This is a genomic window from Ensifer sp. LC163 (assembly GCF_001695855.1).
Taxonomy (GTDB): domain Bacteria; phylum Pseudomonadota; class Alphaproteobacteria; order Rhizobiales; family Rhizobiaceae; genus Ensifer.
In genome coordinates, this window is sequence record NZ_MBSS01000006.1 from 114245 (window position 1) to 162865 (window position 48621).

Sequence of the window (48621 nt, forward strand, 5' to 3'; positions counted from 1 at the left end):
CGTCGACAACGAGGATGCGCTCCACGCTCATGCACGGTCCTTTTCGGATATTTCAGCTTCGGCGGCAGGAAAACGCATGGAGATGCGGGTGCCGCGACGCCTCAAAGCCGGGCTTTCGGCCTTGATGCGGCCACCCATGGCCTCGACGAAGCCCTTGGCGATCGACAGCCCGAGACCGGTGCCCGGCGTGCGGCCGTCCACCTTGCCCCTGCGGAAGAATTTTTCGAATACCTGTTCGAGGTCGCCCGGTGCGATCCCCTTGCCGAGATCGGTGACTGACAGGACGATGTCGTTTCCGTCCCTTCGCGCATAGATGCTGATCGGCTCGTCACCGCCGTACTTGTTGGCATTGTCGAGCAGGTTGAAGAGCACCTGGCCGAGAAGCACGCTGTCGCCGCGCATCAGCGGCAGTTCGGGCGCGATGCTGGTGTCGATCTCGCGGGCAGGAAAGTACTTGTGCGCCCGATCGACGGCGGCGCGCACGGCGTCGGCGACATCCACCCAATCGCGCTTGGCATTGACCGTTCCCGCCTCGATGCGGGTCATGTCCAGGAGGTTGGCGACGAAACGCGTCAGCCGACCGCCCTCCTCCTCGATCGATTGCAGCAGATCGTCACGGCTTTCCGGCGGCATGCGGTCGCCCAGCTGGCGCAGGCTGGTGACGGCGCCGGTGATGGTGGCAAGCGGCGTGCGCAGATCATGCGAGATCGACGACAGCAGGGCTGCACGAAACCGCTCTCCCTCCAGCTTGGCGGCGTGATCCAGGCTCTCGCGGGAAAGACGCGCCCGGTCGATGGCGATCGCCGTCTGGTCGAGGATGGCGGCGAGCGCGCGCTCTTCGTTGATCTCCAGCGGCTTGCCGGCCTGCACGAAGCCGCAGACGCCAACGACGCCGTGCGGGCTCGTCAGCGGTCGGAAATGAAACGGGCTGTTCGGCAGCGTGCCAGTGCCGTTGCCGGCCGCCTCTTTCTTGTCCATCGCCCAGCGCGCCGCCATGGTATCGGTGACATCGAGTTCGGTGTCCGGCGGCCAGGCCGCCTTCAGGCGCAGATCGCCCTCCTCCGGCAGCAGCAACGCGGTATTGCGTTTCAGTGTCGCCTGCATCTGGGTGACTGCCGCCCAGAGCACATCGTCGACATTGGCCGTTCCCGAAAGCTTGCGGGAGAAATCATAGAGCGCCTGCGTTGCCGCCGCGCGGCGCCGAGCGGATTTCGCCTGTTCGCGCACCCGGGAAGCCAGACTGCCGGCAAGCGCCGCCGCAACCAGAAAAATGAACAGCGCGAAGACTTCGTGCGGCTCGGCAACCGTGAAAGTGCCGACCGGATCGATGAAGAAGAAGTTGTAGGCAAGAACCGAAAGCAGGGCAGCCGCGATCGCCGCGATGTGGCCGGCATAGATCGCCGACGTCAGCACCGCCAGCAGGTAGAGCAGCGAGATATTCGGCAGGATGATGAAGCGCTCGATCAGGAGGCCGAGCGCAGTCGCCGTCCCCACCGTGGCGGCCGCGATGGCGAGCGCCCGCCCGAAGCCCTCCGGCATTTGCCGCTTGGCGGTCACGCCTCTCTTCGGGCGCGGCTGTTCCTTGTCGGTCACCAGATGAATGCCGACGCCGCTGATCCGCTCCGCCAGCGCATCGGGAAGCGATTGCCGGAACAGCCGTAGCGGGAACGGCTGGCGCCTTGTGCCGATGACGATCTGTGTCGCATGCTCGCGGCGGGCGAGCTTGAGGATCTCCTCGACGAAATCGTTGCCGACAATGCGGCGGGTCTCGGCGCCGAGCTGTTCGGCAAGGCGGAAGGTCTCGTCGAGCCGTCTCGCCCCCTCGCCATCGCCGCTTTCGCGGTCGGCCCGTTCGATGAAGACCACGATCCAGGGTGCGTTCAGCCCCGAAGCCAGGCGGCTGGCGGTGCGCACGACCTTTTCCGACAGCAGATCGGGACCGATGCACACCAGCAGGCGTTCGCCGCTCGCCCATGGGCCTTCGATAGCGTTCTGCTTGAGATAGTCGACCATCTGGTCGTCGACCCGATCGGCCGTGCGCCGCAGCGCCAGCTCGCGCAGCGCCGTCAGGTTGCCCAGGCGGAAGAAGCGCTCGATCGCGCGCTTGGCGCTGTCGGGCAGATAGACCTTGCCTTCGTTCAGCCGCTCGATCAGTTCCGCCGGCGGCAGGTCCACCAAAAGCACGTCGTCGGCACGGCTGAGAACCGTGTCGGGCACGCGCTCGCGCACCGCAACGCCGGTGATCTGGGCGACGACATCGGACAGGCTCTCCAGATGCTGGATGTTGAGCGCCGTCCAGACGTCGATGCCGGCGGCAATCAGCTCCTCGACATCCTGGTAGCGCTTCGGATGGCGGCTGTCCTCCGGGTTGCTGTGCGCCAGCTCGTCGACGACGATGATCTTCGGGCGGCGTGCGAGCGCCGCGTCGAGATCGAATTCGGAAAGCACACGACCGCGATGGTTCACATCGCGGCGCGGCAGTATCTCCAGTCCTTCGATGAGCGCGGCGGTCTCGCCGCGCCCGTGGGTCTCCACCAGACCGATGACGATGTCGACGCCGTCGGCCTTCAGCCGACGCGCGCGCGTCAGCATCGTATAGGTCTTGCCGACGCCTGGGGCTGCGCCGAGAAAAACCGTCAGCTTTCCTTTTCGCCCCTGTCCGGCCAGCGCCAGCAGTGCGTCCGGGTCCGGACGGCTTTTCGATTCGCGATCGGTTTCAGGCATTCAGCGTCTCTGGCAGTGTCTCTGGCTTCAAACTCAGCTTCTCCGGGTATCCAGAGCAAGGTTGAGTTCTAGCACATTGACGCGCAGCTCGCCTATGATCCCCAGCAGACGACCTTCGGTCGCCTGCTCGACCAGCGTCGCCACATCCGTTTCCGCAAGCCCGCGTGCCTTGGCAACGCGGGAAACCTGCTCGCGGGCGAAAGCCGGCGAAATATGCGGGTCAAGGCCGGAACCGGACGCCGTGCCGCCGTCGGCGGCGATTTCCCCTGTTATACCGCTGGCGCGCAGCTTCTCGACGTCGGCAGCAACGCGGTCCTTCAGCTTGACCGAGGTCGGGCCGAGGTTGGAGCCGGTCGAACCACCAGCGTTATAGGCTTCAGGACCGGTCGCGGAGGGCCGCGGCCAGAAATATTTGTCGGAGGTGAAATTCTGCCCGATCAGATCAGAGCCGACGACGGTGCCATCGATGCGGATCAGGCTGCCATTGGCTTGCACGGGCATCAATGCCTGGGCAACGCCGGTGATCGCGAAGGGGTAGGCAAGGCCGGTGATCGCGGTCAAGAGCAGGGCCATGACGATTGCGGGGCGAAGTTGGTTCAACATGATTACACCAGATTGAGAGCGGAGACGACGACGTCGACGAGCTTGATGCCGGCAAAGGGCAGGATCAGGCCGCCGAGGCCGTAGACCAGCAGGTTGCGGCGCAGGAGCGCGGCGGCGCCGACCGGGCGATACTTGACCCCCTTCAACGCCAGCGGGATGAGCGCGACGATGATCAAGGCGTTGAAGATGACCGCCGACAGGATCGCCGATTGCGGCGACGACAGCCCCATGATGTTGAGCGCGGCCAGCGCCGGATAGGTGGTGATGAACAGCGCCGGGATGATGGCAAAGTATTTTGCCACGTCGTTGGCGATCGAGAAGGTCGTCAGCGAGCCGCGCGTCATCAAGAGCTGCTTGCCGATCTCGACGATCTCGATGAGCTTCGTCGGGCTGGAATCGAGATCGACCATGTTGGCCGCCTCGCGCGCCGCCTGCGTACCGGTCTGCATCGCCACGCCGACGTCGGCCTGGGCGAGCGCCGGCGCGTCATTGGTGCCGTCGCCGCACATGGCGATCAGGCGGCCGCCCTGCTGCTCCTTGCGGATAAAGCCGAGCTTGTCTTCCGGCGTCGCCTCGGCGAGGAAGTCGTCGACGCCCGCTTCCGACGCGATTGCCGCTGCCGTGACCGGGTTGTCGCCGGTCACCATGACGGTGCGGATACCCATGGCCCGGAGGGCCGCGAAGCGCTCCTTGATGCCGGGCTTGACCACGTCCTTGAGGTGAATGACGCCGAGCAGGCGATTGCCGTCGGCAACGGCAAGCGGCGTGCCGCCGGTGCGCGCGACCTGGTCGACGGCGCGGCGAAATTCGGCCGGCACGTTTTCGTCGCGAACGCCAGCGAATTTCAGGATCGAATCCACGGCACCCTTGCGCAGCCGGCGACCGCCGAAATCGACGCCCGACAGTCTCGTTTCGGCAGCGAAGGGCACGACGGCGTCGATTGCCAAAGCTCCTGTTTGAACCGAGCCGCCACCGACCGCCAAAGCCACGACCTCGCGGCTCGTCTGCTTGCCGGAAACGGGCAGGGACACCGCCGGCGCATGACGACCGAATTCACCGGTCGCAAGTGCGGCAATCGACCGGCCCTCCGGCGTCTCGTCGGCAAGGCTTGCCAGCAGCGCGGCATCGGCAAGCTCGGCATCCGTCACGCCGGGAACCGGCATGAAGTTGGCGGCCATGCGGTTGCCGAAGGTGATCGTGCCAGTCTTGTCGAGTAGCAGCGTATCGACGTCGCCCGCCGCCTCGACGGCGCGACCCGATGTCGCGATGACGTTGAAACGCACCAGCCGGTCCATGCCGGCAATGCCGATTGCCGACAGCAGACCGCCGATGGTGGTCGGAATCAAGGTGACGAGCAGTGCTGCAAGAACCGTGACCGACAGAACCGTGCCGGAATAGCCGGCAAGACCCCAAAGCGTCACGACGGCAACCAGGAAGACCAGCGTCAGGCCCGAAAGCAGGATCGACAGCGCGATCTCGTTCGGGGTCTTCTGGCGCTGCGCACCTTCGATAAGCGCGATCATGCGGTCGACGAAGGTGTCGCCGGGCGCCGTGCCGATGCGCACCTTGATCCAGTCGGACAGCACCTGCGTGCCGCCGGTGACGGCGGAGCGGTCGCCGCCGGACTCGCGGATCACGGGTGCGGATTCGCCGGTGATCGCGCTTTCGTTGACCGACGCGACGCCCTCGACGACGTCGCCGTCGCCGGGGATCAATTCCCCGGCTTCGACCAGCACGAGGTCACCGACCTTCAGCGAAGTGGCGGCGATCGTCTGCGTTTCACGACCCTCCGCCGAGACCAGCTTACGGGCCGTCAGTTCGGACTTGGTGCGACGCAGGCTGTCGGCCTGCGCCTTGCCGCGCCCTTCGGCGACCGCTTCGGCGAAGGTGGCAAACAGCACCGTGAACCACAACCATGCGGCAATCTGCCCCGAAAACAGCGGACTGCCGGTCCCGGTCGCAAGATCGCGAATGAAGAAGACCGTGACCATGGCTGCCACCACCTCGGTGACGAAGATCACCGGGTTGCGAACAAGCTGGCGCGGGTCGAGCTTGGTGAATGCGGCCTTGAATGCCGGCAGGAGAATCGCCGGGTCGACAAGGCTCGGGGCGACGGGTTTCGAAGACATTGTTTGTTCCTTCAGAAGGTCTGGCCCGAGAGCATGGCGAATTGCTCAACGATGGGACCAAGCGCAAGGGCCGGGAAATATTGCAAGCCCCCGAGGATGAGGATGATGCCGATGAGCAGGCCGACGAAGAGCGGCGTGTGCGTCGGGAAGGTTCCCTTGGAAGCGGGAACGCGCGTCTTGGCGGCGATCGAGCCGGCAATCGCCAGCACCGGTATCGCATAGGCAAAGCGGCCGAGCAGCATCGCGAAACCGAGCGTGGTGTTGTACCAGGGCGTGTTGGCCGAGAGGCCGCCGAAGGCGGAGCCGTTGTTGCCGGTTGCCGAGGTATAGGCGTAGAGGATCTCCGACAGGCCGTGCGGACCTGATGTGCCGATACTGGCGACGGACGAGGGCATGACGGCGGAAATCGCGGTGAAGCCGAGGATCGAAGCCGGCAGGATGAGGATCGCCAGCATCGCGTATTTCATCTCGCGGCCCTCGATCTTCTTGCCAAGCAGTTCGGGCGTGCGCCCGACCATCAGGCCGGCGACGAAGACGGCGAGGATTGCGAAGACGACCATGCCGTAAAGGCCGGAGCCGACGCCGCCGGGCAGCACTTCGCCAAGCTGGATCAAGAGCATGGGAACAAGGCCGCCGATGCCGGTGAAGGAACCGTGCATGCCGTTGACTGCACCGGTCGAGATACCGGTGGTCACACCGGCATAGGCCGCCGACATGGCCTGGCCGAAGCGGACTTCCTTGCCTTCCATGTTGCCGAGGGACGCCTCGAGGCCGAGCCCATGCAGGATCGGGTTGCCATAGCTTTCCGCCCAATAGATGACACCGATGCCGGCAATCAGCAGGGTCGCCATGGCAGCGATGAAGGCCCAACCCTGGCGGCGGTCACCGACCATCTGGCCGAAGGTGTAGACGAGCGCAGAGGTAATGGAGAGCATCGCGAAGATCGACAGGTAGTTGCTGAGCGCTGTCGGGTTCTCGAACGGGTGCGCCGCGTTGGCGTTGAAGAAACCGCCGCCATTGGTGCCGAGCTGCTTGATCGCTTCCTGGCTCGCGACCGGGCCGAGCGCGATCGTCTGCTGTACGCCTTCGAGCGTGGTGGCGCTGACGGAGGCATGGAAGGTCTGCGGCATGCCCATCGCGACGAAGGCGAGTGCGACGAGGACCGCGAGCGGCAGCAGCACGTAGAGTGTCGAACGGGTCAGATCGACCCAGAAATTGCCGAGCGTCGCGGCACCGGAGCGGGCAAAGGCGCGGGTGACGGCAAGCGCGATGGCAATGCCTGTCGCAGCCGAGACGAAGTTCTGCACCGTGAGGCCAGCCATCTGGCTGAAATGGCTCATGGTGGTCTCGCCGCCATAGGACTGCCAGTTGGTGTTGGTGAGGAAGCTGACCGCCGTGTTGAAGGCGAGATCCGCCGGCACGTCGGCAAAGCCTTGCGGGTTCAGCGGCAGCGATCCCTGGAAACGCAGGATGGCATAGAGAAGCGCGAAGCCGGCCGCGCTGAAGGCGAGCATCGACAGCGTATAGGCGAGCCAACCCTGCTCCTTCCTGGCATCGACGCCGGCCGCCAGATAGAGCCCGCGTTCGACGGGTCCGAGAACCGGAGAAAGGAAATTGCGATCACCGGCGAAAACCCGCGCCATATAGAGGCCAAGCGGCTTGATCGCGAGGAAGACGGCGAGGAAGAGGAGGCCGATCTGCAGCCACCCGATAATAGACATGAGGAATTCTCCGCAAAATACGGCTGAACGACTAGAACCGTTCCGGTCGAACGAGGGTCACGATGAGATAGGCCGCGAGCGCAAAAGCGACGGCGAGGCCGACGAAGGTTTCGAACATCGATGCCTCCTAGAGCCGGCTGAGCGTGTGCGCATAGAGCGCAAACACGACAAGGCCGCCGATGCCGGCGGCAAGAAAAAGTAGATCGGACATGTGCATTCTCCAGGACTGGATTGGAGCCGGATCATGCGCCCTGTGCGGGTCAATTATCGATTGGGATGGTTTTGCGAGCGCATAAGGAAAAGATAAGGACGCCGCAGCTGCCGAAAGGCAGCTAACGCATTGGCGGCGTCAGAGCGTTTCCGGTTTAAGCGGAGGCGCAGAAACGCTCTATCTCTTTGTTTTTACGCGTTTCCTGACGAAAAACCGCTTCGCACTTTTTCTGGAAATGCTTTAGCCCTTGATGATCGGGCTTATCGTCGGTGTCTCTTCGTTGGTCACTTCGCGCATCCATTCGCGCCAGATGGCGACGAGCAGTGCCATCAGCACCGGGCCGACGAACAGGCCGAGAAAGCCCATGGTCTTGACGCCGCCGACCAGGCCGAAAAAGGTCGGCAGGAATGGCAGCTTGATTGGCCCGCCGACGAGGCGCGGACGCAGCGTCTTGTCGACGATGAAGAGTTCGGTCGTGCCCCAGGTAAACAGCGCGATGCCGTGAACCGGCGAGCCGCTGGCAACCAGATAGACCGAAACCAGCGTGAAGCAGAGCGGCGCACCACCGGGGATCAGCGCCATCAGGCCGGTGATGATGCCGAGCGTGACCGGCGACGGAACGCCAGCCAGCCAATAGGCAACGCCGAGCACGATGCCCTCGCCGATGGCGATGATGCCCATCCCGGTCACCGTCGAGCTGATCGTCATTGGCACCACGCGCGACAGCCGTTCCCAGCGCATCGGGAAGATGCGCTCGCCGAGATGGTCGAGTTGCTTGGAGAAAGACTGCCCGTCGCGGTAGACGAAGAACAGCGTGATCAGCATAAAAAGCAGCGTCAGGAAGGCATGAAACGCCGAAGCGCCGATGACCAGAACGCCGCGATAGATATTGCCGATGTTGGAGCCGCTGACGAGTTGCACCAGTTCGCCGAGCGCGCCGGGATGGCCGACATATTTCACCCACTGCGCGCCGAGCCAGGCGCCGGCGATCGGGATCGTCGTCAGCCAGGCGGGCACGCCCGCACCGTTGGCATTGGTCTCGACCGCCCAGACCAGCCAGTCGCGCACTTCGTCGACCGCATAGACCGCAGCGACCGAGATCGGAACGACGATGAAGGCGATGACGCAGATGATGGCAATGGTTGCCGCCAGCGTGCGGTTACCGTCGACGGCCGCAAGCAGGCGGCGATAGATGGGCCAGCTGGCAAAACCGATGACGACGGCGGCCAGAACAGGGACAAGGAAGCCGTGGAAGAAATAGACGCCGGCCAGAAGCACGAAGACGAGCATCCAGCGCGCCGCAGTGATCGGACCAACCAGAGCCGAGCGCGACGTCGCCGCATACCCGAAGAGCCGCGGCTCTGCGGGAAGGTTTTCTCGTTCGCGATTGCCCAGTTGCACCAACATTCCTCCGTCTCAGACGACCTTACAACAAACCAGGGGTCTTGCCAGCCTGTACAGCGCCGCGCATCTACTGCAAAGACGCGCAAAGGTCGCTGTACCACGATCTGATGCATGATCTTGCCCTTAAATCGATCCCGATCTAAGGGCAAAATCATGAGTAGCGCCGCAATGACCCCGGTTTACGGTAGTTTCAGGGCCGCAGCTGAGGCTAGCGGCGGGACATGACAGAAAAATTTAGCGGCGCGCAAGCTCTCGGGCCTTATTTGATCGCAGCAGTCATTCTGCCGCACGTATCGCGGCCCGCCTCGTCGTCTCGGCGCGATCGACGAAAACCGACGCCAGGAAGATGCCGAAGCCGGCAACACCCATGACGGCGCCGACAAGGCCGGTCGAGGTCCAGCCATAGCCTGATGCAATGGACCAGCCGCCAAGCCAGGCGCCGAGGGCATTGGCAAGGTTGAAGGCGGAATGGCTGAGTGCGGCGGCAAGCGTCTGCGCTTCGCCCGAAACATCCATCAGCCGGGTCTGCACCCCCGGCACGACGGCAAAGCCGCCGCCGATGAACAGGACGTTGACGATGGCGATCCACGGATTGCCCATGGTGAAATAGAACAGCACATAGGCAAAGATGTTGAAGGCGAGCGCGATACCGATCGCCGGCAGCAGCGCCCAGTCGGCAAGCCGCGAACCGACGATGTTGCCGAGGATCATGCCAGCGCCGAACACCGACAGCATGATCGGCACATTGGCGACGGAAACGCCCGCGACCTCCGTCAATGCCGGGGCGATGTAGCTGAAAACGGCAAACATGCCGCCGCAGCCGATGGCGCAGATGCCGAGCATCAGCCACACCTGCAGCTTGCCCAGGGCGCCAAGCTCGCGCAGCGGCGTCGCCTGCGGATTGCCCCTGTCGCGCGGCACGTAGGACCAGGTGAGCGCAATGGTCAAAAGGCTGATGCCGCCGACGATGGCGAAGGCCGAACGCCAGCCGAGCGCCTGACCGAACCAGGCAACAAGCGGCGTTCCGAACAGGGTCGCGATCGTCAGGCCCATCATCACGCGCCCGACGGCACGCGCCCGCTGGTTGGGTGCAGCCAGCCCGGCAGCCACGAGTGCCGCCACGCCGAAATAGGCACCGTGCGGAAGGCCGGCAAAGAAGCGCGCCGCAACCAGCGTGTAGAAATCCGGGGCGATGGCGCTTGCGAAATTGCCGATCGCAAACAACAGCATCAGCACCAGAAGCACGCGAAAGCGCGAAAACCGCGCCGCAAGCACCGCGATCAACGGTGCGCCGACGACAACGCCGAGCGCATAGGCGCTGATCACCGCACCGGCCTTCGGCACCGAAACGCCGACATCGTCGGCCACCTGCGGCAGCAACCCCATGATGGCGAATTCGCCCGTACCGATCCCGAACCCGCCAACGGCGAGCGCAACTTCGGCAACGGAGATGCGGCTTCGGCGCGGATCGACGGCAGAAGAATAGGCTTCGTCACACATGAGCAATGACCTGTGTCGTCCGCTCCGAGAAGCGGAATAAATCTGTGGGTGCTGATAACGGGTATCGGACGGTATCCGATGGGGGATATGCTGCAATGCAATACAGGCTTTAGGCCCGGCTGGCAAAGGGTTTGCGGCACTCATCATACTTTTTCGGGCGCGAGCAAACCAGGCCGGTTAACCGTTAGCTGAGTTGACGTTTACGTCAAAGTTATATAATCCCGAATCTCGGCTTGAAGAGGTGTCGCAAAAGCATCATCTTCATCGGCAAGAGAAGACCGGGAGGGTTACTTCTTTGGCCGCAAGCAAGGCCAGCCTGTGGCGACCAGAGGGAGAGAGGTCATGGCGGAACTCAACACGCAACCAACAGGTACCAGCCCGGAGAAGATCTGGCTGAAATCCTATCCGCCGGGCATTCCCGCCGAGATCGGCCCGCTGCCCTACAAATCGATCGGCGATTTTTTCGACCATGCCGTCGCGCGCTACTCGCGCCGCTTCGCCTTTACCTGCATGGGCAAATCGCTGACCTTCTCCGAACTCAATGCCGAATCCGCCAAGATAGGCGCCTGGCTGCAGGCACGCGGGTTGTCGAAGGGCGACCGCGTCGCGGTGATGATGCCGAACATCCTGCAGAACCCGGTGATCGTGTACGGCATCCTCAGGGCAGGCTTCACGGTCGTCAACGTCAACCCGCTCTACACGCCGCGCGAACTGGAGCACCAGCTCGTGGACTCTGGCGCCAGGGCAATCTTCGTGCTTGAGAATTTCGCCCATACGGTCCAGCAGGTGGCCGCCAAGACCAGCATCAAGCATGTGGTGGTCGCAACGATGGGCGACATGCTCGGCCTCAAGGGCGCGATCGTCAATCTGGTCGTGCGCCGGGTCAAGAAGCTCGTGCCCGCCTGGTCGATCCCCGGTCACCATTCCTTCAAGTCCGTGCTCGCCGAAGGCGGCCGCCTGAAGCTGACCAAGCCCAACGTCGCACCGAGCGACGTCGCTTTCCTGCAATACACCGGTGGCACCACGGGCGTTTCCAAGGGCGCGACGCTCACCCATTCCAACCTCTTGTCGAACATGGCGCAGATGGAAATCTGGTTCGACACTGCGTTCCGCTCGCGGCCGCGCCCCGACAATCTCGTCTTCATGTGCGCGCTGCCGCTCTACCATATCTTCGCGCTGACGGTGAACTCGCTGATGGGCCTTGCCACCGGTGGCAATAACATCCTGATCCCCAATCCGCGCGACATCCCCGGCTTCGTCAAGGAACTCGGCAAGTACAAGACCAACATCTTCCCGGGCCTCAACACGCTGTTCAATGCGCTGATGAACAACGCCGAATTCCAGAAGCTCGACTTCTCGTCGCTGATGCTCACCTTCGGCGGCGGCATGGCCATCCAAAGACCGGTTGCCGAACGCTGGCACAAGATGACGGGATGCCCGATCGCCGAAGGCTACGGCCTTTCCGAGACCTCGCCGGTCGCCACCGCCAACCTTCTCGACTCCACCGAGTTTACCGGCACGATCGGCTTGCCGATCCCCTCGACCGAGGTCGAGATTCGCGACGACCAGGGCAAGACCCTGCCGATCGGCGAAGTCGGCGAAATCTGCATTCGCGGGCCGCAGGTGATGGCGGGCTACTGGCAGCGGCCGGACGAGACCGCCAAGGCGATTTCGCCCGACGGTTTCTTCCGCTCCGGCGATATCGGCTTCATAAACCCGGCCGGCCTCGTCAAGATCGTCGACCGCAAGAAGGACATGATCCTCGTTTCGGGCTTCAACGTCTTCCCGAACGAGGTCGAGGAAGTGGCGATGACCCATCCCGGCATTCTCGAATGCGCGGCGATCGGCGTTCCCGACGAACATTCGGGCGAAGCAGTCAAGCTGTTCGTCGTTCGCAAGGATCCCGATCTGACCGAAGAGGACGTCAAGCGGCATTGTGCGGCCAATCTCACCAACTACAAGCGGCCGCGCTTCGTCGAGTTCCGCACCGAATTGCCGAAAACCAATGTCGGCAAGATCCTGCGCAAGGACCTCCGGGGCTAAGGGCCGCCTCAACTTAAAACGATTTAAAAAATCCTGAAAACCGCCATCCCGGCGGTTTTGCGGGCTTGATTCGGACAATGCAAAGCGAATAGCTACGCAGGCGACTGTCCGACACAAGGAGCCCCGCGATGAAAGCGCTTGTCGACCAACTCAAAGCAACCGCCGCGCAGACCAATGCGACCGATATCCGCGCCGCCTTCGCGAGCGATGCCGAACGCTTCTCGCGCTTCAGCACCTCGCTCGACGATCTGCTGCTCGACTATTCGAAATGCGCGGTGAACGATCAGGTGCTCGACGGCCTCGAGGCGCTGGCAAAAGCTGCCAAGGTCGAGGAAAAGCGCGATGCGATGTTCCGCGGTGACATCATCAACATTACCGAGGAGCGGGCCGTGCTGCACACGGCACTGCGCAATCGCGGCAATCGCCCCGTCATGGTCGATGGCAGGGACGTGATGCCCGACGTCAACGGCGTGCTCGAAACCATGGGCGCCTTTGCCGATGGCATCCGCTCGGGGGCGCTGAAAGGTGCTACCGGCAAGAAGATCACCGATGTGGTCAATATCGGCATCGGCGGCTCGGATCTCGGCCCGGTGATGGCGACGCTGGCGCTGGCGCCGTTCCATGACGGCCCGCGCCTGCATTTCGTCTCCAACATCGATGGCGCGCATATCGCCGATACGCTGAAGCTCGTCGATCCGGAAACGACGCTCTTCATCGTCGCCTCCAAGACCTTCACGACCATCGAGACGATGACCAACGCGGCGACGGCCCGCGCCTTCATCGCCGGCAAGCTCGGCGAAGCCGCCGTCGGCCACCACTTCGCCGCGGTATCGACCGCGCTCGACAAGGTCGCGGCTTTCGGCATCGACCAGGCGCGCGTGTTCGGCTTCTGGGATTGGGTCGGCGGCCGCTATTCGATCTGGTCGGCGATCGGCCTGCCGCTGATGATCGCCATCGGCAAGGAGAATTTCGGCCGCTTCCTCGATGGCGGCCATGCCATCGACGAGCATTTCCGCACCGCACCGATCCGCCAGAACCTGCCGATGCTGCTTGGCCTCCTCGGCTTCTACCACCGCAATGTTCTCGGCTATCCCTCGCGCGCGATCCTGCCCTATGATCAGCGCCTGTCGCGCTTTCCGGCCTACCTGCAGCAGCTCGACATGGAATCGAACGGCAAGGCGGTCACGCTCGACAGCAAGCCGGTCGAATTTTCGACCGGCCCGGTCGTCTGGGGCGAACCCGGCACCAATGGCCAGCACGCCTTCTACCAGCTGATCCATCAGGGCACGGACGTTATCCCGGCCGAGTTCATGATTGCCGCCAATGGCCACGAGAAGAACCTGCGCCACCAGCACGAGCTGCTGATTGCCAATTGCCTCGCCCAGTCGGAAGCCCTGATGAAGGGCCGCACGCTTGCCGAGGCGAAGGCGCAGCTGACCTCCAAGGGCATGGCGGACGCGAAGGCGGACAGAATAGCGCCGCACCGCGTCTTTGCCGGCAACCGCCCGTCGCTGACGCTGGTCTACGACCAGCTCGATCCTTTCGCGTTCGGCCGGCTGATCGCACTCTACGAGCATCGCGTCTTCGTCGAAGGCGCGCTCTTCAACATCAACTCCTTCGACCAGTGGGGCGTCGAGCTTGGCAAGGAGCTTGCGACAGGCCTTCTGCCGGTGGTCGAAGGCAAGGAAAGTGCTGAAGGTCACGATTCGTCAACGGCCGGCCTTGTCGCCGTGCTGCTTGGGGCTGCCCGTTAAAAAGACATGGACCGGGGTGCGATTGTCGCCCCGGTCCGCTCATGCCGCGCAGGCCGGCAGCGCCTTGACGCCGGACAGGCGGAGCATGTCCATCAGATCCAGGCCCGAGAGGATCTGGAAATAGCTTTCGTCGGAGCGGATGCGTATCCAGGCATCGACCGTGATCTTCTGGCCGGCCGGATAAGCACCGGTCCAGCAGCCGCCGGAAAAGGCGACAGAAAGACTCCCTCGTCCTTTCGCCTCAGCCCCTTTGGTCGCCGCAATTTTTTCCTGCATATCGCGCAGGCGCTCGGCATCGGCCGACGCCAAGGTCAGGACGTAGAGCGTCTGGCCGTGCCGCATCCGTTCGGTCAGATCAGGCGCTCCGGTATTGCCGGACTGGATCTGAAGCGCAAAACGGCGGGTGTCGAGCGCAGCACCATCCGCCTTCCACGAAATCCCGAGCATCGCATCACCGCGCCTGAGCGAAAGCGCCTCCGGCACCAACAAGGCAACCCGCAGCTCTGAGGGATCGGACTTGAGCGGATCGACGCTCGACAGTTTTTCAAGGGAGCCGACATTGAGAGCCGCGCAGGCGGCAAGCACATTGAGCGATAGAAAAAGGCATGGATTCATCAAAATACGGAAAGACATGAAATGCACCAAAATCATAATTGACGCGAATTAATTATCGTTTTACATTAAAAAAACAAGTGAGCCGATAAGGAATTTTTTAATGACTGGATCCCCCGAGCGGCTGCGCAAACTGAGCCGCATCATGAAGCTGATGGTCGTCCTGTGTGGCGCGCTGTTCTGCTCGGCCGTTGTCTACGGGCATTGGCAGATCTTCTTCGATCGGGCCGGCTTCGAGCAGGGCATTCGCGACGTCGTCTTCCCGAGGGTCTCGACGATCACGCTCTCCTATCGGGCGATCGTGACCGTCGTACTTCTCACCGCCTTGAACAATGCGCTGGTCATTGCGGGGCTCGCCTTTGCCTGGCAGCTTTTCGACGGTTTCGAGCGCGGAGAGATCCTCTCCGGCCGCAATGGTGTCCTGCTGAAGCGGATCGGCATCATCGCGCTCGTCGGCTCCCTCTGCATCGTTGTCAGCAACGCGATCGGCGTGATGGCCGTCACCTACGACAACCCCGGTGCAGCCGACCATTCCGTTTTCATCGATATCAATGGAGGAACGGTGATCATTCTGCTGATGGCCGGCCTGCTTCTGGTGCTCGGCCACGTCATCGTCATCGCGTCGGGGGTGGAAGCCGAAAACCGGAGCTTCGTCTAGCGGATGCCGATTGTCGTAAACCTCGACGTCATGCTGGCAAAACGCAAGGTGCGCTCCCGCGACCTCGCAGAGCAGGTCGGCATCACCGAGCAGAACATATCCCTTTTGAAATCCGGCAAGGTCAAAGGCGTGCGCTTCGACACGCTGGAAAAGATCTGCGCCGTTCTCGACTGCCAGCCGGGCGACATTCTCGAATATCGTCCGACGGAAGAGGAGAAAGGCTGAGTTGCGAGCGGGCTCTTCTCAGAGCCCGATTTCGTGTTTCCACGGCGGGTTGGCGCCGGCACGCGACACGGTGACGGCAGCCGCCTTGGCGCCCAGCGCCAGCGCATCGCGGACCGCACTTTCGGAGAGGTTGGCGACGGCGTCCTTGGTGAGGAGCCCGCTCAGCTTCAGCGAGGCCAGAACGCCGGCATCGAAAGTGTCGCCGGCGCCGACCGTATCGACGACCGTGACGCGTTCGCCGGCAACCTCGACCTTGTGGCGCGTGGTGTAACCGACGGCCCCATCGGCGCCCTTGGTGATCAGCACCAGCTTCGGCCCACGCTTCAGCCACTCGGCGGCGAGATCGTCGTGGCTGCCGGTCATGCCGAACCAGTCGAGATCTTCATCGGAGAACTTGATGATGTCGGACATCGCCGCCATGCGGTTCATGCGGGCGAGATGGGCTTCGCGGTCCTTGATGAAGCCCGGCCGGATGTTCGGGTCGAAGGAGATGACCCGTTTTTCGTGTTCGCGAGTCATCAGCGCTTCATAGGTCGAACCGCAGGGCTCTGGGATGAGGCTGATGGCGCCGAAGTGCAGCGCCTCGCAGAAGTCGCCGAGCGCCGGCAAGTGATCCCTGGTGATCATGCGCCCTGCGGTATTCTCGTCGAAGAAAGCGTAAGTGGCATGGCCGTTGACGAGCTTGACGAAGGCAAGCGTCGTGTGCAGCGACAGGGTCGCGCAGGGGCCGAAGTCGACATTCGCCGCCTTCAGCGTTTCGCGGAGGATATCGCCAAACATGTCGTCGGAAAGGCCGGTGAAGAAGCCGGTGGGAATGCCGAGCCGACCGAGCGCGATCGCCGTATTGAAGATCGCCCCGCCGGCATAGGGTGCAAACGCACTCTCGCGTGCGGTCGTGTCCCGCGGCAACATGTCGATCAGCGCTTCACCACAACATACGATCATCGGCATTTCTCCCCTGAAGACATTTCAACTGATTTCCATGACTTTCCGCGAAATCCCAGCGCGCCGCCTATTGGGCGGCAAGCGCGCTGACACCACCATTGCGGCCCGACCAGGCCAGCGGGTCGTTGAGGAAGGCCTCGACTTCGCCAAGCGTCTTGTCATCGAACAGCGCCTGCTCGCGGGCAACGGCCAGCACGTTGCGCCATGTGGCGATCCAGTGCAGGTCGACACCCTTCCGCTTCATGTCGCCAACGGCTTCGGGGAAGATGTCGTAGTAGAAGAGCGCGATGCCATGGTCGACGATGCCGCCAGCAGCACGGATCGCGTCGATGAACTTGAACATCGAGCCACCGGCCGTCGTCAGGTCCTCGATCACCAGAACACGCGCGCCCTCCGGCATGTGGCCCTCGATCTGGGCGTTGCGGCCATGCCCCTTCGGCGCCTTGCGCACGTAGACCATCGGCAGGCCGAGGCGCTCGGCCAGCATCGCCGCAAAAGGAATGCCCGCCGTCTCGCCGCCGGCAACGACGTCGAACTGCTCGAAGCCGGCCTCGCGCAGGATGGATGCGGCCGCGAAATCCATGACCGCCGAACGGATGCGCGGATAGGAGATCAGCTTGCGGCAGTCGATATAGACCGGGCTCGCCATGCCGGACGAGAGCTTGTAGGGCTTGTCGGCGCTGAAATGCACCGCCTTGATCTCCCAGAGCATCTTCGCGACCAGCTCGGCCATGACGGACTTGTCGGTGAACGCGTTGGAAAACATCAAACTCTCCTTCAATTTCGGCAGCGCCGCGCGTCCGTCCGACGCGCAAAGGTCGCTGTAACAGTTGCGCTCCTGCCTGTTCCTGTCCCTGGATCGATTCCGATTCAGGAACCTAAGCAGTCGCGATCAGACGACGGCCCAGTGCAGCGGGAACATCGGATCAAAAACGGTGACAAGGCCGGCGCCGGTGTCGATCTTGGCGGGATAGCTCACGGCCTCCTGCTGCTTGCGCAGCGTGATCGTCTCCTCGTTGACCGGCAGGCCGTACCAGGCCGGGCCGTTCAGAGACGCGAAGGCTTCGAGCTTGTCGAGCGCGTTTTCCTCCTCGAACACATGGGCAAGGCAGCTCATGGTGTTGATCGAGGTGTAGATGCCGGCGCAGCCGCAGGCGCATTCCTTCAGCGGATCGACATGCGGCGCCGAGTCGGTGCCGAGGAAAAAGCGTGCATCACCCGATGTCGCCGCCGCGCGCAGGGCTAGGCGGTGGTTCTCGCGCTTGGCAACCGGCAGGCAGTAGTAATGCGGCTTGATACCGCCGACGAGAATGGCGTTGCGGTTGATGATCAGGTGATGCGTGGTGATCGAGCCGGCGAGATTGGCCTTCGACGCCTTGATGTAGTCGATGCCGTCCTTGGTGGTGACATGCTCCATCGTGACTTTCAGTTCCGGCAGGCGCTTGCGCAAGGGATCGAGCACCGTTTCGATGAACACCGCCTCGCGGTCGAAGATATCGACGTCCGAGGTCGTCACTTCGCCGTGGACGCAGAGCTGCAGGCCGATCTTGGCCATGCGCTCCAGCACCGGCATTGCCTTGTCGATGTCGCGAACGCCGCTGTGCGAGTTGGTCGTGGCACCGGCCGGATAGAGCTTGACGGCCTTGACGAGACCGCTTTCGTGGCCGGCCTCGACGTCGTCGGGGTCCGTGCCCTCGGTCAGATAGAGCGTCATCAGCGGCTCGAAGCGGTCACCCGCCGGAATCGCGGCGACGATCCGGTCGCGATAGGCCGCCGCGTCGGCCGCGGTGACCACCGGCGGCACGAGGTTGGGCATGATGATCGCGCGGGCGAAATGGCGGCTGGTATCGGCGATGACGCCCTTCAGCATGTCGCCGTCGCGCAGGTGAAGGTGCCAATCATCCGGCCGGCGGATAACGAGGTCTTGCATGGTCAGCGTTCTCCTAACTCAGAGCAGGATGGCGGAAAACAGCTTACACTTTTCCTCATCCGGCTCTCGTGCTCGCGCCCGATCCGCGCGCGCAGCTTTGCAGCCGGCAGGTGCGGGCGACGGGCGGTAACTCATGTGGTGAAACCGCGTCTCGATATCACCAATGCGCCCGGGAACACAATCCGCAATCCGACCATCGCTCAGAAATCCGCAAGCACGAGGTCGGCGGGCCGCTGGCGGTCGACGACCCGATGGGCATTCGGAATGTCGTTGCCGAGGGCCTTGCGCCGTGCAGCCTCCGCATCATAGCCATGATCGTACCAACGCTTGAGCAAGCGCCGCTCCAGCTCTTCGATGCCGGGATTGATGAAGATGGAGAAGTCGAAGGCACCGTCGAGCTTCGTCCATGGCGCCTCGTCGAGCAGCAGATAATTGCCCTCGACGAGAATGATGCGGGTATCGGCCGCCACAACCCGCGCCGAGGCGATCGCCAGTTCGCGCGAGCGATCGAAGACCGGGACCAGCACTTCGCCATCGTTGGCCCTGACGGCGGCGATCGTCGCCAGGAACGACCTGGCGTCGAAGGTCTCGGGCGCGCCTTTGCGGGCAAGCAGGCCCTTCTGCTCGAGCACCGCATTGTCCATGTGAAAGCCGTCCATCGGCAGCACGGCCGCCTTTTCTCCTGCTGCTACCAGCGCTTCGGCAAGCGCATCGGACAACATCGATTTTCCGGCGCCGGGCGGGCCGGCAATCGCCACGACGAAACGGGCGGCTCCGGCCGCCCGTTGCAGGATTTGATCAACCACCGGCGCTACATTCATGCGGCGAGCGCCTCGCGCGGCGGCTCCTTGGCGCCGGTCATGAAGGCGACGGCATCCGACATCGTGTGCTCCTTCGGGTTGATGACGCAGAGCCGCTTGCCAAGCCGGTGGATGTGGATGCGGTCGGCCACCTCGAACACATGCGGCATGTTGTGCGAGATGAGCACGATCGGCAGGCCGCGCGAACGCACGTCGAGGATCAGCTCCAGCACCCGCCGGCTTTCCTTGACGCCGAGAGCTGCCGTCGGTTCGTCCATGATCACCACCTTGGAGCCGAAGGCTGCAGCTCGCGCCACAGCCACGCCCTGGCGCTGGCCGCCCGAAAGGGTTTCCACCGCCTGGTTGATGTTCTGGATGGTCATCAGGCCGAGCTCGGACAGCTTTGCCCGTGCTCGCTTCTCCATCTCCGTGCGGTCGAGCGTGCGGAAGAGCTTACCGATGATGCCCGGCTTGCGGATCTCGCGGCCGAGAAACATGTTGTCGGCGATCGAGAGCGCCGGCGACAGCGCCAGGTTCTGGTACACGGTCTCGATGCCGGCCGTGCGCGCCTCCATCGGCGAGCGGAAGTGGATCTGCTGCCCTTCAAGCCGGATCACGCCTTCATCAGGCGTGATGGCGCCGGAGATCGCCTTGATCATCGAGGACTTGCCGGCGCCGTTGTCGCCGATGACGGCCAGGATCTCGCCCGGGTAAAGGTCGAAATCGGCATGATCGAGGGCAGTGACGCGACCATAACGCTTGACCAGGCCGCGCGCGGTGAGAATGGGTTCCTGAGCCATCAGCTTGCTACCTTTCGGATCCATTGGTCGATTGCGACGGCAGTGATGATCAGCACGCCGGTGAGGAAGACTTTCCATTGCGGATCGGCGCCCAGCATGTTGAGGCCCATGGAGACCACACCGACGATCATCGCGCCGATCAGGGTTCCAAGGATCGATCCGCGTCCGCCGAAGAGCGAGATGCCGCCGATCACGGCTGCGGTGATGGCCTGCAGATTGTAGTCGGTGACGGCTGCCGAAGGCGAGATCGAGCCGTTGCGGCCGATCGAGACCCAGGCTGCAAGTGCCGCGATCAGGCCGGCCAGCGTATAGGCGCTGAGCAGCACGCGGCTGGTGCGGATACCGGAAAGCTTGGCCGCCTCGGGATCGTCGCCGACCGCATAGAGGTGCCGCCCCCAGGCGGTATGGTTGAGCGCATACCAGAGGCCAAGGACCAACACGACCATCATCACCACGCCGAGCGTGAAGACGGCGGATCCCACCTTGAAGCTGACGCCGAAGAGGTGAAGCATCGGGGTGACCGCGGTCACATCGGCCTCGCGGATCGTCGCATTGGCCGAGTAGATGAAGTTCGTCGACATGATGACGTACCAGGTGCCGAGCGTCACGATGAACGGCGGAAGCTTGACCCTGGAGACGAGGAAACCGTTGAGGAAGCCGCAGGCGCCGCCGACGAGGAAACCGATGAAGATCGCGATCGGCGCGGGAAGGCCGTAGGTCACGGCGCAATTGCCCATGATCACCGCCGAAAGCACCATGATCACGCCGATCGAAAGGTCGATGCCGGCCGTCAGGATCACCAATGTCTGCGCGGCGCCCAGGATGCCGACAATGGCGATCTGCTGGAGGATCAGCGTCAGTGTATAGGACGAGAAGAACTTTCCACCGATCGTCAAACCGAAGATCAGGATCGCCGCGACCAGCACGATGAACGGCACGGCCGCCGGCGTCGAATGCAGGAAATGCTGGATCTTCTGGATCGCAGTCTTGTCATGCGTATCGAACGACGCGACCTGCGTCGAACTGTTGACCAGGACTTTTTCGAATTCCTGGGATGGCTGTGCGGCTGTATTGGGCTCGCCCATGGACCTTCCTCCCGTGAACCCCACTCCCAAGGGGTTGCGATGCAATTTGGTGCACAGCCCGCCCACCGTGTGGCGGGCATCAGCACTCACTCAAGAAGCTGCGCGGTTTTCGACGCCTTGTCAAAGACATCGGCGCTTACGCGAAGGGCGGCCGGGGCCGCCCTTCCGTTACTGGCTTATGCGTTCGAAGAGCGGAAGCGATCAGCCCCAGCACTTCTCCGTCCCGACCTTGACGTCGATCGATTCGACGCCGGCAGCCGGCTTGTCGGTGACGAGCGAAACGCCGGTATCGAAGAAGTCCTTGCCTTCGGTCGGCTTCGGCTTTTCACCGCTGTCGGCAAACTTCTTGATCGCCTCGATGCCGAGTGCGGCCATCATCAGCGGATACTGTTGCGAGGTCGCGCCGATGACACCTTCGGCCACCGACTTGACGCCGGGGCAACCGCCGTCAACCGATACGATCAGCACGTCCTTCTCCTTGCCGACGGCTTTCAGCGCCTGATAGGCGCCGACTGCGGCCGGCTCGTTGATGGTGTGGATCACGTTGATATCCGGATCCTTCTGCAGAAGGTTTTCCATCGCCTTGCGGCCACCTTCTTCGTTGCCGTTGGTGACGTCGTGACCGACGATGCGGGCATCGTCTTCATCGCCGATCTTGTTCGGATCCTTCGGGTCGATGCCGAAGCCGATCATGAAGCCCTGGTCGCGCAGAACGTCGACTGTCGGCTGCGACGGCGTCAGATCGAGGAAGCCGACCTTGGCGGTCTTGGCGCCCTCGCCCATCGTGGCGGCAGCCCACTGCCCGATCAGCTTGCCGGCGAGCAGGTTGTCGGTTGCGAACGTCGCGTCGGCGGCGGTGGCCGGATCAAGCGGCGTGTCGAGGGCGATGACCAGAAGACCGGCTTCCTGCGCCTTCTTCACCTGGTCGACGATCGCCTTGGTGTCGGAAGCGGCGATCAGGATGCCCTTGGCGCCGTCAGCGATGCAGGATTCGATCGCAGCCACCTGGCTGTCATGGTCGCCGTCGATCTTGCCGGCATAGGCCTTCAGCGTGACGCCGAGCTCCTGGGCCTTGGCGGTGGCGCCTTCCTTCATCTTGACGAAGAAGGGATTGGTGTCGGTCTTGGTAATCAGGCAGGCGCTGACATCGGCGGCCTGCGCCGGAGCGGCGAACACGACGCCAAGCGACAGCACGCCGAACGCGGCGGAGAGAACAGTCTTCTTCATGTAATCCTCCCAAGGATGAAAAACGCGCCGGCGGACCGGCCCAGGCCTCGCCGCCACAGCATTCTCCTCCGCTGCAGCAGGCGCTTCCGGAGCAAAAACAAACACTAAATTTCGGGGGTGTCAATAAATAAATCAAATTGAATTATTATTTCGATGTGGCATTCTTGGGATAACGGCGATCCGGCGCCATCCGGGTCGGCGCGCAAATTGACAGCTCCGCCCAGAGCGGAAACAACAGACCCGCGCCAAGCGGGCACTTATGCCAACGGGAGGAGACGGTGGCATGTCATTGACCGACGGCCCCGACAGGGGACCGATGCAACCTGACGTCATCGACCCGAGCGGCGGGGCGAACCAGACACGCGTGCGCGCCTATAACGAAAGGCTGGTGATGTCGCTGGTTCGTCGTCACGGCGGGCTCTCGAAGGCGGACATCGCCCGGCGCTCCGGGCTTTCGGCGCAGACCGTTTCCGTCATCATGCGGGCGCTTGAAAGCGATGGCCTGCTGGTGCGCGGCGCGCCGGTTCGCGGCCGCGTCGGCCAACCGTCGACACCGATGCGGCTCAACCCGGATGCGGTGTTTTCCTTCGGGGTGAAGATCGGACGTCGAAGTGCAGACCTGGTTCTGATGGATTTCGTCGGCAATATCCGCCTGCAGCTGCACCAGATCCATGCCTATCCCCTGCCCGGCGAGCTCGTCGACTTCATCATCGGCGGCATCGAGAAACTCGAGAGGCAACTGAGCGCTGAGGAGCGCAAACGCATCGCCGGCATCGGCATCGCCACACCCTTCGAACTGTGGAACTGGGCGGAAGAAGTGGGCGCGCCGCGCGAAGAAATGAACCGGTGGCGCGATATCGATCTGCAGGCGATCGTCGCGCAACGCACCCGCCATCCGGTTTTTCTGCAGAACGACGGAACCAGCGCCTGCGGCGCCGAGCTCGCCTTCGGCGTCGGCGCCAGCTATCCCGACTTCGTCTATTTCTACATCGGCTCGTTCATCGGCGGCGGCATCGTCATCAATTCCGCGCTCTTTTCCGGCCGGACCGGCACCGCCGGCGCCGTCGGCCCGCTGCCGGTTTCCGGCAAGGACGGCAAGACAATCCAGCTCCTCAAGATCGCCTCGGTCTTCGTGCTCGAAAACCTGCTGCGCAGCCGCGGCATCGACCCGAAGCCGCTGTGGTATTCGGCCGACGACTGGATCGATTTCGGTGAGCCGCTGACCATCTGGATCGACGACAGTGCCGCGGCCCTTGCCCAGGCGGTCGTCTCCGCCGCCTCGATCATCGATTTCTCCGCCGTCGTCATCGACGGCGGTTTCCCGCCCTGGGTCCGCGCCCGGCTTCTGACCGCAACGCGCAAGGCTCTCTACGACCTCGATCTCCAGGGCGTGACAATTCCGGAACTGGTGGAAGGCATGGTCGGGAGCCATGCGCGCGCCATCGGCGGCGCGAGCCTGCCGTTGTTCTCCCGCTACCTGCTCGACACCAACGTCCTCTTCAAGGAGCTCAGCTGATGCTGAAAGGCATAAACCCGATCCTCAGTCCCGAGCTGCTCGCAACACTCAGGGCAATGGGCCATGGCGACGAGATCGCGCTGGTCGACGGCAACTATCCCGGCCAGGAACATGCCCGCCGACTGGTTCGGCTCGACGGCCACGGGCTGATCCCGGTGCTCGACGCCATTCTCAGCGTCTTGCCGATCGACGATTTCGTGCCTGCCGCGATCTTCCGCGCCACGGTCAAGCAGGACCGGGATGCGCTCGATCCGGTTCATCGGGAGATCATCGATTGCTGCGGCAGGCATGAGCCGGCGCGAACGGTCGTTCCGCTGCTCGGCCCCGAATTCTATCCGCGGGTGCAGGCGGCGCACACCAGCGAGCCGCGGCTTTACGGCAACGTCATCCTGCGCAAGGGCGTGATCTACCCCTGACGGATTGGGGTCTAAAACGAAGAAACCCGCCGGCGGAACCGGCGGGTTTCTTCGTTTGAATCTAGAATGGCTTAGGCGCGGCGTGCGTCGATCGACAGCGCGCCCGGGCCGAAGGCCGCAAGCACCAGGAAGCCGCCGGCAACCGAGATGTTCTTCATCATCATCAGGCCGTTGAAGACGGTCAGCAGGCCGTTGGCTTCCGGCGGGAAGGTCGGGATGTTGATCGCACCGCCGTGGAAGACGAAAGCGGTAACCAGGCAGAACAACGCAAGCAGATAGGCAGCAATCTTCGTCTGGAAGCCGACGAGAACGGCAAGACCGCCGATCAGCTCGAAGGCGCCGGCGAGATAGGCAAGTGCGGTTGCTGCGGGCCAGCCGGCATTGGCGATCATTCCGGCGGTGCCGGCGGGATCTGTCAGTTTGCCGAACCCGGAGATGATGAACATGATCGAAAGGAGAATGCGCCCGATGAGGACGACGACATTCTGAGACATGCGAGGCTCCTGTGAGAAACGAGTGTTGGCAGCAGAAGTATCAGCATTTTCAAATTCATCTAGCCGCACGCCCGGCGACAGATCGTTCACAGCCTAGAGACAACCGGGATTTATCGTCAACCGACATTTGGGTCTGAGCACTGTCTGCGCAGTCCTTTTCTTCGTCGGGAGCGCGGGTTCGGCCTCAAGTGTTCTTTTCTGTTGCAACGAAGGGGCCGCTGCGCGAAATTCAGGCGCGGCAGGGGACGCCGCGCGGGGGCATCTCATGAACGAAATCAACAGGAGCCCGGCCTTCTGGCGCTCATTCGCGATCTTCGAAGGGTTCGACAAGACGACGATCGAGGAACTTGCCGAGATTGCCACCTATCGCAAGTGGCCGGCGGGCACGGTGATCTTCCAGCGCGGCGACGAAGGCAACTACATGATCGTCGTCATATCGGGCCGCATAAAACTGTCGCTAATCACGCCGCAGGGCCGCGAACTGATGCTGCGCCAGCATGAAGCCGGTGCGATTTTCGGCGAGATGGCGGTGCTCGACGGCCAGGCACGATCGGCAGATGCAACAGCGCAGACCGCGGCCGAAGGCTATGTGATCGGCAAGAAGGCCTTTCTCGACATGGTCACGACCCGGCCTGCGGCAGCCGAGTCCGTCATCCGCTTTCTCTGCGCGCAGCTGCGCGACACCACCGAGCGGCTGGAAACCATCGCGCTCTACGACCTCAATGCCCGCGTCGCCCGGTTCTTCCTGGCCACGCTCCGGCAGATCCACGGCAACGAGCTTCCCGAAAGCGCCAATCTGCGCCTGACGATGAGCCAGACGGATATCGCCGGCGTGCTCGGCGCCAGCCGCCCCAAGGTCAACCGGGCCATCCTGTGGCTTGAAGAGAGCGGTGCGATCAAGCGGGGAGACGGCATCATCGCCTGCAAGGTCGGCCGGCTGCTCAGCATCGCCGATCCAGAAGAGGATTAGGCGGCATGACCGTGCAACCTCGCCGGCACTTTCGCTTCACACCGCTGGCCGGCGGGATCCTGACGAGCCTGATCGTCGCACTGGCACTCTATTTCTATGCGCAACCGGTGTTCGAAACGCAGCGGGAACTGTTCTTCGACAGCCTGACGCAATGGATGCCGTCACCGCAGTCGCCCGACATCGTCGTCGTCGACATCGACCGGGCAGCCTATCAATCCCGGCCGAACGGTGATTGGGACAGGGCGGCAACCGCCGAACTTCTGTCCGGACTGAGCGAGGCAGGCGCCAAGGTCGTTGCCGTCGACTTCGTCTTCAGTTCCGATTGTGCCGTAGAGCTGCCGGGCAATGCAGCGCTTTCGGAGGCAGTCTCGAAACTGCCCGTCGTCCTCGGCTTTCTCATTGCCGATACGCTGCAGGAGCGCCCCCGCCTGGTGCCGCAATTGGCGCTGAGCCGGCCTTTCGCAGCGCCGGAACTCTGGTTCCTCGACGGCGCCGAAACCTCCTGCCCCGCTTTCATGGACCACGCCAAGGCGGCGGCCGCATCGTTTCTCGTTGGCGACGAGGATGCCCGCATCCGCCGGGTGCAGGCATTCGCTATCCTCGGCGAGGAGGCCTATCCGACGCTTGCGATCGAAGCGACGCGGCTGATGATCGGTGCGGGAACGCCGATCCTCGGCGGCGATCCGGCCTGGCTGCGTGTCGACCGGCAAGTCATCACGCTCGACGATACCGGCAGCCTGCGCTTCGTCGCGAGCGACCCTGACGAGATCGCAGCCCGGACGATTTCGGCGGCCGACATTCTCTCAGGGAAAGCAGGCAAAGCCAGGCTCTCGGGCAAACTCGTCTTCATCGGCAGCAGCCTGCCCAACCTCGGCGGCCTCAGGCCAAGCGCCTCGATGCCGCTCGAGCCCTCGGTGCAGATCCACGCCGATATCGCCAATGCAATCGCCACCGGCTTCATTCCGCGGCGTGACGCGCGGCTTCCCGTGATCGAAGCCTTGTTTTCGCTCGCGGCAGGCATCGCCGCCGCCTACGGCGCGGCAAGGCTGCGGCCGATGACATCTGCAGCACTCGGCATCGTCGCGGTTGCCGTCGTCGTCGCAGCGGCTGCCGCCATCTACCGCAGCAGCGGCTGGCTCGTGGATGCGATCAGCATCTCGGTCGCGCTCGCCGCCGTTCTGGCGGTAACGAGCACGCTGCAGTTCGGCCATATCCGGCGGGCGGAGGCGACGGCGCGGGAAAAATTCTCGCAATATCTGCCGCAATCCGTCGTGGCGCGCTACATCGACAATCCAGGTGCTGCCCGGGTTGCGGGCGAGGAACGGGCGGTGACGGCGCTGTTCACCGACATCGAGAGCTTTTCGAGACTTTCGCAAAAACTCGGGCCGCGCGACCTCATCGCCCTGCTCGACATCTATTTCACCGAAGTCAACGGGCTGGTGGCGCAATATGGCGGCATGGTCGACAAGGTGGTCGGCGATGCCGTGCATGCCTTCTTCAACGCGCCGGAGGATCTTACCGATCATGTCGACAAGGCGATCGAATGCGCCAAGGCAATCCATGCGTTGACGGAGGAGATGCGCAGGCGGCCGCAGTTCGCAGCACGGAATTTCGGGCGCACGCGCATCGGCATCGAGACTGGCCAGGCGGTGCTTGGCGAGGTCGGCGCCGGCGGCAAGCTCGACTACACCGCTCATGGCGACGCCATCAACCTTGCAGCGCGACTGCAGGAGGCAAACAAATTTCTCGGCACGGCCATCTGCGTCGGCCCGGCGGCGGCGGCGGAAAGTAGGCAGCCGCTCCGCTCGCTCGGCGAACATGAAATCCGCGGCTTTGGTACGATGGAGCTCTTCACGATCGCCGACCCTGAACAGGTGTAGCGTTCCCTGTATATTTCATACTTGGCGCTGTCGGCGCTATTGCACGCCAACGCTGGCATAGGCTTCGCGGATCCGCGCCTGCCCCCAGTTGACCGGTTCGCTCGGCGCATCGCCCGCCTGCCGGAGCTCGACGCCTTGGCCCGCGCCGACGACGCGCGTTACGCCGGCCCCCTCGACCGAGACGCTGCCATGCTCGACGAAGACGGCGAAGGCGACCCGGCTCGGGCCGCAAAAGAACTTGGTGCCGCGCACACCGATCATGCCGAAGGCGGTCCTGACGGCAACGTCGACCTTGGGCACCCCCTCGGGACGGTCGAACACCATCCGGCCGACGCCGAGCTCCAGCGTACCGCCCTGGCCGGCAATGAAACTATCGACCAGGAGGTCCGTCTCCGCGCCCAGCAGGACGCGGGTGTCGGTACCGAGGGCCAGCGTTGCGAAACTTTCGGCCTCAGTGCGCACATGGTCGTTGTCGAAGATCTGCGCGCCGACAGCGAGCGCCTCTTCCTGCTCGGTCTGCCGACGGCGAACATCGCCGCGGATTTCCGTCGCCTTGCCGATCACCGGGCTCGCCATGGTGGTTGCAACGCCGCCGCCCATGGCCGCCAACAACAGGCCGCCAACGACGACGCGCCTGCTCACCAGCATCTGCCGCATCGGCTTCCGGTCCATCATGGTCCTTCTCCCTGTTAGAGCCTTCGAGCGGCCGACCTTCCCAGAGAATATTCCCGATACCGGGGGAAACAAGCCGAATGCGCGTTGATAGGCTGCTTGCCACACTTTCCCACTTCGCCAGACCCCCGGCAATCCGGCTGTTACCGCCGGAACAGGCGGTGCGGAACCGTCAGGCTAACTTGGCCTCAGGAGACGGGAGAGCACCATGGAAAATCAGCGCAAAACAGGCATTCGTATCTTCAACGGCTTGCTTCTCGCCATCGTCAGCTTCCTGGCGCTTGCGGCGATCGCGCTGCCTCCCGCCCGCGCAGCCGACCTTTCGGCCGCCGACATCTGCGACCGCGAGGCGGGCAGCATCTTCGACCTGCAGCGCAACCACGCCTACCCGGCTGTTGCGACCGAAGACATGAAGATCGGCATTGCGCTTTCGGCCTGCCGCGAGGCCTATAACCAGCATGCCGGCGCGCGCATAGAGTTTCAGCTGGCGCGCGTGCTCGACAAGGCCGGCCAGAAGATCCAGTCGCAGCGCATCCTTGGCGAAGCAGCGGAACATGGCCATGCGCTGGCGATGACCAACCATGCGGTGCTTGTCGGCGAACAGGGCGACATCAAAACCGAATTCGCGCTCAACCAGAAAGCCGCAGCAGCCGGCAACGTCCTTGCCGCCTACAATCTTGGCGTCGCCTACCGCGACGGCATGGGCACCGCCGCCAACGGCAAGCTGGCAATCGAATGGTTCGAGCGGGCTTCGCTCGCCGGCGACGATGTCGCCGCCTTCAACCTTGCGGTCATCCTGGATGAAGGCAAGCTGGTGCCGGAAGACAACGCCAGGGCCGCCACGTTCTATCGGCTCGCCGTCGAGCGCGGCAACGTCGACGCCATGGTCAATCTCGGCCTGATGCTGGAAACCGGCGAAGGCATGACCAAGGACCTACCCGCCGCACGCGCCGTCTTCCACAAGGCTGCGGCCGAGGGCGACGCCTATGCGGGGCGCAAGTTCGCCGAACTCAGCGGAGCCAACAATTTCGAGACGGCCATGCTCGATAAGACGAGCCGCATCAAGTGAGCATTGCGGGCCCGCCCCCAGGGGTCGGCCCGCCTGACGTATCGCCGATGCTCCTCTTGGCTGCGCTCCCCAGGCAATCCCGCCGTATCCTCCAAAACGTGCAAGCAACGCGATCCGCGACCGGCAAATCCCGCCCAAAGATGCAGCTTGACGTGCGGCCGGTCCCGCTACAGCTTGGGCGGGAAAACATCCATCTTCCGGAAATTCCATGACGAAGCTGATCATCTTTACCGACCTGCACATGGTGCCCGAAGGCACGACCATCATCGGCCTCGACCCCTATCAGCGCCTTGCCAACGGCATTGCGCATGTGAACCGCTACCACGCGGATGCCGACCGGGTGATCTTCACCGGCGATCTTGCCCACAATGCCGATCGCGTCTCCTATGAGCGGCTGAAAGGTCTTATCGACCAGCTGATCCCGCCGGCCGCGATCATGGTCGGCAATCACGATCGGCGCGACGTGTTTCTCGACGTCTTTGCCGAAGCGGTGACGGACGACGATGGCTTCGTGCAGCAGGTGATCGACTTTGACGATTGCCGGGCGATCCTGCTCGACACGCTGTTTGCGCCGCCCTACGACTACCCCAACAGCCATGCCGGCCTTCTGTGCCAGAAACGCCTCGCCTGGCTCGATCGTCAGTTGGCCGACGCCGGCGACAAGCCAGTGCTCATCTTCATGCATCATCCGCCGCACGCGACCGGCTTCACCGGCATGGACATGATCCGCCTGGTCAACGAAGTCGAGTTCTATGCGCTGGTGAAGAAACACGGCAATGTGCGCCATATCTTCGCCGGCCACGTCCACAGAACGATCAGTGGCTCGAGCCGCGGCATACCCTTCTCCGTCTTCAAGAGCCCGGTGCACCAGCAGCCGATGCCGTTCGATGCGCCGGATGCCTCGCTTTCGGTCGACGAACCCGCCGCCTACGGCATTGCCGTGGTGACGATGGATGGCGTCCTCGTTCATACCGAGGACTACGAAATCGCCCGCAGAGATGCCGCCGTGGCATGACAGGGCATTTCGGCCGGCTGCCCTTCATGCTAAGTTGGCCCATGACCCAAGCCACCGCCACCGATGAAATCCTCGACTGTCAGAGCTGCGGCGCCTGCTGCGCCTACTCCTCCGACTGGCCGCGATTCTCGATGGAGACGGACGAGGAGCTCGATCTGATACCGGCGGAGTATGTCGCCGCGGATCTCGGCGGCATGCGCTGCGAGGAGAACCGTTGCACGGCCCTTGGCGGCAAGCTCGGCGTGCATGTCTCGTGCAAGATCTACGCGGTCAGGCCGATCGTCTGTCGCACCTGCATGCCCGGTGACGACGAGTGTCTGATGGCGCGCGAACGGCACTTCGGGCAGGCCGCGTAGAACTTAGGATCATCCGGCACTCAAGCTCACCTTCCGCATCCCCATCGGTCTGGCGGCGCTGCGGTAGTGAAACATTCCGAGAATGACGGAATTTGCCGGATGGATGTTCGGCGGCACGACACGTATTTTCTGCCCATGAAATCAGAGGCGCATTGCGCCTTGTCACCGCCTTCCGGAGGACCGCGTTCGATGAGCCAGACCCAGCTTCAAAAATCCAGCCCAAAGGCCGATGCGGCCCCGGCACCCTTTGCCGACTTCGCACCGCCGATCCGTGCGCAGAGCACGCTGCGCCAGGCGATCACCGCCGCCTACCGCCGGCCCGAGACCGAAGCCCTGCCGCCGCTCGTAGAAGCCGCAACGCTGCCGGCCGAGACACAGAAGGCAGCGGCCAGGACCGCCCGCAAACTGATCGAAGCCCTGCGCGCAAAACACAAGGGTTCCGGCGTCGAAGGACTGGTGCACGAATATTCGCTGTCGAGCCAGGAAGGCGTGGCGCTGATGTGCCTGGCCGAGGCGCTGCTGCGCATTCCCGACACCGCGACACGCGACGCGCTGATCCGCGACAAGATCGCCGACGGTGACTGGAAGTCGCATCTGGGTGGCGGCCGCTCGCTGTTCGTCAACGCCGCGACCTGGGGCCTGGTCGTTACCGGCAAGCTGACGTCCACCGTCAACGACCGCAGCCTTTCTGCCGCGCTGACGCGCCTGATCGCCCGCTGCGGCGAACCGGTGATCCGCCGTGGCGTCGACATGGCGATGCGCATGATGGGCGAGCAGTTCGTCACCGGCGAAACCATCGACGAGGCGCTGCGCCGCTCGCGCGCGCTCGAGCAGAAGGGCTTCCGCTACTCCTACGACATGCTGGGCGAAGCCGCGACCACGGCCGCCGACGCCGAGCGCTACTACCAGGATTACGAGACGGCGATCCATGCCATCGGCAAGGCATCGGCCGGACGCGGCATCTATGAAGGTCCCGGCATCTCGATCAAGCTTTCGGCGCTGCATCCGCGCTACGTGCGCGCGCAGTCGGCCCGCGTCATGGACGAGCTTCTGCCGAAGGTGAAGGCACTCGCCGTCATCGCCAAGAAATACGACATCGGCCTCAACATCGATGCCGAGGAAGCCGACCGGCTGGAACTCTCGCTCGATCTGCTCGAAGAGCTTTGCCTCGATAAGGACCTCTCGGGCTGGGACGGCATGGGCTTCGTGGTCCAGGCCTATGGCAAGCGTTGCCCCTTCGTGCTCGACTTCATCATCGACCTCGCCCGTCGCTCCGGCCGCCGCGTCATGGTTCGTCTCGTCAAGGGCGCCTATTGGGACGCCGAGATCAAGCGCGCCCAACTCGATGGCCTCGAAGACTTCCCGGTCTACACCCGCAAGATTTACACCGACGTCTCCTACATCGCCTGCGCCCGCAAGCTGCTGGCGGCAACGGACGTGATCTTCCCGCAGTTTGCCACCCACAACGCCCAGACGCTCGCCACCATCTACGAACTGGCCGGCAAGGACTTCCAGGTCGGCAAGTACGAGTTCCAATGCCTGCACGGCATGGGCGAGCCGCTCTATGACGAGGTCGTCGGCAAGGCCAATCTCGACCGGCCGTGCCGCATCTATGCGCCGGTCGGCACCCACGAGACGCTGCTTGCCTATCTGGTTCGCCGCCTGCTCGAAAACGGCGCCAACTCCTCCTTCGTCAACCGCATCGCCGACCCCAAGGTATCGATCGACGAGCTGGTCGCCGATCCCGTCGACATCGTGCGCGGCATGCCGGTGGTCGGCGCGCCGCATGCGCAGATCGCCCTGCCGGTCGGCCTCTTCGGCGATGCACGTCCGAACTCCGCCGGCCTCGACCTTTCCAACGAGAGCTCGCTCGCATCGCTGACCGAGGCGCTCAAGGCAAGTGCTGCCGTCAACTGGCGCGCGGTTCCGCAGCTGGCAACCGGTCCGGCAGCAGGCGAGTCCCGCCCCGTCGTCAACCCCGGCGACCACCGCGATATCGTCGGCACTGTCACCGAGGCATCGGAAGCGGACGCCCGCCAGGCGGCAAGCCTTGCCTCGAAGGCGGCGTCGAGCTGGTCGGCGGTTTCACCGGCAGAGCGTGCCGCATCCCTGGTGCGTGCCGCCGACATCATGCAGGCCCGCATGCCGACGCTGCTCGGCCTGATCGTGCGTGAAGCCGGCAAGTCGCTGCCGAACGCCATCGCCGAAGTGCGCGAAGCGATCGACTTCCTGCGTTACTATGCCGAACAGACCCGCCGCACCCTTGGCCCTGCCCACAAGGCGCTCGGACCGATCGTCTGCATCAGCCCGTGGAACTTCCCCTTGGCGATCTTCGCCGGCCAGATTGCCGCGGCGCTGGTCGCCGGCAATCCGGTGCTGGCAAAGCCCGCTGAGGAAACCCCGCTGATCGCCGCCGAAGGCGTGCGCATCCTGCACGAAGCCGGCATCCCCGCCGACGCGCTGCAGTTCCTGCCCGGTGACGGCCGCATCGGCGCGGCACTGGTTGCCGCCCCCGAAATCGCCGGTGTCATGTTCACCGGTTCGACCGAAGTCGCACGCCTCATCCAGGCGCAGCTTGCCGACCGGCTGTCGCCGTCCGGCCGGCCGATCCCGCTGATCGCAGAGACCGGTGGCCAGAACGCCATGATCGTCGACAGCTCGGCGCTCGCCGAACAGGTCGTCGGCGACGTGATCGCCTCGGCCTTCGACAGCGCCGGCCAGCGCTGCTCGGCGCTGCGCGTGCTGTGCCTGCAGGAAGATGTCGCCGACCGTATTCTCGCCATGCTCAAGGGCGCACTGCACGAGCTGAAGATCGGCCGTACCGACCGGCTTTCGGTCGATGTCGGTCCGGTTATCACCGCGGAAGCCCAAGGGATCATCGAGAAGCATATCGAAACCATGCGCGGCATGGGCCGCAAGGTGGAACAGATCGGCCTCGCATCTGAAACCGAGCTCGGCACCTTCGTACCGCCGACGATCGTCGAACTCGAAAAGCTCGCCGATCTCAAGCGTGAGGTCTTCGGCCCCGTGCTGCACGTCATCCGCTACCGCCGCGACGACCTCGATCTTTTGATCGACGATATCAACGCGACGGGCTACGGCCTGACCTTCGGCCTGCACACCCGCCTCGACGAAACGATTGCCCATGTCACCGCACGGGTGAAGGCCGGCAACCTCTACGTCAACCGCAACGTCATCGGCGCCGTCGTCGGCGTGCAGCCCTTCGGCGGCCGCGGCCTTTCGGGCACCGGCCCGAAGGCCGGCGGTCCCCTCTATCTCGGCCGTCTCGTTGTCACCGCCCCGGTGCCGCCGCAGCACAGCTCCGTGCACACCGATCCGGCACTGCTCGATTTCGCCAAATGGCTCGACGGCAAGGGTGCCAGGACGGAAGCCGAAGCGGCCCGCACCGCCGGCAGCAATTCGGCACTCGGCCTCATCTCCGAGCTTCCGGGCCCGGTTGGCGAGCGCAATCTCTACGCCCTGCATCAGCGCGGCCGCGTGCTCCTGGTGCCCGCTACCGAAACCGGCCTCTACCACCAGCTCGGCGCAGCACTTGCGACCGGCAACGCCGTCGTCATCGACGCGGCATCGGGCCTGCAGTCCTCGCTGAAGCATCTGCCGGCCAGCGTTTCTGCCCGCCTGTCCTGGTCGAAGAATTGGTCGGCCGACGGTCCGTTTGCCGGCGCGCTGGTCGAAGGCGAAGGCGAGCGCGTCCGCGAGGTCAGCAAGGCGATCGCCGGCTTGCCGGGGCCGCTGGTTCTGGTCCAGGCCGCCTCGACCGGCGAGATCGGCCGCAACCCGGACGCCTATTGCCTCAACTGGCTGCTGGAAGAGGTGTCCACCTCGATCAACACGGCCGCCGCCGGCGGCAATGCCAGCCTGATGGCGATCGGCTGATCGCCGTAAGGCTAACATTGACGACACCTCTCCCCGCACGCGGGGAGAGGGAAACGATCTAGTCCTCCTCATCCCTGTGCTTGTCCCAGGGATCCAGCCGCGCCGTGTCCACGGCGCCAATAAACCGCTCCAGTAAGAATGAGAAAACGACTCTCCCACGGCGCGGACGCACCGTGACTGGATTCCTGTGACAGGCACAGGGATGAGGGTTGAATAACCTGGGATGGCGCCAATCCGCCCAATCCGCTATCAGCGTTGAACAAACGGAAGCAGCGGATGTTCACCCTCAAGCACATCGAAACGGCAACACAGGACGTCAAGAAGAGCCGGTTTCTGGCAATCTGCGCGCCCGTGCCCGACGAGCAGGCGGCGAGGGCCTTCCTCACCGCCCATTCGGACCCGGCGGCCAACCACAACTGCTGGGCCTGGCGCATCGGCCAGGCCTATCGCTTCAACGATGACGGCGAGCCGAGCGGCACTGCGGGCAAACCGATCCTTGCTGCGATCGACGGGCAATCGCTCGATCGCGTCGTCGTCGTGGTCACGCGCTGGTTCGGTGGCATCCTGCTTGGCAGTGGTGGCCTGATGCGCGCCTATGGCGGCACCGCGGCGCTCTGCCTGCGCGCGGCCGAGAAGATCGAAATGATCGAGACGGTGCACGCCACCATTGCCTGCGACTTTGCCGATCTGGCGCTGATCAAGGCCCGTCTTCTGGCCCGTGACGTGACGATCGCCGGTGAAACCTTCACCGACAAGGGGCCGGTGATGACCGTCGACATGCGCAAGGACGAGGCGGACGGCATTTTTGCCATGGTCACCGATCTCAGTCGCGGGCGCGCGGTCATTTCTACCGAAGACTGACGACTTCCCTTTGCAGGTCAAATCATCATAAAAACGACCGACAAACTGAATAACCGACAACAATATCGACGCCAGGGAGATGATCAGCATGAAAACGAGAATTCTGGGCAAGACGGGCGCGACGATTTCCGAGGTCGGCTTCGGCGCGTGGCAGATTGGCGGATCCTGGGGCGACGTCAGCGAAACGGACGGCAAGCGCGCGCTGAATGCAGCACTCGACAGCGGCGTCACCTTCGTCGACACCGCCGACGTCTATGGCGACGGCCGGTCCGAAAAGATCATCGCCGCCGTCCTGAAGGAGCGCGGCGGCGAAAAGCCGTTCGTCGCCACCAAGGCCGGACGCAGGCTGAACCCGCACGTCACCGAAGGTTATACCGGCGCCAATATCGAGGCCTTCATCGATCGCAGCCTCGGCAATCTTGGCGTCGAAACGCTGGATCTCGTGCAGCTTCACTGCCCGCCGACCGAAGTCTATTACCGCCCGGACCTGTTCGGCGCGCTCGACCAGCTCGTCACCAAGGGCAAGATCCGCCATTACGGCGTCTCGGTCGAGAAGGTCGAGGAAGCGCTGAAGGCGATCGAATATCCGGGTGTCGCCACCGTCCAGATCATCTACAACATCTTCCGCCAGCGCCCGCAGGACCTCTTCTTCGCGGAAGCGAAAAAGAAGCATGTCGGCGTCATCGTGCGCGTGCCGCTCGCCTCCGGGCTGCTATCGGGCAAGATCACCCCCGACACGGCGTTTGCCGCCGACGACCATCGCAACTTCAACCGCCATGGCGAAGCCTTCGATGTCGGCGAGACCTTCGCAGGCGTGCCCTTCGAGGCGGCACTGGAAGCCGTCGAGCAGCTTCGCCCGCTGGTGCCCGCAGGCGTGCCGATGGCGCAGTTCGCGCTGCGCTGGATCCTGGAGCAGGAAGCCGTCTCCGTCGTCATCCCCGGCGCCCGCAACGAGGCGCAGGCGCAATCCAATGCGGCTGCCAGCGCGCTGCCTGCCATCGATGGAGAAACCAGGGCCGCCATCGCCGCGCTTTACGCGCGGCTGGTCAAGGTTCATGTTCATCACCGCTGGTAGAATGCATCGCCGCTGCCGACCGGCCTGACCGACGGTGGTTGACACGGCCCTGGCGGGCACACAGACGCGCCAGGGCGGGAGAAGGGACCATGGCCGACCCTTTCATGCTGCAACGATTTGTCGACGCTCAGGAGCGCGTCTATGCGGCGGCGCTCGACGAGTTGCGACGCGGCCGCAAGGAGACCCACTGGATGTGGTTCGTCTTCCCCCAGCTTGCGGGGCTCGGGCATTCGCCAATGGCCGCGCGCTTCGCCGTTTCCGGGCTCGCCGAAACCAGGGCCTACCTCGCCCATCCAATCCTCGGGCCAAGGCTCATCGACTGCACCGAGACCGTCAACGGGATTACGGGGCGTTCGGCACACGAAATCTTCGCAAGCCCTGATGATATGAAGTTCCGCTCGTCGATGACACTGTTTTCGAAGGCGTCAGCCGCGGGCAACGTCTTTGGGCAAGCGCTCGATCTTTATTTCGCGGGGGAAGAGGATCGGCGGACGCTCGATCTGCTCGGCCGGTCTTCGTCAGGATGACAGGCAGGCGCTCGGTGGCGGCAGGCGCCACGGGCGTTCGGTTTGCGGGTCCCGGTTACACGCCGTGCGCAGCGCTCGCGAGGAAGAACAGGATCACGAAAGCGCAGACGGAAAGCCCGGCAACGATCACCAGCAGCTCTTTCATCATGTAACGATACATCGGGCGCCTCCTTTCCATCAGCCGTACGGCTCTTTTTATATGGGAATCGGACCGGCCGTTTTTCAGTCGCAGGCTTCAAAAGATCGTGAGGATGCCCTCCCCTTTTCCGGCCGCCGCAGACGCCTCCGGATGCTTTCGTCCGCCCCTCATCAGGCGCAACGCAAGTAAGCAACCTCTACGTTATATTATACTAATACATAGATTTATCACAACCGTTCTTGCGGCTCACCGAGGCACATCATGGTCGGATGGAACGGCGAGCCAGTCCCTGTTTTTTGAGTCGCAACGCAAGTGTGGCGCCGACGAAGAAGCCTCGCAAACATAGCCGGATCTTCAATCAACCGAATCGGGCGCGCGTGCGCTTGTGGCCGCAGGCTCGTCGTTGACTTCGCAGGTGATGAGAGGAGAATGTCCCTTTATGCGTCACAACGTGAGACGAAGGGCGCCAACTATGACTATCGCAAGGAAACTTCAGGACTATATCGACGGCGAAGGGGTCGCCTACGACACCGTCGCCCATCATCGTACAGCGACAACCAGCCAGTCGGCGCGAGCTGCGCATATCCCGGGCAGCAGACTGGCCAAGTCAGTCGTCGTACACCACGAAATGGGGTACGTCCTCGCCGTTGTTCCGAGCACGCACCGGATCGAGCTCTCCACATTGCAGAGTGTTATGAACAAGCGCCTTGGCCTCGCCTCGGAGGAGGAGGTCAGTTCGCTTTTCGCCGATTGCGACATTGGCGCGGTGCCGCCGATCGGATCAGCCTACGATGTGCCGATGATCCTCGACGAAAGCCTCGGCGACGCCAGCGACGTCTATTTCGAAGGCGGCGACCACAAAACACTGGTGCATGTCACCGGGCCTAACTTTCGCAGCCTGATGAAGGATGCGCAGGTCGCTCGCTTCAGCCACCTACCGTAGACGCGACGATCCTGCATCGTGCGCCTCGCAGCGGTCGACGCGGAGTGGTGCCTGCGGGGGGCCCAGAGAGCGTGTTGGAAGCCACGCCTTCACCTGCGATCTTTAAAGTTCACGGAGGACTGAAAGACTGGCACAGAAGAACGCACCAAAACATAGGTGGGAACGTCTAGGGAATGCTGAGGAATGTGCCTTCAGTTAAGGCTTTGAAATTGTTGGCGCACCCGAAGAGATTCGAACTCCTGACCCCCAGATTCGTAGTCTGGTGCTCTATCCAGCTGAGCTACGGGTGCGTTCCGAAGCGGCGAACCGCTTGCGTGGCGATCCTCTAAAACGTCCTTCCGGGGATTGCAAGCGCCTTTCCCGAAAAAAGTTTCATTTTTACGACGGAAAGGTCTGAAGCTGTGGATTGGCAAGGCGAAATCGGCGTCCGATATCGCCCGCAAACCCCTTCAATGGCGGGCTTTTGAGCGAAACGCATCGAGCGGTACCGGGCGATCCGGTAATTCTATGCGAAAAAGCGTTCCCGGCGTCGGCTTCTCGACCAGAGCGATCGTTCCACCATGGGCGAGCACCAGTTCGCGCGCAATCGCCAGGCCAAGGCCGGTGCCGCCGGAGCGTGCCGAGCCGCGGAAGGCGGCAAAAAGGTTCTCGCGCGCCTTCGGCGGCATGCCTGGGCCGGTATCGTCGACGGAAATGGTGACGACGCTGCCCATGCGCATCGCCGAAACGCTGACGACGCGTGGCCGGCCGTCCCCGGCCTCGTGATTCGTCAGGGCCTGGACGGCGTTGCGGCAGATATTGTGCACCACCCGGAACAATTGCTCGCTGTCGGCATCGACCTCAAGGTCGTCCTGCACCTGAATCTGGAACTCGATGCCGGATTGCGGATCGATCGAAAGCAGCTCGGCGACATCGGAGACCAGCGGCCTGAGTGCGACGAAACGGCGGTGCGGCTCGGCCTCGGTCGTGCGGCCGTAGGAGAGAACCTCGCGGGTATAGCCGACGGCCCGATCGATCGCCCGCAGCAGCGTCGGCGCGAAGCGCTTGACGACGGGATCGTCGACATCGGCGAGACGGTCGGAGATCAGCTGCGCGGACGACAGGATGTTGCGCATGTCGTGGTTGATCTTCGACACCGCCAGGCCAAGCTCGGCAAGACTCTTCTGCTGCTTCAGCGTCTTCTGCAGCTCGCGCTGCATGCTGGCCAGATGCTGGCCGGCGACCGCCAGTTCGTCACGCCCTTCCGGCGGAACGAGCACACGCGCCGGATTGGAGGGATCGTCGGAGAATTCCTGCATGCTCGCCGTCATCCGCCGGATCGGCACGATCAGCATCCGGTTGATGGCAAGAAAGATCAGGGTCGCGGTAATCAGCGAGATGATGATCGACAGGAAGAACACGTTGCGGGAATAGACGAGCATCGCCTTGTGCAGGCTGGCGTCCGCCATGACCAGTTCGATCACCGCGTCGCTTTCACCGAGCGGCCCATAGACGCGCACCACCCGGTCGCCACCGAAGAGCAGCGTATCGAACGCATCGCGGATCGCGGCAAAGGCAGTGAAATTGGCAGTGTCGTATTCGCCGTCGATCTCGGAGGGCATGTCGGCGGCGGCGATCATCCGCGAGGCATCCTTGCGGCGAATGACGATCGCCTTGGTGCCCGTCGCCATCAGTGTGTCATCCTGCACGTTGCGCGGCAGCTCGACATTCTGCAGGCCGTCGACGACGACGGCAGCGGCAGCGACGGTGTTCAACCGATCCTGCAGCCAGCGGATGCGCATGTTGGCAACCGAGGGCACAAAGATCAGTACCTCGGCCAGCATGACGAAAACGATCGTCAAAAGCAGCAGCTTGCCCGAAAGCCCGCGGAAGAAGCCCGCTGCGGCTCGCGGCGCTTCACTCACCGTCGTCGGCTGCGCCCCTTCGCTCATCGTCCCGAAAATTCCCTGTCCGTCAGCCGAAATACCGCAAGGCCCTGATGGCGGACCGTACGACGGCAGTCTTCGCCAAGGGCGCATAATAGGAGATGACCGCCTGTTTTCCAATCTCGGAAAGGGTCGGATAGGGTGCGACATAGCCGCGAACCTGCTTGAGCGTCATGCCGTTGGCGACCGCAAGCGACCACATGTTGATCAGCTCCCCTGCGCTGGCGGCGGCAATGCCGACACCGAGGATGCGTCCACGGCGGCCGACGACGATCTTGATCAGGCCCGCCTCGATCCCGTCGGTGCGGGCGCGATCGCTCGTGGCAAGATCGGTCCTGATGATGTCGACGGCGCCGAATTTTTGCCGCGCCTCGGCCTCGCTCAATCCGACCTCGGCGATTTCCGGATCGGTATAGGTGACCCTCGGCACGATCGCCCTGTTTTCGCGCGCCGGCAGCCGAAACAGCATCTGCTGCAGCACGAGCCGTGCATGGTAGCTCGCCACATGCGTGAACTGCAGTCCGCCTGCAGCATCGCCGATCGCGTAGACCCGGCGATTGCTGGTCCTGAGATCCGGCCCGACCTCGATGCCCTTGTCGCTGTAGTCCACACCGGCCGCAGCAAGGCCGAGGGATGCATGGTTCGGACGACGGCCTGCTGCAATCAGGAGATCGCTGCCTTCAACTTGGAAAGCGCCGCTTCCGTTTTCGCACCGCAGAATGATCCGGCTACCGACGTGTTCGGCCGCCAGGATCGTCGTTGCCTCGTGCAGGACCACGCCCTCGTGCCGAAGCGCGGCAATGGCGATCGAGGCCAGCTCCGGATCGGCGTCCAAAAGCGCCCGTCGGCTTTCGATGACGGTGACGTCGGCACCGAGCCGGCGATGGGCCTGCGCCATCTCGATGCCGATCGGTCCCGCACCGACAATGACCAAATGAGCCGGAAGCCGGGTCAGATCGAACAGGGTCTCGTTGGTCAGGAACGGCACGGTTTCCAGGCCCGGAATGGGAGGGACGGCAGGCGAGGAGCCGGTGGCGATGACGAAACGCCGGGCACGGATAAGGTGATCGCCGGCAGCAACGGTGTTCTCATCGACGAACCGGGCGGAGGACTGCAGCACCTCGACGCCGAGCTCGGTAAAGCGCTCGACGCTGTCGTGCGGCGCGATGCCGGCGATGACCGCCTGGATGCGGGCATGAAGGCGCTTGTAATCGACGACGGGCTCGCTTGCGGTCAGGCCGAACCCACCCGCCATGCGGATCGCCTGCGCGTGCCTGGCGGCGGCGATCAGCGTCTTCGACGGCACGCATCCATGGTTCAGGCAATCGCCGCCCATCAGCCCGCGCTCGATCAGCACCACGGGAACGCCGAAGGCAGCGGCGCCCGCCGCCACGGAAAGTCCGGCGGCACCGCCACCGATCACGCAGATATCCGGATTAATGACCTTCGCCACGCCTGCCCCACGCCCGTCAAACAGCCTTGCGGCGCGACCATACTCGCTTGAAGACGAGTGGCAATGCCGCAATGAGCGCAAGTGCCACAAGCGCCAAAGTCAACTTCGGCGTGGCGAAATCCGAGAATGACAGCTCGCGACCGGCAGCGGTCGAGCGGGCAATCACCTCGTCGAGCCCGCCGCCGAGCCAGGCATAGGCGAAGGTGGCGGGAATGATGCCGATCAAGGTTGCCATCGCGAACGTCCTCAATCTCACCTCGAAAAAAGCCGGCGCGATGTTGACGATGAAGAAGGGAAAGACCGGCGCCAGCCGCAGGACGAGAAGATAGAGAAACGCATTGCGGCAGAACCCATCGGAAAAACGCGCGAGAAACGGCCCGGCGCGCCGCCGCAAGAGATCACCGAACACGCTGCGGGCCGCCAGAAACAACAGGCATGAGCCGAGCGTCGCGGCAGCAACGACGAGAAGACCGCCACCGGCATACCCGAAGAGAAAGCCGGCAAAGATCGTCAGAACCGAGGCGGCTGGGACCGAGAAGGCAACCACCGCGACATAGACGAGGAAAAACAGACCGGCCGCCTGAAGCGGATAGGCTTCGACATAGAGGCGCAACGCCTCGCGGTGATGGACGAGTGCGCTCAGCGAGAGATAACGCTGAAGACCGAAGGCGTAGGCGGCAAAACCGCCGGCGACAAGCAGGGCCAACAGCACCAGGCGCCACGCGATCTTGCCGCGGTCTTCGGGCGAGCCCCCGTCAAGCGCCTGCGGCGGCGTTGGGCGGGCATCCCCGGCTCTGTTGATGGCGCTTCGGTGCATGTGATTTCGTTTCTTGGAAAACTCTGTCCTTGCAGTATCGGGAATCCATACCGGGCACCAATAACGAATGGTCGCGTCGCAAAACGTCAGCGTGAACGGACCGACAAGACAACTCACGTTGCCGTGACACAACAGTCGCGGCGGCGGCACCCCTGCCTTGATCGCAGTTTTTCCAGGGAAAACGCCCGCGGAGACGTCAGTCGTCCGCGGGCGTCAATGGTTGCGATCCGTCAAACCGGTCGGATCAGAACTCTTCCCAGTTGTCCCTGGCGACGGCAGCCGAGGATCCGCCGCTGAAGGCGCGGGCGACGTTGCCCATCATCCGGCGCGCGGGCGATTCCACCGGACGGCTGGTTTCCCTGGCCGGCGCAATCGTGCGCGCCGCCGCAGCGCCATCGAGCTTGAAGTAGGCGATCAGGCTCGCCAGGTTGTTGGCTTCCGCCGACAGCTTGTGGGTCGCGGCATTGGCCTCTTCCACCATGGCGGCGTTCTGCTGAGTGACCTGGTCCATCTGGTTGACGGCGGTGCTGACTTCGCCGAGACCGGTCGACTGCTCGCGCGCAGCCGTGGCGATCGAGTGGATATGATCGTTGATCTTGAGCACGCGCTCCTCGATCTCGCCAAGCGCCGAGCCGGTCTCCTGCACGAGCCGGACGCCGGTTGCGACTTCCGAGCCAGACTTCGAGATCAGGGCCTTGATGTCCTTGGCGGCACTCGCCGCCCGCTGGGCCAGCTCGCGCACTTCCTGGGCGACGACGGCAAAGCCCTTGCCGGCATCACCGGCACGCGCCGCCTCGACGCCGGCGTTGAGCGCCAGCAGGTTGGTCTGGAAGGCGATCTCGTCGATGACGTTGGTGATCTGGCCGATCTCGCTCGATGCCTGCTCGATCCGGCCCATCGCCTCGACCGCATTGCGCACGACAGCGGCGGATTCGGCAGCGCTTTCCTTGGCTTCGTTGACCATCACGGTCGCTTCCTGCGCCCGCTCGGTCGAGCTCCTGACGGCCACGGTAATCTCGTCGAGAGCGGCGGACGTCTCTTCAAGGGCGGCGGCCTGCTGCTCGGTGCGCTTCGACAGATCATCGGCGGCAGAGCGAAGCTCGGACGAATTGCCGTTGATCGAGTCCGTGGTGACACGCACTTCGCGCAGCGTCTTCTGCAAGGTCGACAACGTTTCGTTGACGTTCTTCTGCAGCTCGGCGAAGGCGCCCTGGAAATGACCGTTCATGCTCTGTGTCAGGTCGCCGCCAGCAAGGCTGGCGATGACGCGGCGCGTTTCGGCAATGCCGGCATCGACGCTGCCGACAAGTTCGTTGACGCTCGACGCAAAGCGGTTGAGATCGTCGTTCTCGTAATCCTTGCCGATGCGCTTGGTGAAGTCGCCGGCGGCCGCAGCCGAGACGACGACACCGATGCTCGTCTGCAGATCGGCGCTCTTTTCGCGCAGCGCCGCTTCCTGGGCGTTGAGATCGCGAACGGCAAGGCCGTTCTGCTTGAAGATCTGCACAGCCGCAGCCATTTCGCCGATTTCGTCCTTGCGATCGGCAAAGGGCACGTCGGCGGAAAGGTCGCCGCCGGCCAGCAGCTTCATCTTGCCGGTGAGGTCGAGGATCGGCCGGCTCAGATGGTTGGTGCCGATGTAGAAGGCGGTGCCGATACCAACGGCAAGCCCGAGCCCGGCGATGCCGAGAATGATGACGATGACCGAACGCTCGAACGAGGCGATGTCAGCCTTGACGGTCTCGAGCGTTGCAAGGTTGGCTTCGACGACGGCGTCGATCTCGGCCTGGAACGCCTTGCGGTTGGCGCGGTTGGCATCGGTGTTGCCCTGTTCGTTGGCCGCCTTCGGAGAAACCTCCTGGCCGAGACGCGCTGTTTCGACGCGGAACGTCTTGAACTCCTCGGCGCGCTTGGTCAGCGCATCGAACGAGGCGAGCGTTTCGGCCGGCACGAGCGGGCGCCATTCCTTGAACAGCGTATCGATCTTTTCGAGGTTCTTCAGAATGCCCTCTGCAAAGGGCTTTGCTTTTTCGATGGTCGGCGCTGCGTAAATCCCGCGCGCTTCCATGACGACGCCGGTCACCAGTCGATTGAGGTGCTCGCCGTTGAAGGCGCGCTCCGAAGCGTTCTGATACTGATGGAACCGATTGTTGTATTGAGAAACGACCAGCAGCGACATGCCTGTCACCGCGATCGCCAGGAGGCTCATCACCCCGACGATCAGATTGATCTTACCACGTATTTTCATCCCTGCCTCCACGACACCGCAAGACTTGTCCGGTTATCGGAAGGGTCGCGGCCTCATTGCACCACAGCCACGCTAAAATATGCATGGTTAATAAAGATCGCCGTGGACAGCCGGCATTCTGGGGAGTGCCGGTTAGCGCTCTGTTTACCAGTCTGAGATAGCGGGTTGCGCGTGCGAAATCGGCCTGCCACGGAGAACGGGATCCGATCACTTTTGCCCATCGAACGGGCCGCATGATTGACTTTCCGGGAAATTTGCCTTTATAAGCCGCCCACGTCCGGCCAAGCCTGCCTGCCCGACAGGCGGAGCTATGTCTGGAACGTAAACGCTCCTTGCTACAGGCAAACCCAAGAAGGGCCGCACACCGCGGTATTAAAATAAATGAAGCGTACTTACCAACCGTCCAAGCTTGTTCGCAAGCGCCGTCACGGCTTCCGTGCACGCATGTCCACCAAGGGTGGCCAGAAGGTCCTCGCAGCCCGCCGGGCTCGTGGCCGCAAGCGTCTTTCGGCTTAAGCCGAAGTTGCCCGAAACCAGTGTCCGGGCACATGACGTCAGATAAAGACAAAACGACTGTCGGGCGGCTGAAAAGCCGTCCGCAGTTTTTGGCCGTTCGGGCAGGAGAAAGCCGTAGAGGCCCGCTGTTTCTCCTCGAAGTGCTCGACCGCAACGATCCGGAGGGCGAAGCCCGCGTCGGCTTCACCGTTACCAAGAAACACGGCAATGCCGTCGAGCGAAACCGGATGCGCCGACGCCTGAAAGAGGCGGTGCGGCTTTCCGCCGGGTTTGCAATGAAACCCGGACACGACTATGTGATTGTCGCGCGACGCGATCTCCTGAATGCCCCCTTTCACGCCTTGACCCGGGGGCTTGGCGAGCGCATCGAAAACAAGCCGAAACAGAAGCGGCCGCCGGCCGGTTCCAGGAAACAATGATGGAAAAAAACCGCAACTATTTCGTGGCGATTGGCCTGTCCGTGCTGATCCTCGTCGCCTGGCAGTTCCTTTACGTCAATCCGAAGATGGAAAAGGAACGCATCGCTGCGGAAGCGCTGCAGGCCCAGCAGGCTCAGCAGGCCCAATCGCAGCCGGGTACAACGGCCCAGCAGCCGGCGACCGGTCAGGCCCTGCCTGGCGGCACAGTTCCGGGAACGGGCGAAAACCGCGACCAGGCGCTGGCGAAGTCGGCCCGCGTTGCAATCGACACCCCGGCGGTTTCCGGTTCCATCAACCTGACCGGCGCACGCTTCGACGACCTCAAGCTCAAGGCCTACCACGAGACCGTCAGCAAGCAGAGCCCGATCATCACCCTGTTCAGCCCGGCCGAGACCACCGACGGCTACTTCACCGAAATCGGCTATGTCGGCGATGCGGCAAGCGGCAGCGTGCCCGGCCCGCAGACCGTCTGGACGCTTTCGGGCGGCGACAAGCTGACGCCTTCGACCCCGGTGACCCTCAGCTACACCAACGACAAGGGCATCACCTTCAACCGGACGATCTCGGTCGACGAACGCTACATGTTCCAGGTGGTCGACAGCATCAAGAACGGTACGACTGAGCCGGTGTCGCTGTCGTCCTACGGCCGCGTGACGCGCTTCAACAAGCCGACGACGCCGAGCGTCTACGTTCTGCATGAAGGCTTCATCGGCGTCATCGGCGATCATGGCCTGCAGGAAGTCGGCTACTCGAAGATCGAGGACGATAAGGCGATCGAGCCGGGCAAGGCGACCGGCGGCTGGCTCGGCATCACCGATAAATATTGGGCTGCAGCGGTCGTTCCGCCGCAGGCAACGCCTTACGAGACCCGCTTCTCGCACTTCACCGACGGCCGCGCCCGCTACCAGAGCGACTACAAGAGCGACGCAATCACGATTGCGGCCGGTCAGTCCTCGGAACTCAAGAACCTCGTTTTTGCCGGCGCCAAGGAAGTTCCCGTCGTCGACAACTATGAAGCCGCCTATTCTATCCCCAACTTCGACAAGCTGATCGACTGGGGCTGGTTCTACTTCATCACCAAGCCGATGTTCAAAATGATGGATTACTTCTTCCGTCTGTTCGGCAATTTCGGCATCGCCATCCTGACGACCACGATCGTCGTCAAGCTTCTGTTCTTCCCGCTCGCCAACAAGCAATACGCTTCGATGGCGAACATGAAGAAGGTTCAGCCGAAGATGGAAGAACTGAAGAAGAAGTTCGGCGACGACCGCATGGGCCTGCAGCAGGCGATGATGCAGCTCTACAAGGAAGAGAAGATCAACCCGCTCGCCGGCTGCTGGCCGATCCTCATCCAGATCCCGGTGTTCTTTGCGCTCTACAAGGTGATCTACATCACCATCGAGATGCGGCACGCGCCGTTCTTCGGCTGGATCCACGACCTGTCTGCGCCGGATCCGACGACGCTCTTCAACCTCTTCGGCCTCCTGCCGTTCGACGCACCGTCCTTCCTGCATCTCGGCGTCTGGCCGATCATCATGGGCGTCACCATGTTCGTGCAGATGCGCATGAACCCGACGCCTCCGGATCCGACCCAGGCGATGCTGTTTACCTGGATGCCCGTGGTCTTCACCTTCATGCTGGCATCGTTCCCGGCTGGTCTGGTGATCTACTGGGCCTGGAACAACACGCTTTCGGTGCTGCAGCAGTCGATCATCATGAAGCGCCAGGGCGTGAAGATCGAACTGTTCGACAATCTGAAGAACCTGTTCTCGAAGAAACCCAAGCCGGCGGAGTGACGCCGGCAAACCAAGCCTTCAAAAGGCCCCGGACCTTAAAGGTCCGGGGCCTTTTTGTTCGTCCCGCTGTTCTCATCGGCGAACGGCTGCCCCGGTAAATCCGGCCGGTTCGTTAGCTGCGCCGTGCCGAAAGCTTGACATCGCCGGCCAAAACCGTGAAGCCAAGGCCAATCTTGACGAAGGAATGAAGACCGATGGCCGACACAAAGACAAAAGACGACAAGCCGCTGTTCGGCCGGCCGTGGATTTTCATTCGCGGCGTCCCGGCGATGAAGTTCCTGCCGCCGGAAGGGCCGACCGAAATCGCCTTCGCGGGCCGCTCCAATGTCGGCAAGTCGTCACTGATCAATGCGCTGGTCGGCCAAAGGGGACTGGCGCGCACATCCAACACCCCCGGACGCACTCAGGAACTCAACTATTTCGTGCCCGACGGCTATTCCGGCGAAGCGGGCGACCTGCCGCCGATGGCGCTGGTCGACATGCCCGGCTACGGCTATGCCCAGGCACCGAAGGAGCAGGTGGATGCCTGGACCAAGCTGGTGTTCGACTACCTGCGCGGCCGCGCGACGCTGAAGCGCGTCTATGTGCTGATCGACTCCCGCCACGGCATCAAGAAGAACGACGAGGACGTGCTGTCGCTGCTCGACAAGGCAGCCGTCTCCTACCAGATCATCCTGACCAAGACGGACAAGATCAAGGCCGCCGGCGTGCCGCGGCTGGTTGCCGAGACGCTCGAGAAGATCAAGAAGCATCCCGCCGCGTTTCCCGAGGTGCTGTCGACCTCGTCGGAGAAGGGTGAAGGCATCGACGAGCTTCGCGCGACGATCGAGCTTGCGCTTTCGCGCTGAGAGCGACAATCGCCCTCCTGCATAATTCCTTAAATCGGAATCGATTTAAGGCGAAAATTATGCGGCACGGTTAAAGCGTTAGGTACATTCTATTTTCAAGTGCGACATGCCAATGATTTCAATGGCTTCCCCTTGGAGATTTTGGAATGTCCCGACGCTATTCGCAGCTGAATCGGGCCGATCGCCGCCGCCTCTTCCACTTTGTCGAACGTAAACTGCCGATCAAAGAAATGGCGCGCCAACTCGGTCGTCATCGATCGACGATCTATCGTGAGATCCGACGCAACACATTCCACGATCGCGAGCTGCCCGACTATAGCGGTTACTTCCCAACAGTTGCTGACGACATCCGCAAAGAGCGGCGACAGCGTTTGAGGAAGCTTGTGCGGCACCGGCAA

General features: G+C 63.2%; 43 protein-coding genes, 1 tRNA gene and 1 pseudogene (1 of these 45 running past the window's edge). 22 read left to right on the top strand and 23 right to left on the bottom strand.

Annotation, left to right across the window (positions count from 1 at the left end):
• The 8 genes from BC360_RS06425 to BC360_RS06465 form a co-directional block, all read right to left on the bottom strand.
• A protein-coding gene (locus BC360_RS06425; protein WP_053248801.1) for a response regulator crosses the window boundary here: on the bottom strand, window positions 1–31 show its 5' end (the start). It extends 662 nt beyond the left edge of the window; 31 of the gene's 693 nt are visible here — the first part of the coding sequence; its start codon is at window positions 29–31; its stop codon lies beyond the left edge, outside the window.
• Complete coding sequence (locus BC360_RS06430) at window positions 28–2724, bottom strand: sensor histidine kinase (RefSeq protein ID WP_065781397.1); 2697 nt, start codon at window positions 2722–2724, stop codon at window positions 28–30. Before BC360_RS06430 ends, BC360_RS06425 begins: the two co-directional genes overlap by 4 nt.
• A 33-nt stretch (window positions 2725–2757) precedes the next feature.
• On the bottom strand, window positions 2758–3327 hold the full coding sequence (gene kdpC / locus BC360_RS06435; protein WP_065794645.1) for a potassium-transporting ATPase subunit KdpC: 570 nt from the start codon (window positions 3325–3327) through the stop codon (window positions 2758–2760).
• A gap of 2 nt (window positions 3328–3329) precedes the next feature.
• Window positions 3330–5456, bottom strand: coding sequence for a potassium-transporting ATPase subunit KdpB (kdpB, locus tag BC360_RS06440; RefSeq protein WP_065794646.1), 2127 nt, complete (start codon window positions 5454–5456; stop codon window positions 3330–3332).
• A gap of 11 nt (window positions 5457–5467) precedes the next feature.
• Window positions 5468–7177, bottom strand: a complete 1710-nt coding sequence (gene kdpA / locus BC360_RS06445) for a potassium-transporting ATPase subunit KdpA (protein ID WP_065781400.1) — start codon at window positions 7175–7177, stop codon at window positions 5468–5470.
• 31 nt (window positions 7178–7208) lie between these two features.
• The gene (kdpF, locus tag BC360_RS33100; protein ID WP_065794647.1) at window positions 7209–7295 is read right to left on the bottom strand and encodes a K(+)-transporting ATPase subunit F; all 87 of its coding nucleotides are present in this window, start codon (window positions 7293–7295) and stop codon (window positions 7209–7211) included.
• A gap of 333 nt (window positions 7296–7628) precedes the next feature.
• Window positions 7629–8789: an AI-2E family transporter gene (locus tag BC360_RS06460; protein ID WP_065781432.1), complete on the bottom strand. Its 1161-nt coding sequence runs from the start codon at window positions 8787–8789 to the stop codon at window positions 7629–7631.
• Between the two features lie 279 nt (window positions 8790–9068).
• Window positions 9069–10292 carry an MFS transporter gene (locus BC360_RS06465; protein ID WP_053248808.1) on the bottom strand — a complete coding sequence of 408 codons (1224 nt, stop codon included), beginning with the start codon at window positions 10290–10292 and terminating at the stop codon, window positions 9069–9071.
• A 342-nt stretch (window positions 10293–10634) separates the two neighbouring features.
• On the opposite strand from BC360_RS06465, the gene BC360_RS06470 reads away from it, so the two are divergent.
• Together BC360_RS06470 and pgi are read left to right on the top strand one after the other, a co-directional pair.
• The gene (locus BC360_RS06470; protein ID WP_065794648.1) at window positions 10635–12335 is read left to right on the top strand and encodes a long-chain fatty acid--CoA ligase; all 1701 of its coding nucleotides are present in this window, start codon (window positions 10635–10637) and stop codon (window positions 12333–12335) included.
• 128 nt (window positions 12336–12463) lie between these two features.
• Entirely contained in the window at window positions 12464–14089 is a 1626-nt protein-coding gene (gene pgi, locus BC360_RS06475; RefSeq protein ID WP_065794649.1) for a glucose-6-phosphate isomerase, read from the top strand.
• Window positions 14090–14128: 39 nt separating this feature from the next.
• On the opposite strand, the gene BC360_RS06480 is transcribed toward pgi, so the two are convergent.
• Window positions 14129–14722 carry a hypothetical protein gene (locus BC360_RS06480; protein ID WP_139109936.1) on the bottom strand — a complete coding sequence of 198 codons (594 nt, stop codon included), beginning with the start codon at window positions 14720–14722 and terminating at the stop codon, window positions 14129–14131.
• Between the two features lie 82 nt (window positions 14723–14804).
• Here BC360_RS06480 and BC360_RS06485 point away from each other — a divergent pair, with 82 nt between their 5' ends.
• Window positions 14805–15359 carry a DUF2975 domain-containing protein gene (locus BC360_RS06485; protein WP_065794651.1) on the top strand — a complete coding sequence of 185 codons (555 nt, stop codon included), beginning with the start codon at window positions 14805–14807 and terminating at the stop codon, window positions 15357–15359.
• Window positions 15360–15362: 3 nt separating this feature from the next.
• Window positions 15363–15584, top strand: coding sequence for a helix-turn-helix domain-containing protein (locus tag BC360_RS06490; RefSeq protein WP_065781406.1), 222 nt, complete (start codon window positions 15363–15365; stop codon window positions 15582–15584).
• 18 nt (window positions 15585–15602) lie between these two features.
• On the opposite strand, the gene BC360_RS06495 is transcribed toward BC360_RS06490, so the two are convergent.
• The 7 genes from BC360_RS06495 to BC360_RS06525 all read right to left on the bottom strand — a co-directional run bounded on the left by BC360_RS06495 (window position 15603) and on the right by BC360_RS06525 (window position 22371).
• Window positions 15603–16529: a carbohydrate kinase family protein gene (locus tag BC360_RS06495; protein WP_065794652.1), complete on the bottom strand. Its 927-nt coding sequence runs from the start codon at window positions 16527–16529 to the stop codon at window positions 15603–15605.
• 67 nt (window positions 16530–16596) lie between these two features.
• On the bottom strand, window positions 16597–17295 hold the full coding sequence (locus BC360_RS06500; RefSeq protein ID WP_065794653.1) for an orotate phosphoribosyltransferase: 699 nt from the start codon (window positions 17293–17295) through the stop codon (window positions 16597–16599).
• Window positions 17296–17421: 126 nt separating this feature from the next.
• The gene (gene pyrC, locus BC360_RS06505) at window positions 17422–18459 is read right to left on the bottom strand and encodes a dihydroorotase (protein WP_065794654.1); all 1038 of its coding nucleotides are present in this window, start codon (window positions 18457–18459) and stop codon (window positions 17422–17424) included.
• A gap of 200 nt (window positions 18460–18659) precedes the next feature.
• Entirely contained in the window at window positions 18660–19280 is a 621-nt protein-coding gene (locus BC360_RS06510; RefSeq protein ID WP_065781410.1) for a nucleoside triphosphate hydrolase, read from the bottom strand.
• Window positions 19277–20059, bottom strand: coding sequence for an ATP-binding cassette domain-containing protein (locus tag BC360_RS06515; RefSeq protein ID WP_065781411.1), 783 nt, complete (start codon window positions 20057–20059; stop codon window positions 19277–19279). The genes BC360_RS06510 and BC360_RS06515 overlap by 4 nt, the downstream gene beginning before the upstream one ends.
• Complete coding sequence (locus BC360_RS06520) at window positions 20059–21144, bottom strand: ABC transporter permease (protein WP_065781412.1); 1086 nt, start codon at window positions 21142–21144, stop codon at window positions 20059–20061. The genes BC360_RS06515 and BC360_RS06520 overlap by 1 nt, the downstream gene beginning before the upstream one ends.
• Before the next feature lie 201 nt (window positions 21145–21345).
• A complete protein-coding gene (locus BC360_RS06525; RefSeq protein ID WP_065781413.1) occupies window positions 21346–22371 on the bottom strand; it encodes a sugar ABC transporter substrate-binding protein in 1026 nt (341 codons plus the stop codon).
• Between the two features lie 283 nt (window positions 22372–22654).
• Between BC360_RS06525 and BC360_RS06530 the strand changes: the two genes are divergently transcribed.
• The gene (locus BC360_RS06530) at window positions 22655–23887 is read left to right on the top strand and encodes an ROK family transcriptional regulator (RefSeq protein WP_065781414.1); all 1233 of its coding nucleotides are present in this window, start codon (window positions 22655–22657) and stop codon (window positions 23885–23887) included.
• Window positions 23887–24303: an RbsD/FucU family protein gene (locus tag BC360_RS06535; protein ID WP_065794655.1), complete on the top strand. Its 417-nt coding sequence runs from the start codon at window positions 23887–23889 to the stop codon at window positions 24301–24303. Before BC360_RS06530 ends, BC360_RS06535 begins: the two co-directional genes overlap by 1 nt.
• Before the next feature lie 71 nt (window positions 24304–24374).
• Here the strand turns inward: BC360_RS06535 and BC360_RS06540 are convergent, their stop codons facing one another.
• Window positions 24375–24797, bottom strand: coding sequence for a DoxX family protein (locus tag BC360_RS06540; RefSeq protein ID WP_065781416.1), 423 nt, complete (start codon window positions 24795–24797; stop codon window positions 24375–24377).
• Window positions 24798–25062: 265 nt separating this feature from the next.
• Here BC360_RS06540 and BC360_RS06545 point away from each other — a divergent pair, with 265 nt between their 5' ends.
• A complete protein-coding gene (locus tag BC360_RS06545; protein ID WP_065781417.1) occupies window positions 25063–25767 on the top strand; it encodes a Crp/Fnr family transcriptional regulator in 705 nt (234 codons plus the stop codon).
• 5 nt (window positions 25768–25772) lie between these two features.
• A complete protein-coding gene (locus tag BC360_RS06550; protein WP_065794656.1) occupies window positions 25773–27647 on the top strand; it encodes a CHASE2 domain-containing protein in 1875 nt (624 codons plus the stop codon).
• Between the two features lie 36 nt (window positions 27648–27683).
• On the opposite strand, the gene BC360_RS06555 is transcribed toward BC360_RS06550, so the two are convergent.
• Window positions 27684–28304, bottom strand: coding sequence for a FecR domain-containing protein (locus BC360_RS06555; RefSeq protein WP_065794666.1), 621 nt, complete (start codon window positions 28302–28304; stop codon window positions 27684–27686).
• A gap of 223 nt (window positions 28305–28527) precedes the next feature.
• On the opposite strand from BC360_RS06555, the pseudogene BC360_RS33015 reads away from it, so the two are divergent.
• The 9 genes and pseudogenes from BC360_RS33015 to BC360_RS06595 form a co-directional block, all read left to right on the top strand.
• Window positions 28528–29073, top strand: a pseudogene (locus BC360_RS33015) (sel1 repeat family protein); the annotation flags it as partial.
• Window positions 29050–29388, top strand: coding sequence for a tetratricopeptide repeat protein (locus BC360_RS33020; protein ID WP_320416823.1), 339 nt, complete (start codon window positions 29050–29052; stop codon window positions 29386–29388). The pseudogene BC360_RS33015 and the gene BC360_RS33020, both read left to right, overlap by 24 nt.
• A 208-nt stretch (window positions 29389–29596) precedes the next feature.
• The gene (locus BC360_RS06565; RefSeq protein ID WP_065781420.1) at window positions 29597–30403 is read left to right on the top strand and encodes a phosphodiesterase; all 807 of its coding nucleotides are present in this window, start codon (window positions 29597–29599) and stop codon (window positions 30401–30403) included.
• Between the two features lie 41 nt (window positions 30404–30444).
• Complete coding sequence (locus tag BC360_RS06570; RefSeq protein WP_053248941.1) at window positions 30445–30759, top strand: YkgJ family cysteine cluster protein; 315 nt, start codon at window positions 30445–30447, stop codon at window positions 30757–30759.
• A 189-nt stretch (window positions 30760–30948) separates the two neighbouring features.
• Window positions 30949–34656 (top strand): trifunctional transcriptional regulator/proline dehydrogenase/L-glutamate gamma-semialdehyde dehydrogenase, encoded by a 3708-nt coding sequence (gene putA, locus BC360_RS06575; RefSeq protein ID WP_065794657.1) that lies wholly within the window; start codon window positions 30949–30951, stop codon window positions 34654–34656.
• A 276-nt stretch (window positions 34657–34932) separates the two neighbouring features.
• Entirely contained in the window at window positions 34933–35517 is a 585-nt protein-coding gene (locus BC360_RS06580) for an IMPACT family protein (RefSeq protein WP_065781422.1), read from the top strand.
• Window positions 35518–35605: 88 nt separating this feature from the next.
• Window positions 35606–36592 (top strand): aldo/keto reductase, encoded by a 987-nt coding sequence (locus BC360_RS06585; protein ID WP_065794667.1) that lies wholly within the window; start codon window positions 35606–35608, stop codon window positions 36590–36592.
• An 89-nt stretch (window positions 36593–36681) separates the two neighbouring features.
• The gene (locus BC360_RS06590) at window positions 36682–37119 is read left to right on the top strand and encodes a DUF1810 domain-containing protein (RefSeq protein WP_065794658.1); all 438 of its coding nucleotides are present in this window, start codon (window positions 36682–36684) and stop codon (window positions 37117–37119) included.
• A gap of 611 nt (window positions 37120–37730) precedes the next feature.
• Window positions 37731–38201, top strand: coding sequence for an aminoacyl-tRNA deacylase (locus tag BC360_RS06595; protein ID WP_065783325.1), 471 nt, complete (start codon window positions 37731–37733; stop codon window positions 38199–38201).
• A 213-nt stretch (window positions 38202–38414) separates the two neighbouring features.
• Here BC360_RS06595 and BC360_RS06600 read toward each other — a convergent pair.
• From BC360_RS06600 to BC360_RS06620, 5 genes are all read right to left on the bottom strand, one after another.
• A tRNA-Arg gene (locus BC360_RS06600) sits at window positions 38415–38491 on the bottom strand.
• A gap of 159 nt (window positions 38492–38650) precedes the next feature.
• Entirely contained in the window at window positions 38651–40132 is a 1482-nt protein-coding gene (locus BC360_RS06605) for a sensor histidine kinase (RefSeq protein WP_065783324.1), read from the bottom strand.
• A gap of 22 nt (window positions 40133–40154) precedes the next feature.
• Window positions 40155–41579: a dihydrolipoyl dehydrogenase family protein gene (locus BC360_RS06610; protein ID WP_065794659.1), complete on the bottom strand. Its 1425-nt coding sequence runs from the start codon at window positions 41577–41579 to the stop codon at window positions 40155–40157.
• Window positions 41580–41595: 16 nt separating this feature from the next.
• Window positions 41596–42396: a TVP38/TMEM64 family protein gene (locus BC360_RS06615; RefSeq protein ID WP_065783322.1), complete on the bottom strand. Its 801-nt coding sequence runs from the start codon at window positions 42394–42396 to the stop codon at window positions 41596–41598.
• Window positions 42397–42640: 244 nt separating this feature from the next.
• Window positions 42641–44644, bottom strand: coding sequence for a methyl-accepting chemotaxis protein (locus BC360_RS06620; protein ID WP_065783321.1), 2004 nt, complete (start codon window positions 44642–44644; stop codon window positions 42641–42643).
• 381 nt (window positions 44645–45025) lie between these two features.
• Between BC360_RS06620 and rpmH the strand changes: the two genes are divergently transcribed.
• From rpmH to BC360_RS30590, 5 genes are all read left to right on the top strand, one after another.
• Window positions 45026–45160 (top strand): 50S ribosomal protein L34, encoded by a 135-nt coding sequence (rpmH, locus tag BC360_RS30585; RefSeq protein ID WP_012706673.1) that lies wholly within the window; start codon window positions 45026–45028, stop codon window positions 45158–45160.
• Window positions 45161–45180: 20 nt separating this feature from the next.
• Entirely contained in the window at window positions 45181–45579 is a 399-nt protein-coding gene (rnpA, locus tag BC360_RS06625) for a ribonuclease P protein component (RefSeq protein WP_065783320.1), read from the top strand.
• The gene (yidC, locus tag BC360_RS06630) at window positions 45579–47375 is read left to right on the top strand and encodes a membrane protein insertase YidC (RefSeq protein WP_065783319.1); all 1797 of its coding nucleotides are present in this window, start codon (window positions 45579–45581) and stop codon (window positions 47373–47375) included. The genes rnpA and yidC overlap by 1 nt, the downstream gene beginning before the upstream one ends.
• Before the next feature lie 194 nt (window positions 47376–47569).
• Window positions 47570–48223, top strand: a complete 654-nt coding sequence (yihA, locus tag BC360_RS06635) for a ribosome biogenesis GTP-binding protein YihA/YsxC (RefSeq protein ID WP_065783318.1) — start codon at window positions 47570–47572, stop codon at window positions 48221–48223.
• A 146-nt stretch (window positions 48224–48369) separates the two neighbouring features.
• A partial coding sequence (locus tag BC360_RS30590; RefSeq protein WP_139109939.1) for a helix-turn-helix domain-containing protein occupies window positions 48370–48621 on the top strand: 252 nt, incomplete at its 3' end.

Bases quoted from the DNA above. Each gene is read 5' to 3' on its own strand.
- BC360_RS06515 (WP_065781411.1), bottom strand. From the start codon at position 20,059: ATGGCTCAGGAACCCATTCTCACCGCGCGCGGCCTGGTCAAGCGTTAT.
- BC360_RS06485 (WP_065794651.1), top strand. From the start codon at position 14,805: ATGACTGGATCCCCCGAGCGGCTGCGCAAACTGAGCCGCATCATGAAG.
- BC360_RS06510 (WP_065781410.1), bottom strand. From the start codon at position 19,280: ATGAATGTAGCGCCGGTGGTTGATCAAATCCTGCAACGGGCGGCCGGA.
- BC360_RS06430 (WP_065781397.1), bottom strand. From the start codon at position 2,724: ATGCCTGAAACCGATCGCGAATCGAAAAGCCGTCCGGACCCGGACGCA.
- BC360_RS06555 (WP_065794666.1), bottom strand. From the start codon at position 28,304: ATGCGGCAGATGCTGGTGAGCAGGCGCGTCGTCGTTGGCGGCCTGTTG.
- kdpB (WP_065794646.1), bottom strand. From the start codon at position 5,456: ATGTCTTCGAAACCCGTCGCCCCGAGCCTTGTCGACCCGGCGATTCTC.
- BC360_RS06490 (WP_065781406.1), top strand. From the start codon at position 15,363: ATGCCGATTGTCGTAAACCTCGACGTCATGCTGGCAAAACGCAAGGTG.
- BC360_RS06585 (WP_065794667.1), top strand. From the start codon at position 35,606: ATGAAAACGAGAATTCTGGGCAAGACGGGCGCGACGATTTCCGAGGTC.
- BC360_RS06495 (WP_065794652.1), bottom strand. From the start codon at position 16,529: ATGATCGTATGTTGTGGTGAAGCGCTGATCGACATGTTGCCGCGGGAC.
- BC360_RS06620 (WP_065783321.1), bottom strand. From the start codon at position 44,644: ATGAAAATACGTGGTAAGATCAATCTGATCGTCGGGGTGATGAGCCTC.
- BC360_RS06465 (WP_053248808.1), bottom strand. From the start codon at position 10,292: ATGTGTGACGAAGCCTATTCTTCTGCCGTCGATCCGCGCCGAAGCCGC.
- BC360_RS06570 (WP_053248941.1), top strand. From the start codon at position 30,445: ATGACCCAAGCCACCGCCACCGATGAAATCCTCGACTGTCAGAGCTGC.
- BC360_RS06500 (WP_065794653.1), bottom strand. From the start codon at position 17,295: ATGTTTTCCAACGCGTTCACCGACAAGTCCGTCATGGCCGAGCTGGTC.
- BC360_RS06550 (WP_065794656.1), top strand. From the start codon at position 25,773: ATGACCGTGCAACCTCGCCGGCACTTTCGCTTCACACCGCTGGCCGGC.
- kdpA (WP_065781400.1), bottom strand. From the start codon at position 7,177: ATGTCTATTATCGGGTGGCTGCAGATCGGCCTCCTCTTCCTCGCCGTC.
- rpmH (WP_012706673.1), top strand. From the start codon at position 45,026: ATGAAGCGTACTTACCAACCGTCCAAGCTTGTTCGCAAGCGCCGTCAC.
- BC360_RS06525 (WP_065781413.1), bottom strand. From the start codon at position 22,371: ATGAAGAAGACTGTTCTCTCCGCCGCGTTCGGCGTGCTGTCGCTTGGC.
- BC360_RS06565 (WP_065781420.1), top strand. From the start codon at position 29,597: ATGACGAAGCTGATCATCTTTACCGACCTGCACATGGTGCCCGAAGGC.
- putA (WP_065794657.1), top strand. From the start codon at position 30,949: ATGAGCCAGACCCAGCTTCAAAAATCCAGCCCAAAGGCCGATGCGGCC.
- BC360_RS06580 (WP_065781422.1), top strand. From the start codon at position 34,933: ATGTTCACCCTCAAGCACATCGAAACGGCAACACAGGACGTCAAGAAG.
- BC360_RS06530 (WP_065781414.1), top strand. From the start codon at position 22,655: ATGTCATTGACCGACGGCCCCGACAGGGGACCGATGCAACCTGACGTC.
- BC360_RS06470 (WP_065794648.1), top strand. From the start codon at position 10,635: ATGGCGGAACTCAACACGCAACCAACAGGTACCAGCCCGGAGAAGATC.
- BC360_RS06595 (WP_065783325.1), top strand. From the start codon at position 37,731: ATGACTATCGCAAGGAAACTTCAGGACTATATCGACGGCGAAGGGGTC.
- BC360_RS06480 (WP_139109936.1), bottom strand. From the start codon at position 14,722: ATGTCTTTCCGTATTTTGATGAATCCATGCCTTTTTCTATCGCTCAAT.
- BC360_RS06545 (WP_065781417.1), top strand. From the start codon at position 25,063: ATGAACGAAATCAACAGGAGCCCGGCCTTCTGGCGCTCATTCGCGATC.
- pgi (WP_065794649.1), top strand. From the start codon at position 12,464: ATGAAAGCGCTTGTCGACCAACTCAAAGCAACCGCCGCGCAGACCAAT.
- BC360_RS06615 (WP_065783322.1), bottom strand. From the start codon at position 42,396: ATGCACCGAAGCGCCATCAACAGAGCCGGGGATGCCCGCCCAACGCCG.
- pyrC (WP_065794654.1), bottom strand. From the start codon at position 18,459: ATGCAAGACCTCGTTATCCGCCGGCCGGATGATTGGCACCTTCACCTG.
- BC360_RS06540 (WP_065781416.1), bottom strand. From the start codon at position 24,797: ATGTCTCAGAATGTCGTCGTCCTCATCGGGCGCATTCTCCTTTCGATC.
- BC360_RS06520 (WP_065781412.1), bottom strand. From the start codon at position 21,144: ATGGGCGAGCCCAATACAGCCGCACAGCCATCCCAGGAATTCGAAAAA.
- BC360_RS06535 (WP_065794655.1), top strand. From the start codon at position 23,887: ATGCTGAAAGGCATAAACCCGATCCTCAGTCCCGAGCTGCTCGCAACA.
- BC360_RS06605 (WP_065783324.1), bottom strand. From the start codon at position 40,132: ATGAGCGAAGGGGCGCAGCCGACGACGGTGAGTGAAGCGCCGCGAGCC.
- kdpF (WP_065794647.1), bottom strand. From the start codon at position 7,295: ATGTTCGAAACCTTCGTCGGCCTCGCCGTCGCTTTTGCGCTCGCGGCC.
- yidC (WP_065783319.1), top strand. From the start codon at position 45,579: ATGGAAAAAAACCGCAACTATTTCGTGGCGATTGGCCTGTCCGTGCTG.
- yihA (WP_065783318.1), top strand. From the start codon at position 47,570: ATGGCCGACACAAAGACAAAAGACGACAAGCCGCTGTTCGGCCGGCCG.
- kdpC (WP_065794645.1), bottom strand. From the start codon at position 3,327: ATGTTGAACCAACTTCGCCCCGCAATCGTCATGGCCCTGCTCTTGACC.
- BC360_RS06590 (WP_065794658.1), top strand. From the start codon at position 36,682: ATGGCCGACCCTTTCATGCTGCAACGATTTGTCGACGCTCAGGAGCGC.